Below are 54,943 nucleotides of genomic sequence, written 5' to 3'. Positions count from 1 at the left end.
CGCGCCGGCGTAACTGTCCACCTCGGCATTGCGCGCCGCGAGCAACTGGCTCTGGGCGAGCGTGGCGTCGGTGATCGAGCCCACGCCGCTGCGGTAGGCGGTCAGCGCCGCGTCGTAGCTGGTTTGCGCGGCCTCGACCAGCGCCTGCGCCGCCTCGTGCGAGGCGAGGCTGGTCTGCACGGCGTTCTGCGCCACCACCACCTGGCGCACCGCTTCATCCTGGGTGCGCGTGAGCCGTGCCGAGGCGCTTTGCGCGTCGTTGCGCGCCTGCATCAGCACGGCCGAGCGCAGGCCGCCGTCGTACAGCGGAATCGTCACGCCGAGGAACACGCCGCTGCCGTAGCGGCTGCCGTTCAGGTTGACGGTCGGCGACTGGTCGCCGATCGCCGGCAGCGCCGAGATCGCGGTATGGCCGCTCGCATAGGACGTGGAGGCCGACAGGAACACCTTCGGCATGAAGGCCGCTTCGGCGGCGCGGATCTTCGCGCGATTGGCCTTCTCCATCGCATAGGCGCCCTGCAGGTCGGGACGGCGCGCGATCGCGTCGGCGACGATCGCGTCCACCGAGGCGCCCAGCGTGGACGGCAGCGGCCGCTCGGGCAGCTCGGCGATCAGCGGCTTCGACAGCGGCGAGATGCCGAGCGCCGACACCAGCGCCAGGTAGCTGTCGCTTTCGCTGCCTTGCGCCTGCACCAGCGCGAGATTGGCCTGGGCGCGATTCTGCGTCGCCTGCGCCACCTCGACCACGGTGCCCACGCCGTGCTTGAGCCGCGCGCGGGCCGCCGCCAGGATCGCGTCGGCGTTGGCCAGCCCCTGCCGCGCGCTGCGGGCCCGCGAGCGCGCGGCGTCGTAGCGGTAATAGGCGACGCTCACGTCGTGGATCACCTGCTGGTGCACCGCCGTGAAGGCCACGTTCGAGGCGATCGAGGCCTGCTCGGCCACCTCCACGCGCGCCGCGCGCCCGCCGAAGTCGAACAGCAGCCATTGCAGCGAGAGCGCCGAGATGGTGCCGTGCGCGGTGTTGTCGCTGGAGGCGTCGCCGAGCAGGGTCGAGGTCGAGCCGTGGCTGGTCTGGTAGGCGCCCATCGCCGTGGCCGACAGTTGCGGCAGGTAGGCCGCCTTGGCGATGCCGACCGCCAGCGCCGCGTTGCGCGCGTCGTTCCAGGCGATGCGCGTCAGCGGGTTGCTCGATTCGGCCAGGTCGATCAGCTCGGGCAGCGTGTAGGGATGCGCGGCGTCGAGCGCCGCGGGCGGCGCCACCGAGGCCAGCGCGGGCGTGGCCGGCAGCGTGTAGTCGCGCGCGGCGCCCTGGGCGGCGGCGCGTGCCGGCGACGAGACGATCTCGCCCTGTGCCGAGGTGGGCGCCGTCCAGGGCCGGTCGGGCGCTTCCGGCGCCAGCTCGATCGAGGAGGTCGCGCAGCCGGCCAGCGCCAGGCTGGCGGCCAGGGCGGCGGTGAGGGCGGTGGCGATGGGGGCGACCGTCGATTCAGGTCGACGCATGAGGGGCGGGCTCCTTCGGTCCGGCTTGACGGGCGGCCTCGGCGATCCGGGCCAGCCGCGCGTCGATCAGGTTCAGCAAGGCATCGCGCGGGGTGGCGGCGGTGCCTGGCTCGGGATGTGGGGCGGCGGTGGTGGCGGAAGGCACTGCCGAGGCGCTGGCGGCGGGTGCGTTGCCGTCGTTCAGCTTGTCGTGGTTTAGCTCGCCGTCGTCCAGCGTGCCGTCGTTCAACTCGTCGTTGTTCAGCTTGCCTTTGTTCAGCCCGCTGTCCTTCAGCGTGCTGTCGCCCAGCGTGCTGTCGTTCAGGCCGCCGTCCTTCAGCCCGCCATCGCCCAGCCCGCCGTCGTTCAATTCGGTCACGCGCGCGAGCCGCGCGCCGATCGCCGCATCGCCGGGCTCGCGCTCGGCGAGCAGGAACAGCGGCGCCTCCAGCGCGCCGAGCTCGGCCAGCGCGCGCCGCCGGCTGCTCAGCCAGCCCGCGGCCGGCCGCACCCAGGACGGTTCGTAATGAATCAGGCCGAGCTCCTGGGCGATCGCGCCGTGTCGCGCGAAGGCCTCGGCGGCCAGCACGCGCCGCTCGGCCGGCTGCGCCACCGTCGCCAGGCGCCGCCATTGGCCGAGCAGCGCGGCCAGGGCCACGTCGATCTGCTTGCCGATGCTGACCGGCCAGATTCGCGTGAACACCAGGTAGACCACGAGGTTGCCGATCAGGATGCCGATCGTGCGATCGCGCGCGAGCGTCAGGTCGAAGCCGGGGCCGGCGCCCTGGATCACGCACAGGAAGAAGGCGAAGGCCACCTGGAAGCCGGCGTAGGCGATGCGCGGCGAGCCGAACGCAACCCAGGCCGACAGCCAGGCGCCCACCAGCACCAGCGCCAGCAGTTGTTCGATCGAGGACAGCGCCGGCACCACGAACACCAGCGCGGCGGTGCCGAACAGCGCGCCGACCAGGCAGCCGGCGATCCGCAGCGTGAGCTTCTCGACGGTCTCGGCGGTGGAGCCGAGCGAGACCATGTAGCAGGTGATGAAGCAGGTGTGGATGCCGGACCAGTCGAGCTGCGAGTAGAGCAGGTAGCAGAACATCGCGGCGGCGGTGGTCTTCAGCGCGTAGCGGACGTGGTCGGGGTTGCTGCGCGCGTCGGGCAGGAAGAAGCCGCCGCCCGGCTTCGGCGGCGGCGCGGTTTCGGCGGCGGGCGGCGGCGAGGCTTGCGCGGCCTGTGCGGCAGGCTCGGCGAATTGCGTGATCACCGCGTGCAGCTCCGTCGCCACGGCGCGCGCGAGCGGCGGCAGCGCCTCGGCCGGCGGCGGCGCGAGCCTTACCTCCACCGGGTAGCCGCCTCGTTCGAGGATGGCGGCCATCTCGTCGAGCGTGGCGGCGAGGCTCGCGCGAAGCTCGTCGGGCAAGCGCGCCTCGGGCTCGCGATCGGCCAGCGCGACCGTCACCAGCAGCGCGGTGCTCGACGCGATGGCCTGCCGGAGCGGGCCGACGTCGGCCGCGGAGGTCGAGCCTTCCAGCTTCGACAGCTTGAGCCAGGTGAGCAAGGGCTTGTCGCCCTCGCGCAGGGCGGCGTCGAAGCCGTCGCGGGCGGCCTCGTCGCCCTGCAGCCGCCGCGCGGCCAGCCGCAGCCGCCGGGCGAGCTGGCCGAGCATGAGCCGGCGCGGCGAGGGCGCCACCAGCAGGTTGACCACGATCGACACGCCCACCGGAATCGCGACCATCAGCCAGACATAGAGCAGCGCGCGCGTGGCGGCCTCGCCGAACGGCGCGAGGCCGAGCTCGTCGAGCCCGAAGCCGACGATCATCGCCAGGATCGCGCCGACCGGGCGCAGCTTGCTGGCCGAGGTGAGGTACAGCAGCCCGACCGAGAGCACCACCATGCAGGCCACCCGCAGGATCGCGTAGTCGATGCTGAGGATCGCCACGCCGAGCACCAGCGCGATCACGATGCTCACGATCAGCATCAGCGCGACGGCCAGCAGGCTGCTGGTGACGCGGTCGGCGCGGTTCAGGAAGAACACCACGTAGGCGGACAGCGCCGCCTCGGGCGTGCCGTAGACGCTGGCCACCAGCACCGTGACGGCGCAGATCAGGGCGATCCGCCAGGCCATCGCGGCGCGGCCCGGGAACGGCGCGAGCAGGCGCAGCAGCTCGCGCGGGCCCGGCGCGCGGATCTCAGCGGCAGGCCGAGCCATGCCGGACCTCGACGATCGCGCTGGCGCCCACGCGCACCAGCCGCGCATCGGGTTCGTCGAGCCTGACGCGCACCGGGAAGCGCTGCGCCACATGCACCCAGTTCACCGAGCGCTGCACGATCGGCAGCGAGCGCGGCAGGTTGATGCGATCGCTGTCGGCGATGCCGGCGCCGATGCCGACCACCTTGCCCGTCATCGCGCGGCCGCGGTCGATCATCGAGTAGACGGTGGCGCAGTCGCCCACCGCGATGCGGTTCAGCGAGGTCTCGCGGAAGTTGCCGACCGCGAACCACTCGCTCGCGTCGATCAGCGTGAAGATCGACTGGTTCGGCGCCAGGGTTTCGCCCTCCAGCACCGACAGGCCCGTCACCAGCCCGTCGTGCGGGGCGCGCACCACCGTGTCGTCGAGCGCGTGTTGCGCGCGGGCCAGCGCGGCCTCGCGCGCGTGCAGGGTGGCGATCGCGTCGGCCTCGTCGCCGATGGTCTGCGCCGAGGCGCGCTGCTGCTCGCGCGCCTGCGCCAGCGACACGGCCGCGTCGCGCTGGCGGACCTTGGCCTGGTCGAACTGCTGGGCGCTGACATAGGCCTGCGCGGCCAGCGGCGCGAGCCGGTTCACGTCGCGCGTGGCGAGATCGTGGTTCTGCGTGGCGCGCTTGACCTGCTCGGCGGCGACCGTCGCGTTGGCGCGCTCGCCGATCAGCGAGCGGCGGCGCGTGGCCAGCGAGGCTTGCGCGAGTTCGAGGTCGGCCTGGGCCTGGGCCACCGTCAGGCGATAGGGCACGGGATCGATCTGGTAGAGCAGCGCACCCTTGGCGACGCGCTGGTTCTCGTGCACCGCGAGCCGCACGATGCGCCCGCCCACCGGCGAGGCCACGTGCACCACGTCGGCGTCGATCGAGGCGTCGTCGGTGGAGGGATAGGCGGTGGTGCGATGCCAGGCATAGGCCAGCGCGGCGATGCCGAGCACCACGATCGCCAGCGCGATCAGGCGGCCCTTCGCGGAGGGGCGGGCGACGCCGGCGGCCTTCATGCGAAGGGCCCCGTGCCGGCCAGCCAGACGATCACCGCCACCACCAGCCCGAGCGCGCTGCACACGGCGAGCTGGTAGGGCACGGTGGCGGCCCAGCCGGTGGCGACGAACACGCGGTGCGCGACGATCGCGGCGATCACGCCGAGCACGGCGCTGAGCAGCCAGAGCGGGAAGTAGGCGCCGAACAGTTCGTAGGCGGGGGCGCCGCGCGAGGCGCAGCCGGCCAGGGGCAGGGATAGGGCGGGCGCGAGGACGGCGGCGCTGCGCAGGGGCCCGCGCGGCATGGTTTTTCTCATGATGTGACGGGCTCGACGATGGGAGGGGGCCGGGCGCGGCGCGAGGCGGGCGGTCGCTTCGACAAGGCCGGCCCGCGATATGGGCCCGATGATAAATCATCGCGATGGGCGTAGCCAGTCGGCGCGGCCGGCTGCGGTGCCGGCCGTTGTTTCCCGCTGTTTCCGAATCCGCGCCGCTTAGCAGCTTTGCTGCTTTGTTCAGGAGAATTCATCGTTTCGCCGGCGCGGCGGCCGATGTCAACATGGCGCGCCACCGGGTCGACACGATCGATGCCGGTGCAGGGATCACCACCGCACACGGAACGCCAAGATGAAAAAGACACTGCTCGCCGCGACGCTCGCCGCGCTCACCGGCTTCGCCGCTCTCGCACCCTCGCTCGCCCACGCCGATCGCCTCGACGACATCAAGCAGGCCGGCGTGCTGCGCGTGGCCACCTTCGACAGCAACCCGCCCTTCGGTTATGTCGACCCGGCCAGCAACCATATCGTCGGGCTCGACGTCGACTATGCCCGCGCCTTGGCCGACAAGCTCGGCGTCAAGCTCGAGCTGCAATCGACCAACCCCGCCAACCGCATTCCGTTCCTGACCTCGCGCAAGGTCGACCTGGTGCTGGCGAACTTCACGATCACCGACGAGCGCGCCAAGCAGGTCGATTTCAGCATTCCGTATTTCTCCTCGGGCCAGCAGTTCCTGGCCAAGAAGGGCGTGCTGAAGTCGAAGGACCAGCTCGACGGCCTGCGCATCGGCGCCGACAAGGGCACCACCAACGAGATCGCGGTGCGCGAGCAGTTCCCCAAGGCGACCGTGGTGGCCTATGACGACACGCCCTTCGCGTTCGCCGCGCTGCGCGCCGGCAACGTGCAGGCGATCACGCAGGACGGCCCCAAGCTGGTGGGCCTGCTCGCCAACGTGCCGGACAAGCAGAAGTACGAGATCCCGCCGTTCACCATCACCAACGACTACATGGGCGTGGGCATCCCGAAGGGCGAGCCGCGCCTGGTGGCCTTCGTCAACGACACGCTCAAGGGGCTGGAGGCGAACGGCACCGCCAACACCATCTACAACCGCTGGTTCGGGCCGACTACCAAGACGCCGCTCACGCGCACCTTCAAGATCGGCGACAAGACCTGAGCCTCGCGACGTAACGGCAGCAAGCCAAGATGATCGATAGCTTCCTCGCGCCGAAGTACCTGCTGTGGCTGTGGCAGGGGTTCGGCGTGACGCTCGGGCTGGCGCTCGCCGCCGGCCTGTCGTCCACCTGCCTGGGCGCCGCGCTGGCGCTGGCGGGCCGTTCGCGCTGGCGCGCCGTGCGCGGCTTCGCGCGGCTCCATATCGGTGCCTTTCGCAACACGCCGCTGCTGGTGCAGTTGTTCTTCTGGTACTTCGGCGCGGCCACGCTGCTGCCCGACGAGGCGATCGCCTGGCTCAACGCGCAGCACGTCCTGCCGACGCCGGCGGGCGCGCTGCGCTGGCCTTCGTTCGAATTCCTGGCGGGCTGGCTGGGCCTCAGCTGCTACACGGCGGCCTTCGTGGCCGGCGAGTTCGCCTCGGGCATCGCCGGCGTGCGCGAGGGCCAATGGCAGGCCGCCGCCGCGCTCGGGCTCACGCCCTGGCAGGCGTTCCGCCATATCGTGCTGCCGCAGGCGGTGCGCATCGCCTTGCCGCCGCTGTTCGGCCAATACATGAACCTCGTGAAGAATTCCTCGCTGACCATGGCCATCGGCCTGGCCGAGCTGTCCTATGCCTCGCGCCAGGTGGAAACCGAAAGCTTCCGCACCTTCGAGGCCTTCGGCGTGGCCACGCTGCTCTATATCCTCGCGATCGCGGCGCTGGAGGCCGCGCTGCACACCATCCGGCATCTGCGCGATACCCGCCTGGGAGCGCGCCGATGATGCCCTGGGAGCTGTTCGCCGGCAACCTGCGCTACCTGCTGGTCGGCGCCTTCCCCGACGGCCCGCTCGGCGGCGCGGCGCTCACCCTGGTGCTGGCGGTAGCCTCGGCGATCGCCTCGGGGCTGCTCGGTTTCGCCGCCGGCATCGCGCTGGCGATGGCGGGGCGCGCCGCGCGCGTGCCGCTGCTGGTGGTGATCGGCTTCTTCCGCGCGATTCCGGTGCTGATGCTGATTTTCTGGACCTACTTCCTGCTGCCGATCCTGTTCCATGTCGACGTGCCGGGGCTGGCGGCGGTGGTCTGCGCGCTGTCGCTGATCGGCGGCGCCTATCTGGCGCATTCGGTGCACGCGGGGATCGTCGCGGTCGGCGACGCGCAATGGCAGGCGGGGCTGTCGCTGGGCCTGACGCGCTGGCAGACGCTGCGCGAGGTGGTGCTGCCGCAGGCGGTGCGGATCATGGCGCCGTCCTTCGTCAACCAGTGGGTCTCGCTGGTGAAGGACACCTCGCTGGCCTATATCGTCGGCGTCAACGAGCTGTCCTTCGTCGCCACCCAGGTCAACAACCGGCTGATGGTCTATCCGATCCCGGTGTTCCTGTTCGTGGCCTTCCTCTACCTGGTGCTCTGCACCGCGCTCGATCGCGTGGCGATGTCGTGGTTCGCGCGGCGCCGCAAGAGCGTGAGCGAGGTGGTGGAAGCCACGGCGCCGGCGGTGTGAGCGGTGGGCCTAGCGGCCGCCAGCCGGCTGGTCCAGCGCCTCCAGCACCTCGCGCGCGGCCTGCACCACGGCCTCGGCGGTGATGCCGAACTTGCGATAGACCGCCTCGTACTTGCCGGATTCGCCGAAGTCGTGCATGCCGACGAAGCGGCCCTCGGGGCCCAGGTAACGCTCCCAGCCCAGCTCGACGGCGGCCTCCACGGCCACCCGCGCGGGTGAGTCGCCGAGCACCGCGCGGCGGTAGGCGGCGTCCTGCTCCTCGAACAGCAGCCGGCACGGCATCGATACCACCGCCGTCGGCACGCCTTGCGCCTGCAGCGTCTCGCGTGCCTTCACCGCCAGTTGCAGCTCCGAGCCGGTCGACAGCAAGGTCAGCCGGCGCGGGCCGCCCTCGGCCTCGTGCAGCACGTAGGCGCCGCGCGCCGAACGGTTCTCGCCGGCAGCGTCGCGGCGCAGCAGCGGCAGCGATTGGCGCGACAGCGCGAGCAGGGCCGCGCGGCGCGGTTGCTCCAGGATCAGTTCCCAGCATTCGGCGGTCTCGACCGCGTCGGCGGGGCGATACACGCCGAGCTGTGGAATCGCGCGCAACGCGGCCAGGTGTTCGACCGGCTGGTGGGTCGGGCCGTCCTCGCCGAGCCCGATCGAGTCGTGCGTCATCACGAAGATGGTGCGGATGCGCATCATCGCGGCCAGGCGGATCGCCGGGCGGCAATAGTCGGAGAAGCACAGGAAGGTGCCGCCGTAAGGGATCAGCCCGCCGTGCAGGGCGATGCCGTTCATGGCGGCCGCCATGCCGTGCTCGCGCACGCCGTAGTGGATATAGGCGCCGTCGTAGCGGCCCGGGGCGATCTCGACCTGCTGCTTCGCCTTGGTGTTGTTCGAGGGCGTGAGGTCGGCCGAGCCGCCCAGCAGCTCGGGGATCGCCGCGAACAGGCGGTCGAGCACGGCGCCGCTGGCCTTGCGGGTGGCCATCTCGTCGCCGCTGTCGACGAAGGCCCGGCGCGCCTCGGCGATCGCCTGTTTCCAATCGGCCGGCAGCTTGCCGTCGTTGCGGCGCTCGAACTCGCGGCGCAGCGCATCGGGCGCCTGCTTCACACGCTCGGCCCAGGCCATGCGTGCCTCGCGCCCGCGCGCGCCGATCTCGCGCCATTCGCGCAGCAGCGCGTCGGGGATCTCGAACGGCGGCGAATGCCAGCCGAGCCGCTCGCGCGCGCCGGCGATCTCCTCCTCGCCGGGCGCGTCGCTGTGCGCCTTCTGGGTGCCGGCGCGGGTCGGCAAGCCGAAGCCGATGATGGTGCGGCAGGCGATCAGGGTCGGCTGCTCGTCGCTGGCGCGCGCGGTGGCGATCGCCTCGTGGATCGCGTCGGTGTCGTGGCCGTCGATCTCCAGCACCCGCCAGCCGGAGGCGCGGAAGCGCTCGATCTCCTGGTCGGAGACGGCCAGCCGGGTGGGCCCGTCGATCGAGATCGAATTGTCGTCCCAGAACGCGATCAGCCGCCCCAGCTTGAGATGGCCGGCCAGCGAGATGGCCTCCTGGCTGATGCCCTCCATCAGGCAGCCGTCGCCGAGGAACACGTAGGTGTAGTGGTCGACCAGCTCGCCGCCGAACTTCGCGTTGAGGATGCGCTCGGCCAGCGCCATGCCGACCGATTCGGCGATGCCCTGGCCGAGTGGCCCGGTGGTCAGCTCGATGCCGTTCGCGTGGCGGTATTCCGGGTGGCCGGCGGTCTTGCTGCCGACCTGGCGGAAGTTTTGCAACTGCTCGATCGTCATGTCCTGGTAGCCGGTCAGGTAGAGCAGGCTGTAGAGCAGCATCGAGGCATGGCCGTTCGAGAGGATGAAACGGTCGCGATCGATCCAGTGCGGATCGGCCGCGTCGAAGCGCAGGAAGTCGCGGAACAGCACGGTGGCGATGTCGGCCATGCCGAGCGGCGCGCCGGGATGGCCGCTGTTGGCGTGCTGGACCGCGTCCATCGACAGGAAGCGGATGCAGTTGGCCAGCTCGCGCAGATGCGGGTCGCGCGGCGCGGGCAGCGGTGCCGAGGCGGCGGAGCCGGAAGCGGGGGATGGTGCGGATGTCATCGAAGGGCCCTCGTTCGGTGTCGTTGGATGGCGGAGATGGCGGACAGGCCGCGCGCGGCCGGGCGGGACATGCAGAAATTACCCGGCCCACGCTAGCACGGCGACGGCGCGGCACGCCGCTGCCGGGGCGGTGCGACGGGCATCGCGGGGCGCGGGGCCCGGCGAGGCCGCGCGGCTACCCTCGGCGAGGGGCAATCCCCGTGCCCGGAGCGAGGGCCATGCCTCGACCCGGCAGGGTTAACCGGGGCGCCTGGAACCGGTGCGCCGCCTTGCGATCCGCTGTCGCGCCGCGATCGATGCCGCTAGAATCGAAGCGTTCCCCACTATCGCGGCGCCCGCCGCCCCCGACCGTGACCACCACCGTGGAACAGTTGAAAGCCGGCAAGCTCGCCGGCGCCCGGCAGTTGAAGCTTGCCGCCGGCCTCACCGAATTCCCGCGCGAGATCTTCGAGCTGGCCGACACGCTCGAGGTACTCGACCTGTCGGGCAACGCGCTCACCAGCCTGCCCGACGACCTGCCCCGCCTGGGCCGCCTGCGCGTGCTGTTCGCCTCGAACAATCCCTTCACCGAACTGCCGCCGGTGCTCGGCGAGTGCGCGCAACTGAGCATGGTCGGCTTCAAGGCCAACCGGATCCGCTCGGTGCCGGGCGCGGCCCTGCCGCCGCGCCTGCGCTGGCTGATCCTGACCGACAACGAGATCGAGACGCTGCCGCCCGAAATCGGCCGCTGCGCCGAGTTGCAGAAGCTGATGCTGGCCGGCAACCGGCTGGCCGCGCTGCCCGGGGAGATGGCGGCCTGCACGCGGCTCGAGCTGGTGCGGCTGGCGGCCAACCGCTTCGAGAGCCTGCCCGAGTGGCTGCTGCGCCTGCCGCGCCTGGCCTGGCTCGCGTATGCCGGCAACCTGTTCGCCGCGGCGCTGGAGGCCGAGGCGATGGCCGACAGCTCGGTGGCCACGATCGCCTGGCACACGCTCGCGCTCGGCCAGAAGCTCGGCGAGGGCGCTTCGGGCGTGATCTATCGCGCCACGCGCCTGTCGGCCGATCATCATCCGCAGCAGGCGGTGGCGGTGAAGCTGTTCAAGGGCGCGGTGACCAGCGACGGCCTGCCGGACCGCGAGATGGCCGCCTGCCTGCATGCCGGCACGCATGCCGGCCTGATCGGCGCGCTGGGCCGCCTCGGCGGCCATCCGATGCAGGAGCAGGGGCTGGTGATGCCGCTGGTCGAGCACGACTTCGAGAACCTGGCGGGACCGCCGAGCTTCGACAGTTGCACGCGCGACGTCTATGCCGAGGATCGACGCTTCAGCCTCGGCACCACGCTGCGGATCGCGCACGGCATCGCCTCGGCGGCCGCGCATCTGCATCGACGCGGCATCGTGCATGGCGACCTGTATGCCCACAACATCCTGCACGACGGCGCCGGCCATGCGCTGCTCGGCGATTTCGGCGCGGCCTCGCTGTACGACACGCAGGACGAGGCGCGCCGCTTCGCCCTGCAGCGCATCGAGGTGCGGGCCTTCGGCTGCCTGCTGGAGGAACTGCTGGAACGCACCGAGGCGGGCCGCTCGGCCGCGCTCGACGAACTGGCGGCGCTCGCGGCCGCCTGCCTCGGGGCAGAGGTGGCCAGCCGCCCGAGCTTCGAGGCCATCGTCGAACGCGTGCGCGCGCACCTGAAATGAGCGGCCGGCAGGCCCGGCTTGCCGCTACAGCGTGCCGGGCCGCGGATCGGGCACGAAGCCGTCGCGATTCGGCATCCTGACCCGGGGCAGCGTGGTCGCGTCGAGCGTGGTGCCGTCCGGCACGATGCCGTTGCGGTTGAGCAGGTAGGCGCTGAGCGCATACACCTCGTCGGCGCTCAGCGAGCCGGGCGCGTTGTAGGGCATGGCGCGGCGGATGTAGTCGAACAGCGTGGTCGCGTAGGGCCAGTAGCTGCCGACCGTCTTCTTCGGCTTCTGGCTCGCCAGGCTGCCGATGCCGCCCACCAGCGGATCGCCGATGCCGCCTTCGCCCTTCGCGCCGTGGCACATCGCGCATTTCTGCTGGTAGATCCGGCCGCCGTGCGCGACGCTGCCCGAGCCGGGCGGCAGGCCCTGGCCATCGGGCCCGATATCGATGTTCCAGGCCGACAAGGCGGCTTCGGTCACGGGCTGGCCCAGATTGTATTGATGCGCGGGCGTGGTCGCCGTCATGGCTGCCGGCCCGGTCCCGCCGCCGCCGCCGCCGCCGGTGCAGGCCGAGCCCAGCGCCACGGCCGCCAGCGCGGCCAGCAGGATCCGGATCGACACGCCGGGCCGGCTTGCTCCTTGGTGTTCAGGCATTGCGCACCTCGCCGCTCGCATCGACATGCCAGTTCTGGATGCCGTTGTAGTGGTACTCCGAATTCAGGCCGCGCACGGCCACCAGCGCCTCGCGCGTCGGCTGCACGTAACCGGTCTCGTCGATCGCGCGGCTCTGCAGGTCGGCGGGAGCGCCGTCCCAGTTCCAGTCGGCCTCGAAGCGCGTCAGCGCGCGATCGTGCACGGCGCCCGTGAGCCGCGCCTCGCGCCATTGGCGGCCGCCGTCGGTCGACACCTCCACGCGACGAATCCGGCCGCGCCCCGACCAGGCATAACCGCTGACGGCGTAATAACCGCGCGCGCCCAGGCGATGCCCGGCCGAGGGGCGCGTGATCACCGATTTCGCATCCATCTCGAACACGAACTGGCGCGCGCAGCCGTTGGCCAGCAGGTTGGTGTACTTCGAGGTTTCCTCGCGCGTCATCTCGGGCGCCGCGATCAGCTTCAGGCGCCGCAGCCACTTGATGTTGGTATTGCCCTCGAAGCCGGGCACGATCAGCCGCAAGGGATAGCCGTTCTCCGGCCGCAGCCGTTCGCCGTTCTGCGCATAGACCACCAGCGCGCGATCGAGGATGCGGTCCAGCGGCAGGCTGCGCGTCATGGCCGCGCCGTCGGCGCCTTCGGCCAGCAACCAGTGCGCCGAGGGATCGATGCCGGATTGGTCGAGCAGGGTGGCCAGCGGCACGCCGGTCCATTCGCAGCAGGACAGCAGCCCGTGCGTGAACTGCACCGGCTGGCCGCTCGGGCCGTTCCATTCGCTGCGCGTGTTGCCCGAGCATTCGAGGAAGTGGATGCGCGTCTCGGAGGGAAAGCGCAGCAGGTCGTCCAGCGTGTAGAGCCGCGGCTCGCGCACCAGGCCGTGCACGGCCAGGCGATGCAGGTCGGGATCGATGGCGGGCACGCCCGCGTGATGGCGCTCGTAGACGAGGCCGTTCGGCGTCAGCGTGCCGTGCAGCTTGGCCAGCGGCGTCATCGACGAGCCGGAGCCCGGCATCGCGGCCGGCCGCGCGCTGCGGCGGATCACGTCGGCTTCGTGTTGGCTCGGCAGGCCATAAGGCGGCGTGAGCAGCGGCGCGCCCGGCTCGCGGGTCCAGGGCGCGACCTCCAGCGGCGCGGTGGCGGGCACCGGTGTGACGGCCGTGCCGTCGCCGGCGGCGCGCGCCACGCCGGGCAGCAGGCTGGCCGTCATGGCGCCGGCCGTGCTCATGGCGAGCCGGCGCATGGCGCCGCGGCGCTCGGGCGAATCGAGCGCGCCGTTCGATGAGGCGTTCGGGTCTGGCATGTAGGGCGTCTCCGGGGCGGCGTGGGGCGGGTTCGGTGTTGTGTGCCTTGCGGATCGCAGGGCGGTGGCGGGCATCGGTGCATGCCGCGCTCGATTGTTATCGACGCGCCGATGCGCCGCAAACGAGGAATCGCGCTATGCAAACCGCTTGGGGTTCGATGCCGGCGGGATGGCAGGGCGCGGTATCGCATGCCGGCGCGCGAAGCTCGCGGCGACGGCCCGAAACCGGCGATATGTCTTGCTGGATATGGCGAGCGAGGCGATCCGCATGCGAAGCGGATCAGCAGCGAATGTGCCTGCGAGGTCGTGACGCGCGAGCCGGGCGACAGGGAAATGAAAGCGCGGACGGGGCAGTGCGCACTCGACAGAAATTTCTGTTGATTCTCATATTTCTGTCGTTACAGAAATATGAGAATATTCGGCTCGTGTCCACCGCTTCGCACCTCGGCTGGATACCCCGTATCGAAGTGCCTGTCGAAAAGGAATCCTGGTCATGACGCCCGCCGCGCTGGTGCTGTACTTCGATGGAAGCTGTCCGATCTGCGTCGACCAGATGCAGCGTCTTCGGGGCTGGGACGCGCATCGCCGGCTGGGCTTCGTGGATATCGCCGCGCCCGGCTTCGATCCCGCGCCGCTGGGCATGGAGCTGGGCGCAATGAACCGCGAGATGCACAGCCGCACGGCCGACGGGCGCGTGCTGGTGGGAATCGATTGCATGCTGGCCGCCTATACGCTGGTCGGGCGCGGCTGGCGTGCCTGGCCCTTGCGCGTGCCGGGGCTGCGCGACGTGTTCGCGGGGTTGTATCGCGTGCTGGCGCGTCATCGACACGCCGTCTCCCGCCGCCTCGGCTATCGCCTGCAGCCCGTCTGCGACAACGGCAGTTGCGCGCTCCACGGCAATCCCTTCCTGAAGAACGAGGCGCCTGCCGGCGAGGCTTCCGGTGCGGCGCCGGCTGCCGCGGATCGGGGCCCGCAGCGCTCGAAACGCGATTGGGTCGTGACCTGGATGTACGCCGCCGCGATCGCGCATCTGCTCGTCGGCGCGCTGCTGCCCTGGCTGGCCGGCAGCTCGCTGCTCGACGGCTATCAACAGGGCATCGAAGCGCATTTCTGGCCGGGCGCCGCGCCGGCCGAGGCGCGCCTGCAGCAGCAATGGTGGCTGGCCCTGTTCGGCGCCACCGTGCAATGCGCGGGCGTCTGGATGCTGGCGCTGGTCCATCTCGGCAACCGGCTGCGGCAGCGCGCGGCCTGGGGCTGGCTGCTGGCCGGGCTGCTGCTCTGGGCGCCGCAGGACATGCTGATCTCCTGGCAGGCGCGGGTCGGCTCGCATCTCGTGGCGGACGCGGCGGCGCTGCTGCTGATGGTGCCGCCGCTGCTATGGCTCTGGAAGGAGGACCGCGCATGAACACCGTGCCCGCGCTCGACTGGGCCGTCAGCCTGCTGATCGTGCAGGGCTTGATGGGCGGCTTCGATACGCTCTACCACCATGAATTCACCGAGGATCTCGCGCATCGCCCCAAGGCGCGCCTGGAGCTGGCGATCCATGCCGTGCGCGCGCTGCTGTATGGCCTGGCCTTCGCGTCGATCGCGCACCTGGCCTTCCTCGGCGCCTGGACGCTGGCGATCGCCGCGCTGGTGCTGGTCGAGGTGCTGCTGACCTTGTGGGACTTCGTGGTGGAGGACGGCAGCCGCAAGCTGCCCGCCACCGAGCGCGTGCTGCACACGCTGCTCGCGATCAATGGCGGCGCCGTGTTCGGGCTCTATGCGATGCAGCTGTGGCACTGGGCGTCCTTGCCCACGGCGCTGATGCGGCTCGAGCTGGGATGGCGCGGCTGGCTGCTGAGCCTGTTCGCGCTCGGCGTGGCTGCCTCGGGCCTGCGCGACGGGCTGGCCGCCTGGTGCATGGGGCGGCGCGCGCCGCCCGCCAATCCGTTCGCGGGGCAGGCGCATCGCAGCGTGCTGGTGACCGGCGGCACCGGCTTCATCGGCGAGGCGCTGGTCGGGCAATTGCTCGATGCCGGCCACCGCGTCACGCTGCTGGCGCGCTCGCCCTTGCGTGCCGCCTATCAGTTCGGCGGGCGCGTGCGCTGCGTGACGGCGTTCGATCAGTTGCATGCGCACGAACATTTTGATGTGGTGATCAACCTGGCCGGCGCGCCGGTGCTCGGGCCGCGCTGGAGCGCGAAACGGCAGGCGACGCTGCTGGCCAGCCGGGTGGGCGTGACCGAGGCGCTGCTGCGCTGGGTGGAGGGCGCCGCGCATCGGCCGGCGCTGTGGATCCAGGCTTCGGCGATCGGTTACTACGGCGTGCGCGCGCCCGAGGAACGGCTGGACGAGACCAGCCGGCCCGGCAGCGGCTTCATGTCGGAGCTGTGCCGGCGCTGGGAAGCCGCCGCCGCGCCGCTCGATGCCTGGCCGATCCGCAAGGTGGTGCTGCGGCTGGGGCTGGTGTTCGGGCCGGGCGGCGCCTTGCCGCCGATGCTGCTGCCCTATCGCGTCGGCCTGGGCGGGCGCCTCGGCGATGGCCGGCAGGTGATGAGCTGGATCCATCGCGACGACGTGCTGCGCCTGGTCGCCGAAGCGATGCATCGTGAGGCGATGCGCGGCGTCTACAACGCCGTGGCGCCCGAGGCGCCGAGCCAGGCGGAATTCGCGCGCACGGCGGGGCGGGTGCTGCGGCGGCCGACGTGGTTCCGGCTGCCGGCGGCGCCGCTGCGTCGGGCGGCGGGCGAGATGGCGGAGCTGCTGCTCGACGGCCAGCACGTCGTGCCGGCGCGCCTGCAGCGCGAGGGTTTCGTGTTCCGTTTCGCCGGCCTGGAGGCGGCGCTGCGCGATCTCGTCGAGCGCTGATGCCGGGCCGGCCGGCCGATGCTCAGACCTTCGCGAGCAGGGCGATCAAGGCGATCGCGGCCGGCAGCGCCTGCACGAACAGGATGCGGCGGCTGGCGGTGGCCGCGCCGAACACGCCGGCGACGATCACGCAGGCCAGGAAGAAGAGCTTGAAGGCCTGCCCGTCGAGGGCGGCCAGGCCATAGATCAAACCGGCCGCGAGGAAACCGTTGTAGAGGCCCTGGTTGGCGGCGAGCACGCGCGTCTGCTGCGCGAATTCGGCTGTCAGCCCGAACACGCGCCGGCCCTTCGGCGTGGTCCAGAGGAACATCTCGAGCACCACGATATAGATGTGAATGGCGGCGACCAGGCCGATCAGGATGTTGGCGATCATTGTGTTATCGATTCGATGTTGTTGTGATTGGCGGTGAAGCGACGGCTCGCCGGCGCGAGCGCTGGCAGGGTAACACGGCGCACCCGGGCGCCGATCGACGAAGGCTTCGAGAACCGATGCGATCAGGGCATACCCGTAAGTGGCCCGGATGGCGTTGACGGTTATTTTTGGCGGCCCTACATTCGAGGCCATGGTGGATGGGCAAGGCCCGGCCACCATCGCGGCAACGTTGCCGCGCCGAACATGGAAGGCTACGTAGCCCCCGAACTTGCGTGAGAACGCCGGTTCGGGGGCTTTTTGCTTTTGGAGAACGAATTGGACAAGCCATCACGCCTCGCCGAGGCGTCCAGCCAGGCCTTGCCCCTGGTCGCCTGCGTGCAGATGGAGCCGCGGGTGGGCCATACGCGGGACAACGTCGAGGCATCGATCCGCTACATCGAGCAGGCCGCCGCGCAGGGGGCCTCGCTCATCGTGCTGCCCGAACTGGCCAACAGCGGTTACGTGTTCGCGAGCCGCGCCGAAGCCTTCGCGCTGTCCGAGCCGCTGGCCGACAGCGAGACGGTTCGCGCCTGGTCGGAGGCCGCGCGCCGGCTCGGCGTGCACCTGGTGGCCGGCATCGCCGAGCGCGAGGACCAGCGACTCTACAACTCGGCCGTGTTCATCGGCCCGGCCGGCCTGATCGGCCGCTACCGCAAGCTGCATCTCTGGGGCCAGGAGAACCTGTTCTTCGAACCCGGCAACCTCGGCGTGCCGGTGTTCGACACCGCATTCGGGCGCGTGGCCGTGGCGATCTGCTACGACGGCTGGTTTCCCGAGGTGTTCCGGCTGGCGGCCGGGCAGGGCGCGGACCTGGTCTGCGTGCCGACCAACTGGGTGCCGATGCCGGCCCAGCCCGCCGATCGCCCGGCCATGGCCACCACGCTGGCGATGGCGGCCGCGCACAGCAACGGCCTGATGATCGCCTGCGCGGACCGGATCGGCTCGGAGCGCGGCCAGTTATTCATCGGCCAGAGCCTGATCGTCGGCGGCGACGGCTGGCCGCTGGCGGGCCCGGCGCCGCAAGACCAGGCCGCGATCCTCTACGCGCCGCTCGACGTCGAGCGGATCCGCGCCGGCCGCGCGCTCAATGCCTTCAACCACGTGCAGCGCGATCGCCGCCCGGAGGCCTACGAGGCGCCGAGGCCCGCCGAGCTCGCGTCCAGCCGGCCTTGAAGGCCGGCGCCCCACATTCAGCAATCCCGATCATCACACGATTCATCCTCATCAAGGAGCTCCACATGTCTGCATTCAAACTTCGCGGCATCGCCGCCGTGCTGGCCGCGCTGGCCTGGTTCGGCAGCGCCGCGTCGGCCGCCGAGCCGATTCGCGTCGGCGTGGCCGTCGGCCTGTCGGGCGCCAACAGCGTGGTGGCGCCGGCCGTCGTGCAGGCCTCGCAACTGGCCGTCGACGAGATCAACGCCGCGGGCGGCATCCTGGGGCGCAAGCTCGAACTGGAGATCGCCGACGACGCATCGGGCGCGGTAGGCGCGCAGAAGGCCTACGACACCCTGGTGTTCCAGAAGAACGTCGACGCGCTGATCTCGATGGAGACCAGCGCGGCCCGCAACGCGGCGCTGCCGGCGGTCGCCCGCGGCCGCAAACCGCTGATCTATACCTCGTTCTACGAGGGGCGCTCGTGCAGCCCCTGGATGTACGTGAACGGCTGGGTGCCCGAGCAGCAGGTCGCGCCGGTGGTGGACTACTTCATGAAGAACAAGGGCGCCAGGCAGTTCTACCTGGTCGGCAACGACTACGCCTTCGGCCGCGGCATGCTCGAGTTCGCCAGGAAGACCATCGAGCAGCATGGCGGCAAGGTGGTGGGCGAGGAATACCTGCCGATCGACGGCACCGACTGGACGCCGATCCTCTCGAAGATCCGCGCCGCGCATCCCGACGCGCTGATCAGCGCCACCGCCGGCGGCGCGCCGAACGTCTCGCTCGCCAAGCAGTTGAAGAGCGCGGGGATGACGCTGCCCTACGGCAACCTGGCGATCGACGAGGCCACCGCGAAGAGCATGGGCGACGTCGCCGGCGGCATCTACATGGCGGGTTCCTACTTCACGAGCATCGATACGCCGGCCAACCGCAAGTTCCTCGCGGCCCTGCAGCAACGCTTCGGGCGCGAGCTGAAGACGCCCAACGAACTGTCGGAGCCGCAATACGAGGCGTTCTACCTGTACAAGGCGGCCGTCGAGAAGGCCGGCGGCACCGATCCGGCCAAGGTGGTGCAGGCGCTCGGCACGGTGAGCTTCGACGGTCCGCGCGGCAAGGTGAGCATGGATCGCAGCCACCACACGCCGCTCTCGATGCGGCTCGGCCAGATCCAGCCCGACGGCGGCGTGAAGATCCTGCAGACCTTCCCGAACGTCGATCCGGGCGCGCAATGCCCGAATCTCAAGCAATGACCTCCCGGAGGAAACGCTCATGGTCCTCGCTCTGGATGTCCTGACCACCGCCGCCTTGCTGTTCATCGTGACGGCGGGCCTGATGGTGATCTTCGGCGTGATGAAGATCGTCAATTTCGCGCATGGCGCGCTGCTCACGATGGGCGCCTATGCCAGCTTCATCGTCACGCAACTGAAGCTCGATCCCTGGTTCGGGGTGCCGCTGTCGCTGGCGGTCGGCGTCGCGGTGGGCATGCTGGTCGAAGCGGCGATCGTGAGGCCGCTCTACAAGCGGCCGCTCGACGCGATCCTGGCCACCTGGGGGCTCGGCATCGTGATCGGCCAGTTGATCGTGATGGGCTTCGGGCGCGAGGTGCAGTTCGTCGAGGCGCCCGTCAACGGCGCGCTGTCGGTGGCCGGCACGGCCTATTCGGCGTACCGGCTGCTGCTGGTGCCGATCGCGATCGTGCTGTGCGCCGCCTTGAGCGCGCTGCTGAACGGCACGCGCTTCGGCGTGAAGACGCGCGCCGTGATCATGAACGAGGACCTCGCGCGCGGCCTGGGGATTCACTCGGGGCGCATCCGCTTCATCACCTTCAGCCTTGGCGCCGCGCTCGGCTCGCTGGCCGGCATGCTGATCACGCCGCTGTCCAGCGTCGATCCGAACATGGGGCTGCCGTACCTGGTCAACGCCTTCATGCTGGTGATGGTGTCCGGCTATTCGATGCTCGGCCTGCTGCTGACCTGCCTGGTGTTCGGCGCCTGCCAGGTGCTGGTGAGCACCTTCGTCAGCCCGGTGCTCGGCGGCCTGACCATCGCGGTGCTGGCGGCGCTGACGCTGCGCGTCTTTCCCAAGGGGTTGTCCCATGCCTGACGTCAAGACCTGGTTTGCCGGGCGCGGCCTGGGCGAACATCGCGAACCGCCGGCGCCCGGGCGCAAGGGCGCGCTGCCGGGCGGCCCGCTGGCGCTGGCCGCGCTGGCGCTCGCGCTGCTCGCCGGCGGTCCCTTCCTGTTCGGCACCTACCTGCTCAACGTGCTGATCCAGGCCTTCTTCTTCTCGATGGTCGCGGTCACGGTCGACCTGCTGTGGGGCTACACGGGTTACCTGAGCTTCGGGCAGTCGGCCTTCTTCGGCATCGGCGCCTACGCGGCGGCCCTGGTGTTCACCCACGGCGGCTTCTCGCCCGGCTACGTGCTGCTCGCGCTGGGCATCGCGATCGCGGCGGCGGCGCTGGTCGCGCTGCTGCTGGGCTGGCTGTCCTTCTACCGGGGCGCCTCGCCGTTCTTCGCCACGGTCATGTCGCTGGTGCTGCCGATCGTGCTGAGCCAGCTGCTGTTGTCGGGCGGCGAGTGGACAGGCTCGAGCTCGGGCCTGACCGGCTACCCGATGTTCGACCTGTCGCTGTCGGCCTGGTACTGGATCGCGGGCCTGGGCCTGGCCGCGATCGTGCTGCTGGCCTGGGCCGTGGTGCGCAGCGACGGCGCTCGCGTGCTGCTGGCGATCCGCGATAACGAATCGCGCTGCGCCTACCTGGGCATCCGCACCTCGCGGGTCAAGATCGTGCTGCTGGTGGCGGCGGCGATCGTCGCCAGCGTGGCCGGCTTCGGCTACGCCAGCTTCAGCGGCGTGGTCGCGCCCGAGCTGACCGGCTTCGTGCTCGGCACGCAGCTGATCATCTGGGTGGCGCTGGGCGGGCGCGGCACGCTCTGGGGGCCGGTGCTCGGCGCCTTGCTGATCAACGTGGCGACCTCCTACCTGAGCGGCAGCATGCCGTTCGCCTGGCAGTTGATCCTCGGCGCGGCCTTCGTGCTGGTGATCGTGCTGCTGCCGCAGGGGCTGGTGCCGCTGCTGGCCTGGCCGTTCCGGCTCGATCGCGCCGCGCGCACGCCGCGGCTGGTCGAGCGCGCCGCCGGCGCGGCACGGGTGGCGGCGCCTGACGGCCCGGCCCTGCGCATGGCCGGCGTCGAGAAACGCTTCGGCAGCCTGAAGGTGTTGCAGGGGATCGATTTCGAGGCGCGCGCGGGCGAGCTGGTCGGCCTGATCGGCCCGAACGGCGCCGGCAAGACCACGCTGATGCGCTGCATGAGCGACGGCGCCGAGCGTTCCGCCGGCACCGTCGAGCTGTGCGGGCACGACATCCGGCGCCTGGCGCCCGAGCACGGCGTGCGCTTCGGGCTCGGGCGCAAGTTCCAGAACGCCAACATCTTCGAGACGCTGAGCGTGGCCGAATGCCTGCGGATCGCCGGCGCGCTGGTGGAGCGGCCGTCGCTGCTGCGCCGCGCGCCGACGCTGGCGCTGCCGGCCTATGCGCTGGAAGTGATGCGCGCCACGCAGCTGGACCGCAAGCTCGCGGTGACGGCCAGGGATCTCTCGCACGGCGAGCAGCAGGCGCTCGAACTGGCGATGGTGCTGGCGCTGGAGCCGCGCATCGTGCTGCTCGACGAGCCCACCGCGGGCCTGACCAAGACCGAGCGCACCCGGATCGGCGCGGTGCTGGCCTCGCTCGCGCATCGCCATGGGCTGTGCTGCCTGCTGGTCGAGCACGATCTCGAGTTCGTCGAGGAGATCGCGACCCGCATCGTGGTGCTGCACCAGGGACGCATCGTGATGGCGGGCAGCTTCGACGAGGTGGTCCATTCGGAGCTGGTGCGCACCATCTACGCCGGGACCGGCCAGCCGACCGGCGACGCCGGCACGGCAACACAAGGAGATGACCGATGAGCGCCATGGCATTGCAGGTCGAGCGCGTGACCAGCGGATATCGCGCCTCGATCGTGCTGCGCGAGCTCTCGCTGTCGATCGCCGAGGGCGAGACGCTGGCGCTGCTCGGCAAGAACGGCATGGGCAAGACCACCTTGCTGAAGACGATCATGGGCTACCTGCCCAGCCAGGGCGGCGCGATCCGCCTGAACGGCAGCGAGATCACGCGGCTGCCGCCGCATCGCATCGCGCGGGCCGGGGTGGCTTACGCGCCGCAGGAGCATGCGCTGTTCCAGGACCTGTCGATTCGCGACAACCTGCGCCTGGGGCTGGCCGATCCCTCGGTGTTCGACGCGCGCTTCGAGGAGGTGGTCGAGGTGTTCCCGGTGTTTCGCACCCGGCTCGGGCAGCACGCGGGCACGTTGTCCGGTGGCGAGCAGAAGATGCTGCTGGTGGCGCGCGCCCTGATGATGCGCGCCTCGCTGATCCTGCTCGACGAGATCACCGAGGGCCTGCAGCCGTCGGTGATCGAGCGCCTGGCCGAGGCCTTGCGCTGGGAGCGGCAGCGCCACGGCACCACGCTGCTGCTGATCGAGCAGAACGTGCCGTTCGCGCTGGGGCTGGCCGATCGTTACGCGGTGCTCAAGCAGGGCGAGATCGTCGAGCAGGGCGCGGCGAGGGACCCGGGCGCGGCGGCGGCGATCTTCGAGCATCTGAGGGTGTGAGGCGATGGCGGACATGAACCCTTTCAGCGGCACCGCCGACGCGCGGCAACCGCCGGACGCGCTGCCGCTGTGCGCCTGTTTCGCCACCGGCGGCACCATCGCGATGAAGCTCGATCCGGTGACGCGCGCGGCGGTGCCGGCGCTCTCCGGCGAGGACCTGCTGGCGAGCGTGCCGGCCATCGCCCGGGTCGCGCGCCTGGAACTGGCCGAGTTGTTCAAGCTGCCGTCCGACTACATGGAGCCGTCGCGCTGGCTCGCGCTGCACCAGGCGGTATCGGCGGCGCTGGCGCGCGAGGAGATCGCCGGCGCGATCGTCTCGCACGGCACCGACACGCTGGAGGAGACCGCCTGGTTCCTGGACCTGACGATCGCCTCGGCCAAGCCGGTGGTATTGACGGGCGCCCAGCGCAATGCCTCGTTCCCCGATTCCGACGGCCCGCGCAACCTGCTGAACGCGGCGCGCGTGTGCGTGGCGCCCGAGGCGCGCGGGATGGGCACGCTGGTGGTGCTCAACGGCCAGGTCAACGCCGCGCGCGAGGCCACCAAGACCCACACGGCCGACGTAGAATCCTTCAAGTCGGGCGACCACGGCTGGCTCGGCAGCGTCGACGACGATCGCCTCGTGATGTCGCGCGCGCCGCTGCGCCGGCAGCATGTGCCGCTGGTGGCGGCCGAGCTGCCGCGCGTGGAGATCGTGCCGATGTACGCCGGCGCCGACGGCACGCTGCTGCGCGCGGCGGTGGCCGCGGGCGCGGCCGGCATCGTGGTGGCGGCGCTCGGCTTCGGCAACGTCAACCGGGAACTGTTCGTCGCGATCCGCGAGGCGCTGGCCGCCGGCGTGGTGGTGGTGATCGCCACCCAGGTGCCGAACGGGCGGGTTCGCCCCGCCTACGGTTTCGAGGGCGGCGGCGGCACGCTCGCGGCCGCCGGTGCCGTGCTCGCCGACAACCTGGGCGCCCGCAAGGCGAGAATCCTGCTGATGCTGGCCTTGCAGACCCAAAGCTGCCCGGCGGCAATCCAGGCCCTGTACGATCGATAGGACATTCGTATGACTACCAGCCCCGCCTTGTCCGCCGAACCCGGCTGGCGAATCGGCGTCCTGTTCTCGCGCGCGGGCGCCACCTCGGCGACCGAAACCGAGCATTTCTACGGAACCGTGCTCGCGATCGAGGAAATCAATGCGGCCGGCGGCGTGGCGGGCGCGCCGCTCGATCCGGTGGTGCACGACCCGCGCTGCAGCCTCGACGAATACCGGCGCCTGGCCGCCCACATGCTGCAGGAGGACGACGTCACGGTGATCTTCGGCTGCTCGACCTCGTCGAGCCGCAAGGCGGTGCTGCCGGTGATCGAGCGCAACAACGCGCTGCTCTGGTACTGCTCGATCTACGAAGGTTTCGAGTATTCGCCGAACGTCATCTACACCGGCGCGGTGCCGAACCAGAACAACATGCAGCTGGGGGCCTGGCTGCTGCGTCATCACGGGCGGCGTTTTTTTCTGGTTGGCGCCGACTATATCTATCCGCGAGAATCGAACCGGATCATGCGCGACGTGGTCGAGCAGAATGGCGGGGAGATCGTCGAGGAACTGTACCTGCCCAGCGATGCCGACGACGGCGCGCTGGCCGCGGTGGTCGACGAGATCCGCGCGCAGGCGCCCGACGTGGTGGTGTCGACGCTGATCGGCCGCGCGGCCCGCAGCTTCTACACGCTGTACCGGCAGCGCGGGCTCGATCCGCGGCAGGTTCCGATCGCCAGCCTGACCATGACAGAGGGCGAGATCGGCATGATCGGTCCCGAGCTGTGCGCCGGACATATCGTCTCCGCCAGCTACGTGAACACCCTGGAGAATCCGCGCAACCGGCGCTTTCTCGAATCCTGGCGGTCGCGCTTCGGCGACCAGCCGGCCAGCATGTGGTCCGAAATGGCATACAACCAGGTCCAGTTGTTCGCGCGTGCGCTCGAACGCACCCGCAGCCTCGACACGGCGCGTCTGGTCGAGGCGGTGCGCGAGGTCGAATTCGACTCGCCGGAAGGCCTGCTGCGGATCGACCGCGAGAACAATCACGCGATCGTCACGCCGCGCATCGCGGTCTGCCAGCCGGACGGGCGTTTCAAGGTGGTCTGGGAGAGCCGCCGGCCGGTGCGGCCCGATCCCTACCTGACCGCCTATGGCTTCGCGGATTTCTGGCTCGATGGAGAAACGTCATGAGCGCGGGGGCGCGCCGGCTGTTCGACGATCTGCGCACGCTGCGCGTGGTGGTGATCCATCCGCCCGGCGAGGATCGCGGCATCCTCGAGGAGCAACTGCATCGCATCGGCTGCCCGGTGCGGCCGGTCTGGCCGTTTCCGGCGCGGCTGCCGGCCGACGCGGACGTGATCCTGTTCCTGGTCGGGCCGGAATTGCGCAGCGCCGGCAACTGGTGCGCGGCCGATACCGACGCGACGCTGATCGCCTTGTCCGACTACGAGAACCCGACCGCGCTGAAGATGCTGGTCGATACCCAGGCGCATGGCGTCATCACCAAGCCGTATCGATCTTCCGGCATCCTCAGCACGCTGGTGCTGGCGCGCGCATCCTGCGGCTACCAGCAGCGCCTGCACGGCAAGATCGCCAAGCTGGAGGAGGCGATCAAGGCGCGCCGCCAGATCGAGAAGGCGATGCGCATCCTGATGGAGGCCCATCGCCTGAGCGAGAACGACGCCTACGAGCACATGCGCTCGAAGGCGACCAGCCTGCGCGTGACGGTGGGCGACATCGCGACCATGGTGATCGATGCGCACGAGGCGATGGACAAGCTCGGGCTCGGCAAGCTGACGAAATCGTAAGGCGGGTGGGCCGCTTCGAAGCAGGAAGCACGCGGATCGGGGATCATGCCGGACTGGCCGGCGCGACACCTGGGCTCGCCGTCGGCGCCCACCCACGAAACCGATCAGCGAGGTAGCAATGGAATACGTCAAGTTCGGGGCCACCGGCCTCGAGGTCTCGAAACTGGTGCTCGGCTGCATGACCTACGGCGATCCGGCGCGCGGCAACCACGCCTGGACGCTGCCCGAGGACCAGAGCCGCCCGTTGATCCGCCAGGCGATCGAGGCCGGCATCAACTTCTTCGACACCGCGAATACCTATTCGGACGGCAGCTCGGAAGAGATCGTCGGCCGCGCGCTGCGCGAGTACGCGCAACGCGACGAGGTGGTGATCGCCACCAAGGTGTTCAATCGCATGCGGCCCGGCGCGAACGGCGCGGGCCTGTCGCGCAAGGCGATCTTCTCGGAGATCGACCACAGCCTGAAGCGGCTCGGCACCGACTATGTCGATCTCTACCAGATCCATCGCTGGGACCCGGGCACGCCGATCGAGGAAACGCTGGAAGCGCTGCACGACGTGGTGAAGGCGGGCAAGGCGCGTTACATCGGCGCTTCGTCGATGGCGGCCTGGCAGTTCTCCAAGGCGCTCTACACCTCGCGCGAGCACGGCTGGACCGAATTCGTCAGCATGCAGAACCACCTGAACCTGCTGTACCGCGAGGAGGAGCGCGAAATGCTGCCGCTCTGCGCGGACCAGGGCATCGCCGTGATTCCGTGGAGCCCGCTCGCGCGCGGCCGTCTCACGCGCAACTGGGACGAGAGCTCGGAACGCCAGGAAAGCGACAACGTCGGCACGCGGCTCTACCAGGCCACCGCCGACGCGGACAAGGCCGTGGTGGAGGCGGTCGCCAAGGTGGCCGAGGCACGCAAGCTGCCGCGTGCCCAGGTCGCGCTGGCCTGGGTGGCGCAGAAGAGCACGGTGACGGCGCCGATCGTGGGCATCTCGAAGCCGCATCATCTGAGCGACGCGGTGGCCGCGCTCGAGCTGAAGCTGAGCGAGGAGGAGATTGCCACGCTGGAGGCGCCTTATGTGCCGCACCGGGTGGCGGGCTTCACGGCCTGAGGAGGAGGGCGGCTCCCGGGCGAGCGCTTCGCTGGCCGCTCGGGAGCCGGAGGCGACGTCAGCGCGAGATCAGGCCGACAGTTCTCTGCGGACGATTTCCGCGCCTGCGCTGAGCGCGTTCAGCTTGCCTCTCGCCACCTGGCGAGACAAGGGTGCCATGCCGCAGTTGGTGCAGGGATAGAGCTTGTCGGCATCCACGAAGCGCAGCGCCTTGCGCAGGGTGTCGGCGACTTCCTCCGGCGTCTCGATGGTGTCGCTTGCCACGTCGATGGCGCCCACCATCACTTTCTTGCCGCGAACCAGCTCGATCAGGTCGATCGGGACATGGGAGTTGTGGCATTCCAGCGAGATCATGTCGATGCTGGATTGCTGCAGCTTCGGGAACGACTCCTCGTATTGGCGCCATTCCGATCCCAGCGTCTTCTTCCAGTCGGTATTGGCCTTGATGCCGTAGCCGTAGCAGATATGCACGGCGGTTTCGCACTTGAGCCCTTCGATCGCCCGCTCCAGGGTGGCCACGCCCCAATCGTTCACCTCGTCGAAGAACACGTTGAAGGCAGGCTCGTCGAACTGGATGATGTCGACGCCGGCAGCCTCCAGTTCCTTCGCTTCCTGGTTGAGGATCTTGGCGAATTCCCAGGCCAGCTTTTCCCGGCTCTTGTAGTGGGCGTCATACAGCGTATCGATCATCGTCATCGGGCCGGGCAGGGCCCACTTGATGGGCTGCTTGGTTTGATGACGCAGGAACCTGGCGTCTTCCACGAATACCGGCTTCTGGCGACTCACCTCGCCGACCACGGTCGGCACGCTCGCGTCGTAGCGATCGCGAATCCTGACCGTCTCGCGCTTTTCGAAATCGACGCCGCTGAGGTGCTCGATGAAGGTGGTGACGAAATGCTGGCGCGTCTGCTCCCCGTCGCTGACGATATCGATGCCCGCGTGCTGTTGCTCCTGCAACGACAAACGCAGGGCATCATGCTTGCCCTCGGTCAATTCCTCGTCTTGCAGTTTCCAGGGCGACCAGAGCTTTTCAGGTTGCGCGAGCCAGGACGGCTTGGGCAGGCTGCCGGCAGTGGAAGTCGGGAGTAGTTTTTTCATATCGAATGATTCCGCGAAGCTTGGTTGATCAGAGAGCGCAGCTGGAAGCCCATTGCTCGAGAATGTGCTTGTACGGCTTGATGAAGTGTTCTTCCGTGAATTTCCCCTGCTTGACGGCCAATTGGCTACGTTCTTCCCGGTCGTAGACAATCCGGGTCAGTGAATAATCGCGATGCTTCAGGCTGGGCTGATAACACTTCCCCGCCGCGGAATTGGCGTTGTAGATTTCCGGGCGATAGATTTTCTGGAATGTTTCCATCGCGCTGATGGTGCCGATCAGCTCGAGATTGGTGTAATCCTCCAGCAGGTCGCCGAGAAAATAAAAGGCCAGCGGCGCAACGCTGTTCGGCGGCATGAAGTAGCGAACCTGCAGGCCCATCTTCCCGAAATACTGGTCGGTCGACGAGAGTTCGCTTTGGCGATACTCGACGCCCAGGATCGGGTGCTGATTCTCGGTTCGGTGATAGGTCTTGCTGGTCGAGGCGCTGATGCAGATCACCGGCGGCTTGCCGGAGATTTCCCGGTAAGCGCTCGAGTTCAGGAAGTGCTTGAACAGCTTGCCATGCAGATCGCCGAAATCGTCCGGGATGCCGAATTCGGATTTGTCGTGGTTGTGCTCGGGCAGCAGCACGCTGAAGTCGTAATCGCGCACATAGGACGAGAAATTGTTCCCGGCGATCCCCTCGATGCGCTTGCCGTTCTTCTTGTCGATGATCTTCGTCTTCAGGATCTCGATCAGCGGAAACGCATCGATGCTGCGCCCGGCATCGATCTTCATCTCGACGGAAATGATTTCTAGATCGACGGAGTAGCGATCTCCCTTCGGGTTGTCCCAATGCGCGAGGTCATTGAATCGACTGTCGATCATCTTCAGGGTATTGCGCAGGTTCTCCTGGCGGCTCGTTCCGCGGGCCAGATTGGCGAAATTGGTGGTGATGCGCGTATTGTCCGATGGGTGATAGTTTTCATCGAAACAAATACTCTTGATTTCAAATGTGAAATTGTTTTCCATGATGATCCGGCGAATGGATTGTCGAAAGGAAGGCTGAATCTATTGGGCTGCTTCAGGCCGCGACGACTTCCTCGGCGGTGGCGGCTCTCGCGTAGCGGCTCAATTCGACCAGGGGCAAGGCCCGTTGCACCGCCAATCCGGCGCGCTCGATCAGGGCGCCGTCTTGCAGGCGGTAGTCGACGAAATCCTTGTCGGTCGCATAGACGCCCAACGGCAAGGTGCGCGCCTGGAAGAAGCTGAACAGTGGCCGCAACTGGTGGTCGATCATCAGGGCGTGGCGCTCGCTGCCGCCGGTGGCTGCCAGCAGGACGGGCTTGTCGATCAGGGCATCCTGGTGAATGAAGTCGAAGAAGTGCTTGAACAGCCCCGTGTAGGCGCCGCGATAGACGGGGGTCGCCACCACCAGCACGTCGGCTTGCTCGACCGCCGCGAGTTCCCGCTCCACCGCGTCGGGCAGTTGGGAGCGCCAGGTCGCGCCGGCGAGCTGCGGCGCGAGCTGTCCCAGCTCGACCAGGCGCGGCTCGCACGAGACTTCATCGGCGATCAGGTCCAGCAGGTGGGTGGCCAGCGCTGCTGTCTTGGACGGGCGTTGCAGTCCGCCGGAAACCGCTACTACACGGAGTGGACGTGTCATGTTGGTTTTCAGATGGATGGAGGTGCGCGGCGCGGTGAAGCCAGGCCGCTTCGAAAAATACATACGAACAATGGAAGCCGATGCTAACGACGGGGACCAATGAAGTAAAATGGTTTTATTTCACGAATCCATGAAAGTGGTTCATACATATGCTTGAGCGCATCCATCTGAGCATCGTCCAGCAGGTCGAGAAGCAAGGGTCCTTGACGGCCGCCGCGGGCGTGCTGAACCTGACCCAATCGGCCCTGAGCCACAGCATGAAGAAGCTGGAGCAGCAACTGGGCACGGACATCTGGCTGCGCGAAGGGCGCAGCCTGCGCCTGACGCAGGCCGGCCAGTACCTGCTGGCGGTGGCGAACCGGGTGCTGCCGCAACTGGACCTTGCCGAGGAACGGCTGGGCCAGTTCGCGCTGGGCGAGCGCGGCGCGCTGCGCATCGGCATGGAATGCCATCCTTGCTACCAGTGGCTGCTCAAGGTGGTGTCGCCGTATCTGGCGGCATGGCCCGACGTGGACGTGGACGTGAAGCAGAAATTCCAGTTCGGCGGGATCGGCGCGCTGTTCGGTTACGAGATCGACCTGCTGGTCACGCCCGATCCGCTGTTCAAGCCGGGGCTGAAGTTCGAGCCGGTGTTCGACTACGAGCAGGTGCTCGTGGTGGCCAAGGGCCATGCGCTGGCCTCCGCGACCTACGTGAAGCCGCAGCAGTTGACCCCGGAAGTGCTGATCAGCTACCCCGTGGACATCGAGCGCCTGGACATCTACAACCAGTTCCTGCTGCCGGCCGGCGTGACGCCCCGGCGCCACAAGGCCATCGAGACCACCGACATCATGCTGCAGATGGTGGCCAGCGGCCGCGGCGTGGCCGCATTGCCGCGCTGGCTGGTCGAGGAATACGCGGCCAGGATGGAGGTGGTGCCGGTGCGGCTGGGCGCGCGCGGCATCGCCAAGCAGATCTTCCTGGGCGCGCGCGAGACGGACACCGCCATCGACTACGTGCGGGCCTTCATCGAACTGGCTCGCGAGCCCCGGGCGGTCTCGACGCTGGCGAGGGATTGAGGCCGGCGCGCCCGCCTCGCCGGATATCGCGCGCCGCCATATCCTTTCCATCCCCGCCTCATAACCTTCCGCGTATCCGTTATTGGATCGGCGCCGGGCCGGTTTTTATACTGGCCTCTGTCAGCACTCGCCCGATGCGAGTGCCAGATACCACGCCAACCATTACCAGAGGAACGCCCCGATGAGCCTTCGTCCGCTGCACGATCGCGTGATCGTCAAACGACTCGACCAGGAAACCAAGACGGCCTCCGGCATCGTGCTGCCCGACAGCGCGGCCGAGAAGCCCGACCAGGGCGAAGTGATCGCCGTCGGCCCCGGCCGGCGCGACAACGACGGCAAGCGGATCGAGCCCGACCTGCAGGTCGGCGACCGCGTGCTGTTCGGCAAGTACGCCGGCCAGACCGTCAAGGTCGACAACGCCGAACTACTGGTACTGCGCGAGGAAGATGTCGTCGCGGTCGTCAACGTCTGAACCTGAGAGAGTCCAACATGGCTGCAAAAGATATCGTTTTCGGCGACGTCAACCGCGCGAAGCTGATCGAAGGCGTCAACATCCTGGCCGACGCGGTGAAGGTCACGCTGGGCCCGAAGGGCCGCAACGTGGTGCTGGAGCGCAGCTTCGGCTCGCCGATCGTGACCAAGGACGGCGTATCGGTCGCCAAGGAGATCGAGCTGGCCGACAAGCTGCAGAACATCGGCGCGCAACTGGTCAAGGAAGTGGCCTCGAAGACCAGCGACACGGCCGGCGACGGCACCACCACGGCCACCGTGCTGGCCCAGGCGATCGTGCGCGAAGGGCAGAAATACGTGGCGGCGGGCCTCAATCCGCTGGACCTGAAGCGCGGCATCGACAAGGCGGTGGTGGCGGCGATCGAGGAACTGAAGAAGATCAGCAAGCCGACCACCACCAGCAAGGAGATCGCCCAGGTCGCGACGATCTCGGCCAACGGCGAGGAGTCGATCGGCCAGCGCATCGCCGAGGCGATCGACCGCGTCGGCAAGGAAGGCGTGATCACCGTCGAGGACGGCAAGTCGCTGGCCGACGAGCTCGACGTGGTGGAGGGCCTGCAATTCGACCGCGGTTATCTCTCGCCGTACTTCGTCAACAACCCCGATCGCCAGGTCGCGGTGCTCGACAGCCCCTACGTGCTGCTGCACGACAAGAAGGTGTCGAACATCCGCGACCTGCTGCCGGTGCTCGAGCAGGTGGCCAAGGCCGGCCGCCCGCTGCTGATCATCGCCGAGGACGTCGAGGGCGAGGCACTGGCCACCCTGGTGGTCAACAACATCCGCGGCATCCTCAAGACGGTCGCGGTCAAGGCGCCCGGCTTCGGCGATCGCCGCAAGGCGCTGCTGGAGGACATCGCGATCCTGACGGGCGGCCAGGTGATCGCCGAGGAAACCGGCCTCACGCTGGAGAAGGCGACGCTGGCCGAGCTGGGCCAGGCCAAGCGCATCGAGGTGGGCAAGGAAAACACCACGGTGATCGACGGCGCCGGCGACAAGGCCTCGATCGAGGCGCGCGTCAAGCAGATCCGCGTGCAGATCGAGGATGCGAGCTCCGACTACGACCGCGAGAAGCTGCAGGAGCGAGTCGCCAAGCTGGCGGGCGGCGTGGCGGTGATCAAGGTGGGCGGCGCGACCGAGATCGAGGTCAAGGAGAAGAAGGATCGCGTCGACGATGCGCTGCACGCCACGCGCGCGGCCGTCGAGGAAGGCATCGTGCCGGGCGGCGGCGTGGCCCTGATCCGCGTGAAGCAGGCGATTCGCGAAGTGCGCGGCGCGAACCCGGACCAGGATGCCGGCGTGAAGATCGTGCTGCGCGCGCTCGAGGAGCCGCTGCGGCAGATCGTGAGCAATGCCGGCGAGGAAGCCAGCGTGGTGGTGGCCAAGGTGGCCGAGGGCAGCGGCAATTTCGGCTACAACGCGGCGAGCGGCGAATATGGCGACCTGGTGGAATCGGGCGTGCTCGATCCGACCAAGGTGACGCGCACCGCGCTGCAGAACGCGGCATCGGTGGCGGGCCTGCTGCTGACCACCGACGCCACCGTGCACGAGCAGCCGAAGCCGGCCGCGGCCGGGGCACCGGCGGGCGCGCCGGGCAGCCCGGACCTGGGCTTCTGATGGAGGTTGGCGCGCAAGGGCGCCGACCAGGACGCTAGTCGGCCCGGTGGACTGCTTGCAAGGCACCAGGCCCGGCGATTGCCGGGCCTGGTGTTTTTCAAGCATCTGGCGCCGCCGGCTTGTCAGGGCCGGCAGGCCTGGTCGAGATTGACGGGCGCGTCGAGCAGATGGGGCAGGCTGCGTTCGACGATTTCCAGCACCACGGCCCTGGGCTGCGCCCGGCGGACCAGCGCGCCGTCGACGCGGGTTCCGCGTTGCGTATAGAGCCGATGGACGTCCTCGCCGAGGAAGGGAATCAGTTCGCCTGCGAACGAATCGCGATACAGCAGCAGGCTGCCCGCGGCGCCCGGGTTCTCGATGACGTTGTGGGCATCGACCGGGTCCGTCGGCCAGCCGGGCACCGTCACGCCATGCGCCTGGCGCGGCACGCGCGGCGTGAGCGACACGATGTAGTCGAGGAAGTAGCCCGGCAGGTCGAGCAGGTTCACCGCGATGTCGCCGCCCTCGAAGCGCTTCCGGCTGATCGCGTAGGCCTGGCGCTCGGCGCGCGGCGCGGCGGACAGCACGCCGTCGTGCACCAGGCGCGAGGCGATGGCCTGGTAGCCGATGAAGGCGCCCAGGGTGTTCCAGTGGCTGTCGGTGCGCTTGTACAGGTCGTATTGCTCGGACGAGCGGGCGGCTTCGAGCGGCGCGCGCAGGTCGATGAAGGCCAGCTTCGGCGCCGCCCGGCCAAGCTCGGTGGCGAACTGGTCGGCCTGGGTGATCGTGCCGGCCGGCGGCGGCGATTGCAGCTTGTCGGCATAGACGGTCTGCTTGTCGGGCGCCAGCACCACGTAGAAGCCGATGCCGCAGGCGGCGAGATGCGTGCGCACGGCATCCAGGTTGCCGCTGATGGTTCGCAGGTCGGAGGCGGAGAAGGGCGCCTTTCCGTACAGCGAGGCGAAGTGCGGCTGGCCCGGCGTGTAGTACTCGTCGTAGAACAGCCAGCCGTCGCGGCCGATCACGACGTTCGGGTTGCTGGGCGTGCCGGTGCGCGCCATCTGCAGGCGCGATCCGTAATGCAGCAGCGCGTCGCGCATGCCGTAGCGGTCGCTGAACCAGCGCTCGAAGTTCTGGAACCAGAACAGCGAATAGGACGGGAAGGGCTCCAGCCGACGATTTTCCTGCGCGGCCGGCACGAAGCCGGGGCGGCCGAACCACAGGATCGGCAGCGCCAGGATGGCGAAGAAGACGATGGCCACGGCCGCGCGGTTCAAGCCGCGGGCCAGCGAGCTGCCGGGGCGGTTGGAGGCGGCCTGGGGATCGGAGTGCTGCGTGCTCATGCCGTCAGAAGCGGAAATAGATGAAGGGGTTGTACTGGCCGAGCGCGATCGACATGGCGCTCAGGATCAGCGCGGGCGCGACCAGCGCGGCGCGCAGCCAGCCGTCGAGCGACAGCGCGGCGAGGCGCGCCCACATCGGCTGGAGGCGGCGCTGCAGGAGCGGATACGCGCCGAGCGCGAGCAGCACCGCCACCACCAGCAGCACCAGCGTCTGCGTCGACCACAGCGATGCCAGCGTCACGCCCTGCTGCGCGGCGGGCCAATGGCCGACCAGGGCCAGCAGGTAATGCGTCGCCTGGGGCAGGGATTCGGTGCGGAAGAATACCCAGGCGAGCATCACCACCAGCATCGCATAGAGCTGGGCGAGCGGCCTCGGCACCGGCAGCCCGGCGTTGCGCCCGAAGCGCTCCAGCATCAGGAAGAAACCGTGCAGCGCGCCCCACACCACGAAATTCCAGCTCGCGCCGTGCCAGATCCCCGTCAGCAGGAACACGATCCACAGGTTCAGCAGCGTGCGGCCCTCGCCGCGGCGGTTGCCGCCGAGCGGGATGTAGACGTAGTCGCGGAACCAGGTCGACAGCGAGATGTGCCAGCGCCGCCAGAAATCCTGGATCGAGCGCGCGCTGTAGGGATAGTTGAAGTTCTCCGGGAAGCGGAAGCCGAACAGGCGGCCCAGGCCGATCGCCATGTCGCTGTAGCCGGAGAAGTCGAAGTAGATCTGCAGCGTGTAGCACAGCAGGCAGAACCAGGCCGCCGCCGCGCCGAGCTGGTCGGCCGGCGCGTTGAAGCCGGTATCGGCGATCAGGCCGAGCTGGTTGGCGATCAGCACCTTCTTGGCCAGCCCCATGGTGAAGCGCAGGATGCCGGCGGTGATGTCGTCGAGCGTGCTGTCGCGGCGCGCCAGCTGCGTGTGGATGTCCTTGTAGCGGATGATCGGGCCGGCCACCAGTTGCGGGAACAACATGATGTAGAGGCTGTAGTCGACGATGTTGCGATTCGGCGTGGCATTGCGCCGGTAGATGTCGACTAGGTAGGAGATCGCGTGGAAGGTGTAGAACGAGATGCCGATCGGCAGCGCGACGGCCTTGATCGAGATCGCCGACAGGCCCGCCGGCACCAGCAGCGCGTTGAGGTTGTCGACCGCGAAATTGGCGTACTTGAAGATGCCGAGCAGCAGCAGGTTGAGGGCCACCAGGCCGCCCAGCACGCGCCGGCGTGCCCGGGTCCGGTCCAGCAGCCGGGCGCCCCAGAAGTTCATGGCGACCGAGCCCAGCATCAGGATCACGAAACGCGGTTCGCCCCAGGCGTAGAACACGATGCTGGCCAGCGCCAGCAGGGCATTGCGAAATCGGGCGGGGGCCAGGTAGTAGGCGACGAAGGTCACCGGCAGGAACAGGCCCAGGAACACGATGCTGCTGAATACCACGAGATCCCCTCGTCGATGTTGTGATGATGCGTGGCCATGGCGGCGTGCCGGCCGTGAAGGGGCGGCGCGCCGGGCAGGCGAATGCGTGCGGGAAGCTTGGGGCCGGAAGGCACGTCGGCGGCGTGGCGCGACGTACCGCGGCGTGGCGGCCGGCGGGCGCGTGAGGCGCTGCCAGGCGGCGTGGCCCGCGCGCGGCTTGGTCAGTTCCGCGCGGAGGCCCGCCCGGGGCGCGTCGCCCCGGCCGTTCCCGCGGGCGACATTGTAGGCGGCAACGGGATTTGTCGATACCCGCGGGCGGCGGGCATCTTTGCGCGACCCGGGCGACCGGGCAGAGAATCGGGCTGCGCGCCCCCGGCGGCACAGCCGGGAAGCCGTGCCGGCCGGGGCTCAGCCCGGCTGGGCGAGCAGCCGGGCGATCTCGGCGTCGGTCTGCTCGTAGTCGCCCTCGCCGAAGTGCCGGTAGACGATCCTGCCGGTCTTGTCGATCAGGTAGACGGCAGGCCAATACTGGTTGTCGTAGGCGCGCCAGGTGGCGTAGTCGTTGTCCTGCGCGACCGGGTAGGTCAGGCCGAAGCGCTTGATCGCGTCGCGCACGTTCGAGGTGCTGTGCTCGAACGGGTATTCGGGCGTGTGCACGCCCACAACGGTCAGGCCTTGCGACTTGTATTTGTCGTACCAGCCCTGGACGTGGGGCAGCGTGTGGATGCAGTTGATGCAGGTATAGGTCCAGAAATCGACCAGCACCACCTTGCCGCGCAGCTTGTCGAGCGATTGCGGCGGGCCGTTCAGCCACTGGTTGATGCCGGTGAATTCGGGCGCGGTGGTCGGGGCGCTCGCCTGGGCGGCGCCGGCGATGCCGGGCGGCTGGGTGGCGGCGATCACGGCGGCGCAGGCGGCAATGGTGCCGGCGGCGGCAAACAGACGATAGAGCGGGCGCATGGTGGAGTTTCCATCGGTTTCGGTTGAGGGCCGCCGGCAGCGCGGTGGGCGCCGCCGGCGTGCCGTCGGTCGGCGGGGCGGGATCGGCGTTGCGGGGCGCGCGAGGTGCGCCGGCAGGGCCGATCCGCCGGGCCGACCGGCGATGGAGGTATTGGAGCCCGCGCCCGTATCGCGGATGTTTCGGGCCGCCCGTGGGTGTGCAATGTTGTGTATCGACGGCGAATTCAGATACATTGCGACACAAATCAGGGACTGCAATCGGCTATAAAACCGTCATTCCATGATGACCACGGAGGGGCGCACGATGAACGCCGAGTCTTTTCAAGGTTCCTGCCATTGCGGGGCCGTCCGTTTCGAGGTACGCACGCCGCTCATGCCCGCCGCGCGCTGCAACTGCAGCCTGTGCCGCCGCAAGGGCGCGCTGATGACGCCGGCCTTCGCCCGCGAGGACCTGACGATCCTGGCCGGCGAGGACGCGCTGACCGAATACCAGTTCAATACCCGCGTCGCGAAGCATTTCTTCTGCCGCCATTGCGGGATCTATCCGTTTCACCAGACTCGCCTCGACCCGCTGCGCTGGCGCGTGAACATCGGCTGCCTCGACGGCGTCGATCCCTACGCGCTGGAGGCGGCGGTGGCCAACGGCGCGAGCCTGTCCGTCGTGGAGGACGCATGAAGCCCGAATCGAAGCCGCGCCGCGGCCCGCTGCAGCGCCTGCTGGCGATCGTCGCCTTCCTGGCGGGCGGCGTGGCCAGCGAGCTGAGCCATCCCTTCGCCTGTACCACGGTGCCCTCGCGCGGCCCGTCGGCGGTGCGCCGCCGCGAGGAGCGTGCCTGATGAACAGCGAGCGTCCGGACCACGTGCTGATCGTCGACGACGATCGCGGCATCCGCGAACTGGTGGGCCAGTACCTGGAGAAGAACGGCATTCGCGTCTCGTTGGCCGCCAATGGCCGCGAGATGCGCGCCACGCTGGAATACGGCGCGCCGGACCTGATCGTGCTCGACGTGATGATGCCCGGCGACGACGGCCTGGTGCTGTGCCGCGAGCTGCGTGCCGGCAAGTTCCGCTCGGTGCCGGTGGTGATGCTGACCGCGCGCGACGAGGAAACCGATCGCATCGTCGGCCTCGAGATGGGCGCCGACGACTACCTGACCAAGCCCTTCGCGGTGCGCGAGCTGTATGCGCGGATCCGCGCCGTGCTGCGCCGCGCGCGCATGCTGCCGCCCGGCATGCAGGTGACCGAGGCCGCGCAATGGCTGGCCTTCGGCGATTGGCGGCTCGATACCACCGGGCGCCACCTGCTCGACGAGGACGGCACCATGGTGGCGCTAAGCGGCGCCGAATACCGGTTGCTGCGCGTGTTCGTCGATCATCCGCAGCGCGTGCTGACGCGCGACCAGTTGCTGAACCTGACGCAAGGGCGCCAGGCCGATCCGTTCGACCGCTCGATCGACCTGCTGGTCAGCCGGCTGCGCCAGCGGTTGCGCGACACCGCGCGCGAGCCGCGCTACATCAAGACGCTGCGCAGCGAGGGCTATGTGTTCTCGGCGGCGGTTACCGTGATCGACGAGCCCACATGAGCGACAAGTCTCTCGCGCACTGGCCGCGCTCGCTGTTCGCGCGCCTGGCCTTGATCCTGTGCGTGGGCCTGGCGGCCGCGCAGATGCTGTCGTTCTGGCTGACGCTGACCGAGCGCGACCAGGCCACCACCACGCTGATGATGGGCTACATCGAGCGCGAGGTGGTGGCCTCCGTCGCGCTGCTCGACCACCTGCCGCCGAACGAGCGCGAGGCCTGGCTGCCCAAGCTGGCGCGTCGCAGCTACCGCTTCGAGCTGGGGCCGGGGCAGCCGGGCGGGCCGGTCGACGCGGAGCTGTCGGCTCGCGTCGAACGCTCGATCACCGACGGCATCGGCCGCGCCTACCCGGTCACGGCCAACGCGATTCCCGGCGACGCCGAGCATCTGCAGGTGCACCTGAAGCTGTCCGACGGCTCGCCGCTGACGATCGACCTGCATCCGATGTCGAGCGTGCCGCTGTCGGGCTGGCTGCCGGCGGTGCTGGTGGTGCAACTGGCCCTGCTGGCGTTCTGCTGCTGGCTGGCGGTGCGCCTCGCCACGCGGCCGCTGCACGACCTGGCGCGCGCGGCCGATGCGCTCGGGCCGGACCTGAAGGGCGAGCGGCTGCCCGAGACGGGGCCTTCCGAGGTGGCGCGCGCGGCGCGGGCCTTCAATGCCATGCAGGACCGGATCGCCACCTACACGGCCGAGCGCATGCAGATCCTGGCCGCGATCTCGCACGACCTGCAGACGCCGATCACGCGCATGCGCCTGCGCGTCGACGTGATGGACGACGACGCGCAGGCCGCCAAGCTGCGCCAGGACCTGACCGAGATGGGGCAATTGGTGAAGGAGGGCGTGGCCTACGCGCGAACCGTGCACAGCACCTCCGAGGCACCGTGCCGGATCGATCTCGACGCGATGCTCGACAGCATCGTCTGCGACTACATCGACGCCGAGCAGAACGTGACCTTCGCCAGGCGCGTCGACATCGCCGTGACGGCGCGGCCGCAGGCGCTGCGGCGCGTGGTCGGCAACCTGGTCGACAACGCGCTGAAGTTCAGCGGCGCGGCCGAGCTGGAGGTGACGCTCACCCCCGAAGGAGATGCCGAGGTGGCCGTGCTCGATCGCGGGCCGGGAATTCCCGAGGAATCGCTGGAGGCGGTGTTCGAGCCCTTCGTGCGGATCGAGACCTCGCGCAATCGGGGCACCGGCGGCACGGGGCTGGGGCTGGCGATCGCGCGGCAACTGACGCAGGCGATGGACTCCACGCTCGTGCTGCGCAATCGTGCCGGCGGCGGGCTGGAGGCGAGGTTGACGCTGAAGGTGCCGGGGGGGAGGAAGTAGGGGCGACGACAGGCTTGCCAGCCTGCACGATTTTTCCACTTGCGCTAGGTTAACAGCCCGATGACGACGCGGCGCGTCGTCATCGCTTCGCGCGAACCCGGCGGGGCCGACAAGCACCCAGCCGCAACCTCCGGCTGCATCCGCCCCTCGCGTTCGCGTCCCTCCACCTTCTTTCGGGAATTGGCATGGAATATCGACATCTCGGCGCATCAGGTTTCAAGGTCCCGGTACTGAGCTTCGGCACCGGCACGTTCGGCGGCAAGGGCGAGCTGTTCCAGGCATGGGGCGAGACCGACGTCGCCGAGGCACGCAAGCTGGTCGACATCTGCCTGGATTCCGGGCTGACCATGTTCGACAGCGCCGACATCTATTCGGGCGGCGCCTCGGAATCGATCCTCGGCGAGGCCCTCAAGGGCCGCCGCGACAAGGCGCTGATCTCGACCAAGGCGACCTTCCGCTTCGACGACGGCCCCAACAACGTGGGCTCGTCGCGCTTCCACCTGATCCAGGCCGTCGACAGCGCGCTCAAGCGCCTGCAGACCGACTACATCGACCTGTTCCAGCTGCACGGCTTCGACGCCAGGACGCCGGTACAGGAAGTGCTCTCGACGCTCGACGACCTGGTGCGCGCCGGCAAGATCCGCTACACCGGCGTGTCGAACTTCTCGGGCTGGCACCTGATGAAGTCGCTCGACGTGGCCGATCGTTACGGCTATCCGCGCTACGTGGCGAACCAGACCTACTACTCGCTGATCGGCCGCGACTACGAATGGGAGCTGATGCCGCTGGGCATCGACCAGGGCGTGGGCGCGGTGGTCTGGAGCCCGCTGGGCTGGGGGCGCCTGACCGGCAAGATCCGTCGCGGCCAGCCGCTTCCGGAACTGAGCCGCCTGCACAAGACGGCCGATTACGGCCCGCCGGTGCCGGACGACTACCTGTATCGCGTGATCGACGCGCTGGACGAAGTCGCCGCCGAAACCGGCAAGACCATCCCGCAGATCGCGCTGAACTGGCTGCTGCAGCGCCCGACCGTGGCGACCGTGCTGATCGGCGCGCGCAACGAGGAGCAGTTGCGGCAGAACCTCGGCGCGGTGGGCTGGAACCTCACGCCCGAGCAGGTCGCCAGGCTGGACGAGGCGAGCCGCGTGCGGCCGGTCTATCCCTATTGGCACCAGGAAGGTTTCTCGGAGCGCAATCCGTCGCCGGTCTGAGCCTGCGTGTCACGCCGATGCAAGGCGGCAAAGCCGCCGCGCATCGGCACGCAAGGGATCAAGCTGCCGCCGAGGCGCGGCGCGATTGGCAGAAGTGCTCGGTGATGGTGGCCAGTTCGCGCACGAACAGCCTGAAAGGCCGGGAGATCGCCGAGAGATTGATCGGCTGGCCGACGCGGATAATGTAGCTGCAGAAGTGGAAATTGGTGCGGGCGAAGCTCGTGTCGGGTTCGCCGCTGTCCGCGAAGTGGTCGTGGCAGAGAAAGCCGCCTTCCTCGTAGCTCTTGTAGAAGCGGGCGGTGGTGATGCCGAGCCGGTGGACGTGCTGGTTCCTGAGGATGTGGCAGAAGGCGATGAACTTCAGCGCATCCTCCTCGAACAGCGCGAAACAGCGCAGGATGCGCGGATCGATCTGGTCCAGCGCGAAGCCGAGCACCTCCGGCAAGCCCTTGTCGCGGATCATCCTGAAGGCTGCCAGCTTGCTCAGCCCGACGACTTCCGTCAGCAGGCTCTCGACATAGGCCTCGAGATAGGAGAACACCGAGATGAATTCGAGCTTGTAGAGCTGGCCCGCCAGGAAGGACATGTCCTTCGAGAAATTCAGCCGCGCTTTCGTTTCGTTCACGGCCTGCCTGATCTCGTCGGTTTCCTCCTTGCCCATCGGCATGGAATCGTCCAGGCCCGGGTGCCGGAAATAACGCTCCGGGATGGTGATCTGGAACGCGTCGTAGCCGGTCGACTCCAGGCGGCGATCCTCGCCGTGCATCAGGTTCTCGAAGAAGTGCGCGGCCAGCAGGGTCGAATTGAACTGCTCGGCGAACAAGGCATAGGACTCGGTGTCGATATCGGGCCGGGTCGGCAGCTTGCCGGTGTTCATCGACTCCAGCAGGTTCAGCTTCATGCCGCCCAGGCGGTCGCCGGAGATCGATTCATAACGATCCCGCAGCGCACGCGGTACTTCATCCCAATTCATTGATCAGCCCCGTCGATTCGATTGTTTTCATGCTGTCCGCGCGTTGTGCGGCGCAAAACATTATATCGACGCGAGGCCTGGCCGGAACACGGAAACGGCGCGCGGCAGGCACGCTGGAATAATCCGCGCCCCCGGTTTGTTTACACGAAGACGAAAAATGTGAGGCGGCGCCGAAAGCCGGTGAAACCGCGTCGTCGCCAATCTGTCAAATACGCGCAAGCCGAGATGCAGGTCCGTCGCCCCGGCCCGAAGCGATCCGCCACGATCCGAACCCGCCATGAAAACCATCCGCCAAACCCTGATTCGCACCCTGCTGGTGTCGACGCTGGCCGCTTCGGCCAGCCCCGCGTTCGCGTTCAACGAGGAAGCCAACTACAACGCCTGCATCCTGCGCTCGCTCTCGAACACCTGGAACCGCAACGTGGTGGAGATCCTGCGCGGGTCCTGCGATCGGCTCTATCGGCAATGGAGCATGCTGTCACCGTCGGACAAGGCCTTCAACGAATGCCTGCTGCAGAACCTGCCCGGCGTGCAGAGCTCGGCCGCGATCGGGCCGGTGATGTCGGCCTGTCGGCGCCAGAGCGCCGACTCCATGCATTTCGATTGAGCCGGCCCGCCGCTCGGCTGGTCAGGCCTCGAAATCGCTGCCGGCCTCGCGCAGCCGACGCAGCGCGCTGGCCAGATGCGCCCGCGCGCTGTCCTCGTCGCCGAGCCGCATCTGCTGGTAGGCGCGCTGCGCGATCTCGTGCGGCACCGGCTTGAGCGGCCGGCCGCTCTGCATCGCCTTCAACTGCACCTCGGCCGCGCGTTCGAGGTAGTAGAGATCGTCCCAGGCTTCGGCGATGCTGGCGCCCGCCACCATCACGCCGTGATTCTTCAGGAACAGCACGTCGGCGTCGCCCATCGCGCGCGCGATCCGGTCGCCTTCTGCGCCGTCCAGCGCGAGCCCGTTGTAATGCTCGTCGACGGCCGTGCGCCCGTAGAACTTCAATGCCGTCTGCCCCAGCCACAGCAGGGGCGGCCCTTCGAGCAGGCACAGCGCGGTGGCGTTCGGCATATGCGTGTGGAAGGCCGCCTTCACGCGCGGCATCGCCAGGTGCAGGCGCGCGTGGATGTGGAAGGCGGTCGCCTCGGGCTGGCCGTCGCCGTCGATCACGCGGCCTTCGTAATCGCAGATCAGCAGGCGCGATGCGGTGATCTCCGAGAACGCATAACCATAGGGATTGACCAGGAACAGGTCCTCATGGCCCGGCACCACCGCCGAGAAGTGATTGCAGATGCCTTCCTCCAGACCGTGCAGCGTGGCCAGCCGGAAGCAGGCGGCCAGTTCGACGCGGGCGGCCTGCACTGCATCGGCGTCGAGCCCCGCGCGTCGCGCGCGCCCGGTCGATGCGAAATCGAGCTGATGTGCCATGTGGGTCGTCTCCGTGGATGCGTTCGCGTTTCGCCACCTTACCAGCCCAGCGAGGCGAACAGCGTGGGCACCTGATCTAGCGTGGCGAGCGTAGCGTCGGGCCGGTAGTCGGGCAGCAGCGCGCGGCCGGTGCCGCGATCGATCCACACGCAGCGGAAGCCGAGCTCGCGCGCGGCGGCATGGTCCAGGTGCGGGCTCGCGCAGATGTGCACCACCTGCTCGCGCGTCACGCCGAGCTCGCGATGCGCATGCTCGAAGATCCGCCGGCTCGGCTTGTAGGCGCCGGCCTGCTGGGCGGTGATCACGCGATCGATGGTGCCGCCGAGCTGGGCGACGTTGCCGGCGATCACGTCGTCGTCGGTGTTCGAGACGATGCAGAGCCGGTAGCCGGCCGCCTTCAGCGTGCGCAGCGCCTCGACCACTTCCGGGAACGGCGGCATCGCCGAGATGCTGTCGGTCAGGCGCCGCGCGTCGGCGTCGTCGGCGTCCAGCCGCCATTCCCGCAGCGCGAGCTTCAGCGCCTCGCCCGACAACTCGCGGAACGAGCGATGCGGCGGGGTCTGCTCGAGCGCGTGTTCGTGGCGGTCGTAGACGGCGATCAGCTCGGCGCTCGACACGGCATGCGCGCCCTTGCCGGCGAGGATGTCGCCGACCGCGGCCTGCAGGCCTTCGTCCCACTGGATCAGCGTGCCGTAGCAATCGAAGGTGAGCCATTCGGGGCGGGGCGTAGCGGAAAGCGACATGGTGGGTCCTGGCGGGATCGTGGTTCGAATCGCTAGCCTAGGGCCCGCTTGCTCATTGGGGAAATTAAATTAAAATCGCCTCCTCAGTTGAAAATCGAATAACGGGAGCCGATCATGCTCGACCTCGAACTGCTCAATTCGCTGATCTGCGTGGTCGACGAAGGCAGCTTCACGCGCGCGGCCGAGCGCGTGCATCGCACGCAATCCACCGTCAGCCAGCAGGTCAGGCGCCTGGAGGAGATGGTCGGCCATACCCTGCTGCTGCGCGATCGCACCGGTAACCAGGTGACGCCGACCGAGCATGGCGAGCTGCTCGCGCAATACGCGCGGCGCCTGCTGGCGCTGTCGCAGGAGGCGCAGGACGCGCTCGCCAGCGGGGTGCGCCGCACGCCGATCCGGCTCGGCGTGCCCGAGGACTTCGATGCGCGGCGCATGGCGGCGATCCTGTCGGGCTTCGTGGCGGCGCGCCCCGATGCGCGGCTGGAGACGGTGGCGGGGATGAGCACGGAGCTGCGCCGCAAGCTGGCCGCCGACGAGATCGAGATCGCGCTGATCAAGCGCGAGCCGGACAGCGGCGATTGCCTGGCCGCCTGGCCGGAGCGGCTGGTCTGGGTGCAAGGCCGGCACGCGGTGCCGCCGGAGGCGGGGAGCGGGGAGCCGATTCCGCTCGCGCTGTTTCCGCAGGGCTGCCTGTACCGGCAGCGGGCGATCCGCGCGCTCGACCAGGCGCAGCGGCGCTGGCGCGTGGCCTTCGGCAGCCACAGCCTGACGGGCATCCAGGCGGCCGTGGCCTCGGGCTTGGGCCTGACGGTGCTGCCGAGCACGGCCTTGCTGCCGGAGCACGAGGTCTGCGATGCGCTGCCGGCCTTGCCGCCGACCGAGCTCGCGCTGGTCAGCAACGGCCAGGCCCTGAACGACACGCAAACGGCCCTGGTGGATTTCCTGCGCGAGGTGCTGGCCGAGTGACGGCAGCCTGGGGCGATCAGCCGTGCCCCGCGCCCTCGATCGGCCCGGCGAGCGAGAGCAGGTCGGCCGGCACGCGAAACACCGCTTGCGGCTGCGTGCCGAGCAGCGCCTCCAACTGCGTGTAACCCCAGGCGACGGCGCCATAGGCCAGGCCGACGCCGCGCGCCGCTTCCGCGTCGCGGATCTCGTCGCCGACATAGATCGCCTGCTCGGCGGGTATGCCGGTCTTGCGAAGAATGCCGCGCAGGCGATGCGACTTGCCGAACAGCGACGAGCTGCATTCGATGGCCGCGAAACGCGCGATCAGGTTGTCGCCGAGCACGGCGCGCACGTTCTCGGGCGAATTCGAGGTGGCGACGGCCACCGCCACGCCGCGATCGATCAGCGCGTGCAGCGTCTCGACGATGCCCGCGAACGGCGCCACCTCGTCGATCCGCTCGCGCATCAGCTTGCGCGCGTCGCCGAGCACGGCCGGCACCTTCCACAGCGGCAAGGCCAGCTCGCGCAGCACCTCGGTGGCGCTCAGGCCACGCAAGCGCTGCTGCGCATCGGCATCGGTGTGCCGGAAGCCGTGGCGCGCGGCCAGCTCGTTCAGCGCATCGGCGAACAGCGGATAGGAATCGGCAAGCGTGCCGTCGAAATCGAACAGGGCGAGTCGGGGTGTCATCGGGAGCGGGCGAGGGCGGCGCGCCTTGCGCGGGAAGGCGGGGGCAGGAGCGAAAGGCAGCATCTTCGATGGCCCGCCGGCCAGCGTCAAGCCCGCGGCCGCGCGCGAACGCTGGCCGGGCGCGGGCAAATCCGCGACAATCGGCGCTCCGGCGCGGGCGGACCCGCGCGGCACCGCGTGCCGCCGGCGGCCCGGGCCCCGTCTTTCCCGGAGGTTCCTTGGATTCATCGCGCCGCAGCGCAGGCGTCGACCTGCTGCGCGGCATTGCCATCCTGGCGGTGCTGTTGCTGCATTTCCACCTGACTTACCGGCTCGACGTGCTGCCCGTCGAGCTGCCCTGGCTGTCGACCGCGATCCGCGCCGTGTCCCGCAACGGCAACTACGGCGTGACGATGTTCTTCGTCGTGTCGGGCTACCTGATCACCGCCACCTCGCTGCGCCGTTTCGGTTCGCTCGGCGCGATCCGTCCCGCCGCCTTCTACCGGATCCGCGCGGCGCGCATCCTGCCCTGCCTGCTGTTGCTGCTGGCGATCATCGTGGTGCTCGGCGCGCTCGGGCTGCGCTCCTTCGTCAACAAGCCCGATACCGCGAGCATGCCGCTCGCCGTGCTGTCGGTGCTGACGTTCTGGCACAACCTGCTGATGGCGCGCGTCGGTTACTTCAACTACAGCATGAACATCCTCTGGTCGCTGTCGGTGGAGGAAGTGTTCTACCTGGCGTTTCCGCTGCTGTGCCTGCTGCTGAAACGGCGTCGCCTGATCCTGCCGCTGCTCGCGGTGCCGGTGCTGCTCGCGCCGGCCTGGCGCTACCTGCATGCGAACGACGAGATCGTCGCGCTCTATGGCTATCTCTCGTGCTTCGATGCGATCGCGATCGGCTGCGGCGTGGCGCTGCTGCCGGCGCGGCCGATCTCGCGCGAGGCGTTCCGTGCGCTCGCCTGGGGCGCCGGGTTCGCGATCGCGGCCACCTGGCTGGCCGGGCCGATCATGCGCAACGTGGTGTGGAGCGTGTCGGTGGTCGCGCTGGGCACCGGCGCGCTGTTGCACGGCATCGCGAATCGCGAGCCGGTTTCGCCGCCCGCCGTGTCACGTACCGGCCTGCGCCCGTTCATCGCTTTCTTCGGCGAACGCAGCTACGAGCTCTACCTGTTCCATATCGTCGTGCTGGGCCTGCTGCGCGAGTACCTGACGCGCGAGAACATCATCGCGGCCTGGAAGCCGGTCTGGCTGGTGCTCTATCTCGCCGTCGCGGCGGTGGTGGCGCATGTCGTCTACCGGCACATCTCGACGCCGCTGAATACCATCCTGCGCCAGGGCCGCAAGCGCGTCGCGACGCGCTGAACGGGCCGCCCGCCGCTTCGTCGCGCGCGTTCGCGCCGGGCCTCACACCGCGCCGGATACGCGCGTCGAATACACGGGCGTCAGGCCCTGGATCGGATCGCGCATCGCCGCGTCGAACGGGTTCATCTGCGGCCCGATCAGCTCGGCCTGCCGCTTGAGCAGCTGCACCACGGTCGGCAGGCGCTCCTCGGTGAGCCGCGTCGACAGCGTGCCCACGCTCAGCGCCGCCACCGCCACCTGGTTGCGATCGAGGATCGGCACCGCCACCCCGGCCATGTCCTCCAGCACGCCGCTGTTGCGGCCGGCATAACCGAGCGCGCGCACGCGGTCGATCTCGGTGCGCAGGTAGACCTCGTCGAGCACGCCCTGGCCGCGCATGCGCGGCACGTTGAAACGGATGATCTCCTCGCGCTCGTCCTCGGGCTGGAAGGCCAGGATCGCCAGGCTGCCCTGGCCGACACCCAGCGCCACGCGCCCGCCGATATTGCCGGTGAAGGAGCGGATCGGGAACGGCCCCTCGCAGATGTCGAGGCAGACCGCGTCGAAGCTGCTTTTCACCATCAGGAAGATGGTGTCGCCCAGGCTCGCGCACAGCCGCAGCAGCGCCGGGCGGCACAGCGTGCGCATGCCGTTGGGATTGCCCGCCTGGGCCGCCATCGCGAAGAAGGCCACGCTGAGCCGGTAGCGCTTGGTGCGCTCGTCTTGCTCGACCACCTGCTCGGCGATCAGCCCCTGCAGCAGCCGATGCACGGTCGCCTGGGTCAGCCCGACCGCCTTGGCCAGCATCGTCACGCGGCTGCCCTCGGCCTGGTTCTCGCCCAGCGCGCGGATCAGCGCGAAGGAGCGCTGCAGCACGCCGGGGCCGCAAGGGTTGTCGCCGGGCTGCTCGCCGGACATTCCGTTTTCCTGTTTTTTACCCGCCACTTTTCCTCTCGGTATTCCATTCAACGGAATCTTGGCCCGGCCGCGCCGGGACGCCCTCGACTCTACCGCGCCGCGCTCCGGCGCGCATCCCTCTGCACTATCAGGGAAGTCCCTGAATCCGGTGGGCGAAACGAGATCGACTCAATTGATGCCTGAGATTCTATTCAACGGAATAACTGAAAAATTAATGTCGCTCTCCGGAATTCCGCGTTGACGTCGAAAAATTTGGCCAGATAGAGTCGGCGCATCGGAAACAGGAAGGCCACAGCATGACGTTCCTCACGTTGACGGATGTTTCGAAATCCTTCGGTGACCTGCACGCCGTCACCGGCATCGACCTGTCGGTCGAGAAGGGCGAGTTCGTCTCGCTGCTCGGTCCCTCGGGCTGCGGCAAGACCACCACGCTGCAGATGATCGCGGGCTTCGTGGAGGCCACGCGCGGCAGCATCACGCTGGACGGCCGCGATATCACGCGCATGGCGCCCAACAAGCGCGGCCTGGGCATCGTGTTCCAGAGCTACGCGCTGTTCCCGCACATGAGCGTGGAGCAGAACGTCGGCTTCGGGCTGGAGATGCGCGGCGTGGGCAAGGCCGAGCGCGCCCGGCGCGTCGGCGAGGCGCTCTCGCTGGTGCGGCTCGACGCCTATGCGCAGCGCTTTCCTCGCGAGCTGTCGGGCGGCCAGCGTCAGCGCGTTGCGATCGCACGCGCGGTGGTGATCGCGCCGCCGGTGCTGCTGCTCGACGAGCCGATGTCGAACCTCGACGCCAAGCTGCGCGAGGAGATGCAGTTCGAGCTGCGCGAGATCCAGCGCAAGCTCGGCACCACCACCGTGATGGTCACGCACGACCAGGCCGAGGCGCTGTCGATCAGCGATCGCGTGGTGGTGATGGAGGCCGGCCGCATCACCCAGGTGGACACGCCGTATCGCGCCTACGAACATCCGGGCAGCAGCTTCGTCTCGCAGTTCATCGGCAAGACCAACCTGCTCGACGGCAAGGTGGTGACGCTCGAAGGCGGGCGCATCCAGGTCGATCTCGGCGCCCGGCTGCACGAGGCGGGCGCGGCCGGCCAGCTCGACATGCAGACGCTGCGCGCGGGCGACGCGGTCACGCTCTGCATCCGCCCCGAGAAGCTCACGCTCGGCGCGCCCGGCACCGGGCGCCTGGCCGGCCGCGTGACCAGCCGTTTCTTCCTCGGCAGCCAGTGGCTGTACCGGCTCGACAGCGAGGCCGGCGAGATGCTGGCCTGCTGCCAGAACGAGGGCAGCGAGCCGCTGGTGGAGGGCGCGCCGGTCGGGATCGACTGGCGCAGCGAGGCGATGCGCGTGATGCCGCGGGAGGCCGCCCGTGGATGAGGTCCTGAAAGCGGCGGGCGGCAAAGCCGGCGAAGAAGCGCGCGACACCGGCGGCGCGCCGCGGCCGGCTTCGCGCCCACGCTGGCGCGCCTGGCTGCCCTTGTGGCTGATGAGCGCGCCGGCCGCGCTGCTGTTCAGTGCGCTGGTGCTGGTGCCGCTGGCCATGACGCTGGCGCTGTCGTTCTATCGCTTCGATCCCTCGGTCGGCCCGATCGCCGCCTTCGACTCGCATTACTACCTCGAGGTGCTGAGCGAGTCGTACTTCCACACCATCTTCCTGCGCACCTTCGGCATCGCCGCGCTGACCACCCTGCTGTGCATCGTGATCGGCACGCCCGAGGCCTACATCCTCTCGCGCATGCGCGATCCGTGGCGCTCGTCCTTCCTGCTGGTGATCCTCGCGCCGCTGCTGGTCTCGGTGGTGGTGCGCGCCTTCGGCTGGAGCATGCTGCTCAACACCAACGGCCTGGTGAACCAGTTGTTCGGCCTGTTCGGGCTGGGCCCGTTCAAGCTCGAATACACCACCTTCGCCATCGTGATCGCGCTGGTCCACGTGATGCTGCCGTTCATGGTGATCCCCGTCTGGACCACCCTGCAGCGGCTCGATCCGCAGACCGAGAACGCCGCGCTGTCGCTGATGGCCTCGCCGGCCACGGTGCTGCGCCGCATCGTCCTGCCGCAACTGATGCCGGGCATCCTGTCGGGCAGCCTGATGGTGTTCGGCCTGTCGGCCAGCGCCTTCGCGATTCCGGGCCTGCTGGGCGGGCGCCGGCTCAAGGTGGCCGCCACCGCCGTCTATGACCAGTTCCTGAGTTCGATGAACTGGCCGCTCGGCGCCGCCATCGCGATCCTGCTGCTGGTCGCCAACCTGGTCGTGATGCTCACCTACTACCGCGTGCTCGAACGGCGCTACACGCGCAGCCTCGGCTGAGGCCGGCCTCAGCCGCCACTCGCTGCCATTCGCTGCCATTCGCCACGATCCCAGCCGCCCACGAACCTCCAGCCCGCCACCTCGTCATGCGCAAAAACGGCCCGCTCGCCCTCGCTTTCCACACGCTCGTGATCCTGTTCATGCTCGCGCCGCTGGCGATCGTGGTGCTGGTCGCGTTCACGCCCGACGAAACCCTCACGCTGCCCACGCACGGCGTGTCGCTGCGCTGGTTCCGCGCGATCCTCGACTATCCCGACTTCATCTCGGCCTTCGCCAACAGCCTGAAGCTGGCGGTGCTGTCGGCCAGCTTCTCGCTGGTGATCGCGCTGCCGGCGGGCCTGGCGATCGGCCGCGCGCGCTTTCCCGGCCGGGAGTTCCTCAACGCGCTGCTGCTCTCGCCGCTGGTGATCCCGGGCCTGGTGCTGGGCATCGCGCTGCTGCGCTTCTTCGCGCTGATCGGCGCGACCGGCTCGTTCGCCTGGCTGGTGGTGGCGCACATGATCATCGTCACGCCCTTCGTGATGCGCCTGGTGCTGGCCTCGGTGGCGGGGCTCGACCGCAGCGTCGAGCACGCCGCCGCCTCGCTCGGCGCGAGCGTGTGGACCACCTTCCGCCGCATCACGCTGCCGATGATCGTGCCCGGCATCACCGGCGGCTGGCTGCTGGCCTTCATCAACAGCTTCGACGAGCTGACCATGTCGATCTTCGTCACCTCGCCGCAGACCGTCACGCTGCCGGTGCGCATGTACATGTACGCCACCGAATCGATCGATCCGATGATGGCCTCGGTCTCGACCCTGGTGATCGCGATCACGGCCGGCGCGATGCTGATCCTCGATCGCGTCTACGGCCTGAACCGGATCCTGATCGGTCAGCACTGACGCGAGCCTTCGCCGCCCGTTCGTCGTCTTGTCCAACTTCATGCCCACCGCGCCTCGCGCCCGATTTCGATGACCCATCGTTTTCCGCTTTCCCCGCCGCAACTGATCCGCGTCGCCGAGACCCGGCGCGCCAGCCTGTCCTTCGTGCTCGACGGCGTCGCGGTCGAGGCGCTGGCCGGCGACACGCTGCTGACCGCGATCCTCACGCAGCAACGGCACCTGCGCGTCAGCGAGTTCGGCGACGGCCCGCGCGCGGGTTTCTGCCTGATCGGCGCCTGCCAGGATTGCTGGGTGCGCGACGAGGGCGGCGCGCGGCTGCGCGCCTGCTCGACGCTCGTGCGCGAGGGGATGCGGGTGGTGACGGGCAAGCCTTGCCAGGCCAGCGCGACGGCTTGCGGCACGAACGCGGGAGGCGGGCAATGAGCGAGACGAGCACGGCCGCCGTCGATGTCCAAGGGGACGAGGACGGCGCGCGCGTGGTGATCGTCGGCGCCGGGCCGGCGGGGATCCGCGCCGCGCAGACCTTGGTCGCAGCCGGGCTGCGGCCGATGGTGATCGACGAGAACGCGCGCTGGGGCGGCCAGATCTACCGGCAGCCGCCCGAAGGCGCCGGTTTCGTGCGCGAGAAATCGACCTTGTACGGCTTCGAGGCGGGCAAGGCCGATGCGCTGCACCGCTGCATGGCCGAGCTGCTGCCAGGGCTCGACTACCGGCCCGACACGCTGGTCTGGTCCTGCGAGCCGGGCGCGCTCGACGTGCTGCGCGCGGGGCGCGAGGCGCGCCTGCGCTGGAGCCACCTGATCATCGCCAGCGGCGCGACCGATCGCGTGATGCCGGTGCCGGGCTGGACCCGGCCCGGCGTCTACACGCTCGGCGGCGCCCAGGTCGCGCTGAAGGCGCAGGGCTGCGCGATCGGCCGGCGCACCGTGTTCGCGGGCACCGGGCCCTTGCTCTACCTGGTCGCCTATCAATACGCGCGGGCCGGCGCCGAGGTGGCCGCGGTGCTCGATACCAGCCCCTACGCGCGGCAGGTGGCGGCCACGCCCAAGCTGCTGCGGCAGCCGGGCACCTTCGCCAAGGGCCTCTATTACCTCGGCTGGCTGCGCTCGCACGGCGTGCGCGTCGAGCGCGGCGTGACGCTGGACGGCGTCGACGGCGGGCCGGCGGTGCAGGCGGTGCGCTGGCGCTCGGCCGACGGCGCCCAGCATCGGATCGATTGCGATGCGCTCGGCCTCGGTTTCGGCCTGCGCCCCGAAACGCAGCTGGCCGACCTGGCCGGCTGCCGCTTCCGCTTCGACACGCTGAACCGCTGCTGGCTGCCGGAGCGCGACGCGGCCGGGCGCAGTTCGGTGCCGGGCGTCTACCTGGCCGGCGACGGTGCCGGCATCGCCGGTGCCGATGCGGCCGAGCTGGCCGGCCGGCGCGCCGCGCTGGCGCTGCTGGAGGATCTCGGCCTGAAGGCCGGGCGCGACGACGCGGGCCCCGGCGCGGCCGCGATCGAGCAGCGCCTGGCGCGCATCGGCGTGTTCCGCGCCGGCATCGAACAGGCCTTCGCGCCGCCGCCGACCGAGGCGGCCCGGCACTGGCCCGACGACATGATCGTGTGTCGCTGCGAGGCGGTGACGGCGGGCCAGTTGCGCGGCTGCATCCGCTCCGGTATGGCGAGCGAGGTCAACCGCCTCAAGGCGCTGACGCGGATCGGCATGGGCCGCTGCCAGGGCCGCATGTGCGGCGAGGCCGCGATGGCGCTGCTGGCCGCGGAAACCGGGCGCGCCCTCGACCAGGTGGGCCGCCCGCGCGGGCAGGCGCCGATCAAGCCGATCCCGATCTCGCCGATGCTGTTCGAGGACGGCGTCAGCGTGCTCGAGGAGGAGGCCCATGATGAGTGAGATCCGGCATGTGACGGTGGCGATCGTCGGCGGCGGGCTGGTGGGGGCTTCGGCGGCGCTGGCGCTGGCGCGGCAGGGCGTGGACGTCGCCCTGTTCGAGCGGCGCTGGTGCGGCGCCCAGGCCAGCGGCGTGAACTACGGCGGCGTGCGCACCCACGGCCGGCCCGAGGTGCAACTGCCGCTGGCGATGCGCGCGCGGCGGATCTGGAACCGGCTGCCCCAGCTGATCGGCTGCGACGGCGAGTTCGTCGTGTCGGGGCACCTGCGGCTCGCGCGGCGCGACAGCGACATGGAGGTGCTCGAAGCCTGGGCGGCGATGGCGCGCGGCCACGGCGCCAGCTCGACGCTGATCTCCGGCGAGGCGTTCCGCCGCCGTTATCCCTGGCTCGGCGCGGCGGCGATCGGCGGCGCGCTGTGCGAGAGCGACGGCCATGCCAATCCGCGGCTGGTCTCGCCGGCCTTCGCGGCGGCCGCCCGGCGCGAGGGCGCGCAGGTGTTCGAGCAGACCGAGCTTAGCGAGATCGAGTACGACGGCCGGCGTTACCAGCTGCGCGCCGGCGAGCTTCGCTTCAGCGCCGACTGGCTGATCAACTCGGCCGGCGCCTGGGGCAATACGCTGGCCGGCCGCTTCGGCGAGGCGGTGCCGCTGCGCTCGATCTACCCGAACATGTGGGTCACCGAACCCTTGCCGCCCTTCATCGAGCACAACCTCGGGGTGGTCGGCGGCGGCATCTATGCGCGGCAGGTGGCGCGCGGCAACTGCGTGATCGGCGGCGGGCGCGGCCATGGCGACGGCGAATACGCCCAGCCCTCGACCGAAACCACGCGCGCGGTGATGCGCGATGCCTGCGCGCTGCTGCCGGCGCTGCGCGAGGCGCTGCTGATCCGCACCTGGAGCGGTGTGGAGGGCGAGACGCCCGACAACCATCCCGTGATCGGGCCGAGCGGGACCACGCCGCAACTGCTGCACGCCTTCGGCTTCTCGGGCGGCGGTTTCCTGCTCGCGCCGGGCGTGGGCGAGGTGCTGGCCGACCTGGTGCTGCGCGGCGAGACCGAGACGCCGATCGAGGCGTTCTCGATCGCGCGCTTCGCCGCCGCGCAGGCCGGATCCACGCAAGCGGTCGCGTCGCCGAGTTCCGGCGGCTCGCTTGCTTCGTCGGGTTCGCCTGATTCCCCCGCCGCCGCATCGGCGCGGGCTTCCGCCTGAGCACGGCCTCGCATCGATATCGATTCCCATCCCCAGTCCAATACCCCGGAAAGCCACAAGGAAGATCCACGATGAAACTGTCACGCACACTCGTTTCGCTCGCGGCGCTGTTCGCCGTCGGCCTTGCCTCGCCCGCCTGGTCGCAGACCAAGACCATTTATATCGGCATGAACGGCGGGCCGATGGAGAAGGCCTACACCAGCCAGGTGCTGCCCGATTTCGAGAAGGCCAACAACGTGCACGTGGTGGTGGTGCCGGGCACCTCGTCGGACGTGCTGGCCAAGCTGCTGGCCAATCGCAGCAACCCGCAGATGCACGTGGTGTTCCTCGACGACGGCGTGATGGCGCGCGCGGTGAGCCTGGGCGTGTGCGAGAAGCTCGACGACGCGCCGGTGCTCAAGGAGCTCTATCCGTTCGCGCGCATGAAGGGCGATATCGGCGCGGGCGTGCAGCTCGGCATGACGGGGATCGGCTACAACACCAAGCTGTTCGCCGCCAAGGGCTGGGCGCCGCCGACTTCCTGGATGGATTTCGCCGATCCGAAATACAAGGGCAAGGTGGTGTTCCAGTCGGCCTCGAGCAGCACCTTCGGCCTGCACGGCTTCCTGGCCATCAACCGCATCCTCGGCGGCAGCGAGACCAATGTCGAGCCCGGCTTCACGAAGTGGGCCAGCACGGTGGGACCGAACGTGGTCGAGTACATCCCGAACTCGGCCAAGCTCTCGGAGATGGTGCAGACCGGCGAGGCGGCGATCTTCCCGCTCACGCCCACCGCCGTGGGCGACCTGAAGGACAAGGGGCTGCCGGTGGCCTATGCCTCGCCCAAGGAGGGCGCGGTGCTGCTGCTGGTGGACGTCTGCGTGGTGAAGAACAATCCCGATCCGCAACTGGCGCAGAAGCTCGCGCAGTTCCTGCTGTCGGCGCCGGCGCAGACCAAGGCCGCGGTGGCCGGCAAGCAGATCCCGACCAACCGCCAGGCGACCATGCCCGCCGACATGCAGAAGAACCTCGGCGACCTGGACCAGCTCGTGAAGAAGGTCACGGTGGTGGATTGGGATGCGATCAACGCGCGTCGCGCGCAATGGGATTCGCGCTGGAACCGACAGATCGAGCAGTGAAGCACGGCGAGCCGGCGCGTGTCGCCGCCGGCTCGTTCGTCCAGGCTCAGGCGCCGAGGTTCGGCGCCACCAGGAATTTCTCGCCGGTCGCGCGCCGGGTGTAGCGCCGGATCGTCTCGGGCTCGACCAGTTGCGCCAGCGCGATCCGCTCGCCGTAGCGGCTGGCGAAGGTGGTCTCCAGCTCGGCGACGATCCGTTCGCGCATGCGCGCCGCCGTGGCCTCGCCGAACTGGCGCAGGCGCCAGGTCAGCAGCCAGCCGCCCACGCCCCAGGCCAGGCCCGAGCGCCGGGTCAGAATCGTCGGGCTCGGATCGAGCGTGCCGTAGAGATAGACCTGCCGATGCGTCGACGAGCCGTAGCGGTCGTAGCGCGTCATGCGGCGCGTGGTGACCACGCCCATCGCCGTGAGCAGGCGCTCGGCCATGTCGCCGCCGCCGATCGCGTCGAACGCCAGCGTCGCGCCGGTGGCCTCGATC

At 69.2% G+C, this 54,943-nt stretch carries 53 protein-coding genes (2 of these 53 only partly in view); 33 read left to right on the top strand and 20 right to left on the bottom strand.

Annotated features, from left to right (window positions below; genetic code table 11):
* The 4 genes in view from F3J10_RS02110 to F3J10_RS02095 are tightly spaced (each overlapping or abutting the next) and all read right to left on the bottom strand, a layout consistent with a single transcriptional unit that may run on beyond the window.
* Positions 1–1,500 carry the 5' portion of a TolC family protein gene (locus F3J10_RS02110; RefSeq protein ID WP_167240810.1) on the bottom strand. It extends 60 nt beyond the left edge of the window, so 1,500 of the gene's 1,560 nt are visible here — the first part of the coding sequence; the start codon lies at positions 1,498–1,500; the stop codon falls past the left edge of the window.
* Positions 1,487–3,691, bottom strand: a complete 2,205-nt coding sequence (locus F3J10_RS02105; protein ID WP_167240808.1) for an FUSC family protein — start codon at positions 3,689–3,691, stop codon at positions 1,487–1,489. The genes F3J10_RS02110 and F3J10_RS02105 overlap by 14 nt, the downstream gene beginning before the upstream one ends.
* On the bottom strand, positions 3,672–4,721 hold the full coding sequence (gene mdtN / locus F3J10_RS02100) for a multidrug transporter subunit MdtN (RefSeq protein ID WP_167240806.1): 1,050 nt from the start codon (positions 4,719–4,721) through the stop codon (positions 3,672–3,674). The genes F3J10_RS02105 and mdtN overlap by 20 nt, the downstream gene beginning before the upstream one ends.
* Positions 4,718–5,017 (bottom strand): hypothetical protein, encoded by a 300-nt coding sequence (locus tag F3J10_RS02095; protein WP_013690405.1) that lies wholly within the window; start codon positions 5,015–5,017, stop codon positions 4,718–4,720. Before F3J10_RS02095 ends, mdtN begins: the two co-directional genes overlap by 4 nt.
* 310 nt (positions 5,018–5,327) lie before the next feature.
* Here F3J10_RS02095 and F3J10_RS02090 point away from each other — a divergent pair, with 310 nt between their 5' ends.
* The 3 genes from F3J10_RS02090 to F3J10_RS02080 are packed head-to-tail and all read left to right on the top strand — an operon-like array spanning position 5,328 to position 7,626.
* Entirely contained in the window at positions 5,328–6,149 is an 822-nt protein-coding gene (locus F3J10_RS02090) for an ABC transporter substrate-binding protein (protein ID WP_167240803.1), read from the top strand.
* Positions 6,150–6,178: 29 nt separating this feature from the next.
* Positions 6,179–6,910: an amino acid ABC transporter permease gene (locus tag F3J10_RS02085; protein ID WP_167240801.1), complete on the top strand. Its 732-nt coding sequence runs from the start codon at positions 6,179–6,181 to the stop codon at positions 6,908–6,910.
* Positions 6,910–7,626 carry an amino acid ABC transporter permease gene (locus tag F3J10_RS02080; RefSeq protein WP_025101734.1) on the top strand — a complete coding sequence of 239 codons (717 nt, stop codon included), beginning with the start codon at positions 6,910–6,912 and terminating at the stop codon, positions 7,624–7,626. The genes F3J10_RS02085 and F3J10_RS02080 overlap by 1 nt, the downstream gene beginning before the upstream one ends.
* A gap of 9 nt (positions 7,627–7,635) precedes the next feature.
* On the opposite strand, the gene tkt is transcribed toward F3J10_RS02080, so the two are convergent.
* Positions 7,636–9,708 (bottom strand): transketolase, encoded by a 2,073-nt coding sequence (tkt, locus tag F3J10_RS02075; protein WP_167240799.1) that lies wholly within the window; start codon positions 9,706–9,708, stop codon positions 7,636–7,638.
* A 350-nt stretch (positions 9,709–10,058) separates the two neighbouring features.
* On the opposite strand from tkt, the gene F3J10_RS02070 reads away from it, so the two are divergent.
* The gene (locus F3J10_RS02070) at positions 10,059–11,387 is read left to right on the top strand and encodes a leucine-rich repeat-containing protein kinase family protein (protein WP_167240796.1); all 1,329 of its coding nucleotides are present in this window, start codon (positions 10,059–10,061) and stop codon (positions 11,385–11,387) included.
* 24 nt (positions 11,388–11,411) lie between these two features.
* On the opposite strand, the gene F3J10_RS02065 is transcribed toward F3J10_RS02070, so the two are convergent.
* Together F3J10_RS02065 and soxC are read right to left on the bottom strand one after the other, a co-directional pair.
* The gene (locus tag F3J10_RS02065) at positions 11,412–11,897 is read right to left on the bottom strand and encodes a cytochrome c (RefSeq protein WP_240155320.1); all 486 of its coding nucleotides are present in this window, start codon (positions 11,895–11,897) and stop codon (positions 11,412–11,414) included.
* A gap of 121 nt (positions 11,898–12,018) precedes the next feature.
* Positions 12,019–13,326 (bottom strand): sulfite dehydrogenase, encoded by a 1,308-nt coding sequence (gene soxC / locus F3J10_RS02060; protein WP_167240792.1) that lies wholly within the window; start codon positions 13,324–13,326, stop codon positions 12,019–12,021.
* 493 nt (positions 13,327–13,819) lie between these two features.
* Here soxC and F3J10_RS02055 point away from each other — a divergent pair, with 493 nt between their 5' ends.
* Entirely contained in the window at positions 13,820–14,731 is a 912-nt protein-coding gene (locus F3J10_RS02055; RefSeq protein ID WP_167240790.1) for a DUF393 domain-containing protein, read from the top strand.
* Positions 14,728–16,176 (top strand): TIGR01777 family oxidoreductase, encoded by a 1,449-nt coding sequence (locus F3J10_RS02050; protein WP_167240787.1) that lies wholly within the window; start codon positions 14,728–14,730, stop codon positions 16,174–16,176. The genes F3J10_RS02055 and F3J10_RS02050 overlap by 4 nt, the downstream gene beginning before the upstream one ends.
* A 22-nt stretch (positions 16,177–16,198) precedes the next feature.
* On the opposite strand, the gene F3J10_RS02045 is transcribed toward F3J10_RS02050, so the two are convergent.
* Entirely contained in the window at positions 16,199–16,549 is a 351-nt protein-coding gene (locus F3J10_RS02045) for a DUF1304 domain-containing protein (RefSeq protein ID WP_017918246.1), read from the bottom strand.
* 381 nt (positions 16,550–16,930) lie between these two features.
* Here F3J10_RS02045 and F3J10_RS02040 point away from each other — a divergent pair, with 381 nt between their 5' ends.
* The 9 genes from F3J10_RS02040 (at position 16,931) to F3J10_RS02000 (ending at position 26,327) form a co-directional block, all read left to right on the top strand.
* Positions 16,931–17,761, top strand: coding sequence for a nitrilase family protein (locus F3J10_RS02040; RefSeq protein WP_167240818.1), 831 nt, complete (start codon positions 16,931–16,933; stop codon positions 17,759–17,761).
* Positions 17,762–17,826: 65 nt separating this feature from the next.
* Positions 17,827–18,993: a substrate-binding protein gene (locus F3J10_RS02035; protein WP_025101306.1), complete on the top strand. Its 1,167-nt coding sequence runs from the start codon at positions 17,827–17,829 to the stop codon at positions 18,991–18,993.
* Between the two features lie 19 nt (positions 18,994–19,012).
* Complete coding sequence (locus tag F3J10_RS02030; protein WP_017918249.1) at positions 19,013–19,846, top strand: branched-chain amino acid ABC transporter permease; 834 nt, start codon at positions 19,013–19,015, stop codon at positions 19,844–19,846.
* Positions 19,839–21,695 (top strand): branched-chain amino acid ABC transporter ATP-binding protein/permease, encoded by a 1,857-nt coding sequence (locus F3J10_RS02025; RefSeq protein WP_166911250.1) that lies wholly within the window; start codon positions 19,839–19,841, stop codon positions 21,693–21,695. The genes F3J10_RS02030 and F3J10_RS02025 overlap by 8 nt, the downstream gene beginning before the upstream one ends.
* Positions 21,692–22,399 (top strand): ABC transporter ATP-binding protein, encoded by a 708-nt coding sequence (locus tag F3J10_RS02020; protein ID WP_166911252.1) that lies wholly within the window; start codon positions 21,692–21,694, stop codon positions 22,397–22,399. The genes F3J10_RS02025 and F3J10_RS02020 overlap by 4 nt, the downstream gene beginning before the upstream one ends.
* Positions 22,400–22,412: 13 nt before the next feature.
* Positions 22,413–23,438 (top strand): asparaginase, encoded by a 1,026-nt coding sequence (locus F3J10_RS02015; RefSeq protein ID WP_240155312.1) that lies wholly within the window; start codon positions 22,413–22,415, stop codon positions 23,436–23,438.
* Positions 23,439–23,447: 9 nt separating this feature from the next.
* The gene (locus F3J10_RS02010) at positions 23,448–24,608 is read left to right on the top strand and encodes a transporter substrate-binding domain-containing protein (RefSeq protein WP_046581029.1); all 1,161 of its coding nucleotides are present in this window, start codon (positions 23,448–23,450) and stop codon (positions 24,606–24,608) included.
* A complete protein-coding gene (locus F3J10_RS02005; RefSeq protein ID WP_017918254.1) occupies positions 24,605–25,225 on the top strand; it encodes an ANTAR domain-containing protein in 621 nt (206 codons plus the stop codon). Before F3J10_RS02010 ends, F3J10_RS02005 begins: the two co-directional genes overlap by 4 nt.
* 118 nt (positions 25,226–25,343) lie before the next feature.
* Positions 25,344–26,327 (top strand): aldo/keto reductase, encoded by a 984-nt coding sequence (locus tag F3J10_RS02000; protein WP_025101301.1) that lies wholly within the window; start codon positions 25,344–25,346, stop codon positions 26,325–26,327.
* Positions 26,328–26,396: 69 nt separating this feature from the next.
* On the opposite strand, the gene F3J10_RS01995 is transcribed toward F3J10_RS02000, so the two are convergent.
* Genes F3J10_RS01995 through msuE form a run of 3 tightly spaced genes read right to left on the bottom strand, consistent with a single transcriptional unit; the run spans position 26,397 to position 29,071 of the window.
* Positions 26,397–27,425: a methionine synthase gene (locus F3J10_RS01995; protein WP_166911256.1), complete on the bottom strand. Its 1,029-nt coding sequence runs from the start codon at positions 27,423–27,425 to the stop codon at positions 26,397–26,399.
* A gap of 28 nt (positions 27,426–27,453) precedes the next feature.
* Positions 27,454–28,437 carry a DUF1852 domain-containing protein gene (locus F3J10_RS01990; protein ID WP_166911258.1) on the bottom strand — a complete coding sequence of 328 codons (984 nt, stop codon included), beginning with the start codon at positions 28,435–28,437 and terminating at the stop codon, positions 27,454–27,456.
* A 52-nt stretch (positions 28,438–28,489) separates the two neighbouring features.
* Complete coding sequence (gene msuE, locus F3J10_RS01985; RefSeq protein ID WP_167240785.1) at positions 28,490–29,071, bottom strand: FMN reductase; 582 nt, start codon at positions 29,069–29,071, stop codon at positions 28,490–28,492.
* A 149-nt stretch (positions 29,072–29,220) separates the two neighbouring features.
* On the opposite strand from msuE, the gene F3J10_RS01980 reads away from it, so the two are divergent.
* From F3J10_RS01980 to groL, 3 genes are all read left to right on the top strand, one after another.
* Complete coding sequence (locus F3J10_RS01980; RefSeq protein ID WP_036056141.1) at positions 29,221–30,129, top strand: LysR family transcriptional regulator; 909 nt, start codon at positions 29,221–29,223, stop codon at positions 30,127–30,129.
* Between the two features lie 181 nt (positions 30,130–30,310).
* Complete coding sequence (locus F3J10_RS01975; protein ID WP_025101296.1) at positions 30,311–30,601, top strand: co-chaperone GroES; 291 nt, start codon at positions 30,311–30,313, stop codon at positions 30,599–30,601.
* Between the two features lie 17 nt (positions 30,602–30,618).
* Positions 30,619–32,253, top strand: coding sequence for a chaperonin GroEL (gene groL / locus F3J10_RS01970; protein ID WP_167240783.1), 1,635 nt, complete (start codon positions 30,619–30,621; stop codon positions 32,251–32,253).
* A gap of 122 nt (positions 32,254–32,375) precedes the next feature.
* Here the strand turns inward: groL and F3J10_RS01965 are convergent, their stop codons facing one another.
* From F3J10_RS01965 to F3J10_RS01955, 3 genes are all read right to left on the bottom strand, one after another.
* Positions 32,376–33,575, bottom strand: coding sequence for an alginate O-acetyltransferase (locus F3J10_RS01965; protein WP_166911262.1), 1,200 nt, complete (start codon positions 33,573–33,575; stop codon positions 32,376–32,378).
* A 4-nt stretch (positions 33,576–33,579) separates the two neighbouring features.
* A complete protein-coding gene (locus F3J10_RS01960) occupies positions 33,580–35,001 on the bottom strand; it encodes an MBOAT family protein (protein ID WP_166911264.1) in 1,422 nt (473 codons plus the stop codon).
* 387 nt (positions 35,002–35,388) lie between these two features.
* Entirely contained in the window at positions 35,389–35,940 is a 552-nt protein-coding gene (locus F3J10_RS01955; RefSeq protein WP_029951289.1) for a thioredoxin family protein, read from the bottom strand.
* 304 nt (positions 35,941–36,244) lie between these two features.
* Between F3J10_RS01955 and F3J10_RS01950 the strand changes: the two genes are divergently transcribed.
* From F3J10_RS01950 to F3J10_RS01930, 5 genes are all read left to right on the top strand, one after another.
* Positions 36,245–36,616 (top strand): GFA family protein, encoded by a 372-nt coding sequence (locus tag F3J10_RS01950; protein ID WP_025098572.1) that lies wholly within the window; start codon positions 36,245–36,247, stop codon positions 36,614–36,616.
* Entirely contained in the window at positions 36,613–36,777 is a 165-nt protein-coding gene (locus F3J10_RS01945; RefSeq protein WP_166911234.1) for a hypothetical protein, read from the top strand. The genes F3J10_RS01950 and F3J10_RS01945 overlap by 4 nt, the downstream gene beginning before the upstream one ends.
* Positions 36,777–37,523, top strand: coding sequence for a response regulator transcription factor (locus F3J10_RS01940; RefSeq protein ID WP_017918264.1), 747 nt, complete (start codon positions 36,777–36,779; stop codon positions 37,521–37,523). Before F3J10_RS01945 ends, F3J10_RS01940 begins: the two co-directional genes overlap by 1 nt.
* The gene (locus F3J10_RS01935) at positions 37,520–38,848 is read left to right on the top strand and encodes an ATP-binding protein (protein WP_025098571.1); all 1,329 of its coding nucleotides are present in this window, start codon (positions 37,520–37,522) and stop codon (positions 38,846–38,848) included. The genes F3J10_RS01940 and F3J10_RS01935 overlap by 4 nt, the downstream gene beginning before the upstream one ends.
* Before the next feature lie 185 nt (positions 38,849–39,033).
* Positions 39,034–40,059 (top strand): aldo/keto reductase, encoded by a 1,026-nt coding sequence (locus F3J10_RS01930; protein ID WP_025098570.1) that lies wholly within the window; start codon positions 39,034–39,036, stop codon positions 40,057–40,059.
* 58 nt (positions 40,060–40,117) lie between these two features.
* On the opposite strand, the gene F3J10_RS01925 is transcribed toward F3J10_RS01930, so the two are convergent.
* Positions 40,118–41,032 (bottom strand): hypothetical protein, encoded by a 915-nt coding sequence (locus tag F3J10_RS01925; protein ID WP_166911268.1) that lies wholly within the window; start codon positions 41,030–41,032, stop codon positions 40,118–40,120.
* Between the two features lie 277 nt (positions 41,033–41,309).
* Between F3J10_RS01925 and F3J10_RS01920 the strand changes: the two genes are divergently transcribed.
* A complete protein-coding gene (locus F3J10_RS01920; RefSeq protein WP_013690371.1) occupies positions 41,310–41,639 on the top strand; it encodes a VF_A0006 family four-cysteine protein in 330 nt (109 codons plus the stop codon).
* Between the two features lie 21 nt (positions 41,640–41,660).
* Here the strand turns inward: F3J10_RS01920 and F3J10_RS01915 are convergent, their stop codons facing one another.
* The gene (locus F3J10_RS01915; protein ID WP_167240781.1) at positions 41,661–42,446 is read right to left on the bottom strand and encodes an aldolase; all 786 of its coding nucleotides are present in this window, start codon (positions 42,444–42,446) and stop codon (positions 41,661–41,663) included.
* A gap of 38 nt (positions 42,447–42,484) precedes the next feature.
* The gene (locus F3J10_RS01910; protein ID WP_167240779.1) at positions 42,485–43,189 is read right to left on the bottom strand and encodes a haloacid dehalogenase type II; all 705 of its coding nucleotides are present in this window, start codon (positions 43,187–43,189) and stop codon (positions 42,485–42,487) included.
* A gap of 114 nt (positions 43,190–43,303) precedes the next feature.
* On the opposite strand from F3J10_RS01910, the gene F3J10_RS01905 reads away from it, so the two are divergent.
* Positions 43,304–44,155 (top strand): LysR substrate-binding domain-containing protein, encoded by an 852-nt coding sequence (locus F3J10_RS01905; RefSeq protein ID WP_046581017.1) that lies wholly within the window; start codon positions 43,304–43,306, stop codon positions 44,153–44,155.
* Between the two features lie 16 nt (positions 44,156–44,171).
* Here F3J10_RS01905 and F3J10_RS01900 read toward each other — a convergent pair whose 3' ends face one another.
* On the bottom strand, positions 44,172–44,822 hold the full coding sequence (locus F3J10_RS01900; protein ID WP_167240776.1) for an HAD hydrolase-like protein: 651 nt from the start codon (positions 44,820–44,822) through the stop codon (positions 44,172–44,174).
* Between the two features lie 218 nt (positions 44,823–45,040).
* On the opposite strand from F3J10_RS01900, the gene F3J10_RS01895 reads away from it, so the two are divergent.
* Entirely contained in the window at positions 45,041–46,162 is a 1,122-nt protein-coding gene (locus F3J10_RS01895) for an acyltransferase (RefSeq protein ID WP_167240774.1), read from the top strand.
* Positions 46,163–46,204: 42 nt separating this feature from the next.
* Here the strand turns inward: F3J10_RS01895 and F3J10_RS01890 are convergent, their stop codons facing one another.
* Positions 46,205–47,059, bottom strand: coding sequence for an IclR family transcriptional regulator (locus F3J10_RS01890; RefSeq protein WP_025098563.1), 855 nt, complete (start codon positions 47,057–47,059; stop codon positions 46,205–46,207).
* Positions 47,060–47,355: 296 nt separating this feature from the next.
* Between F3J10_RS01890 and F3J10_RS01885 the strand changes: the two genes are divergently transcribed.
* The 7 genes from F3J10_RS01885 (at position 47,356) to F3J10_RS01855 (ending at position 54,467) form a co-directional block, all read left to right on the top strand.
* Positions 47,356–48,441 carry an ABC transporter ATP-binding protein gene (locus F3J10_RS01885; protein WP_025098562.1) on the top strand — a complete coding sequence of 362 codons (1,086 nt, stop codon included), beginning with the start codon at positions 47,356–47,358 and terminating at the stop codon, positions 48,439–48,441.
* A 109-nt stretch (positions 48,442–48,550) separates the two neighbouring features.
* Positions 48,551–49,372: an ABC transporter permease gene (locus F3J10_RS01880; protein WP_240154643.1), complete on the top strand. Its 822-nt coding sequence runs from the start codon at positions 48,551–48,553 to the stop codon at positions 49,370–49,372.
* An 86-nt stretch (positions 49,373–49,458) separates the two neighbouring features.
* Positions 49,459–50,253, top strand: a complete 795-nt coding sequence (locus F3J10_RS01875) for an ABC transporter permease (RefSeq protein ID WP_025098560.1) — start codon at positions 49,459–49,461, stop codon at positions 50,251–50,253.
* A 69-nt stretch (positions 50,254–50,322) separates the two neighbouring features.
* Positions 50,323–50,676 carry a (2Fe-2S)-binding protein gene (locus F3J10_RS01870; RefSeq protein ID WP_166911282.1) on the top strand — a complete coding sequence of 118 codons (354 nt, stop codon included), beginning with the start codon at positions 50,323–50,325 and terminating at the stop codon, positions 50,674–50,676.
* Positions 50,673–52,142 carry an NAD(P)/FAD-dependent oxidoreductase gene (locus F3J10_RS01865; RefSeq protein ID WP_166911284.1) on the top strand — a complete coding sequence of 490 codons (1,470 nt, stop codon included), beginning with the start codon at positions 50,673–50,675 and terminating at the stop codon, positions 52,140–52,142. Before F3J10_RS01870 ends, F3J10_RS01865 begins: the two co-directional genes overlap by 4 nt.
* Positions 52,135–53,349: an FAD-binding oxidoreductase gene (locus tag F3J10_RS01860; protein ID WP_240155318.1), complete on the top strand. Its 1,215-nt coding sequence runs from the start codon at positions 52,135–52,137 to the stop codon at positions 53,347–53,349. Before F3J10_RS01865 ends, F3J10_RS01860 begins: the two co-directional genes overlap by 8 nt.
* 71 nt (positions 53,350–53,420) lie before the next feature.
* Positions 53,421–54,467, top strand: coding sequence for an ABC transporter substrate-binding protein (locus F3J10_RS01855; protein ID WP_167240770.1), 1,047 nt, complete (start codon positions 53,421–53,423; stop codon positions 54,465–54,467).
* Positions 54,468–54,513: 46 nt separating this feature from the next.
* Here F3J10_RS01855 and F3J10_RS01850 read toward each other — a convergent pair whose 3' ends face one another.
* A protein-coding gene (locus F3J10_RS01850) for a zinc-binding dehydrogenase (protein WP_167240767.1) crosses the window boundary here: on the bottom strand, positions 54,514–54,943 show its final stretch. 710 nt of this gene lie beyond the right edge of the window; only the last 430 of its 1,140 coding nucleotides appear in the window; its start codon lies beyond the right edge, outside the window; it ends in the stop codon at positions 54,514–54,516.

The sequence above is a fragment of the Burkholderia sp. Cy-637 genome (assembly GCF_011753175.1).
GTDB lineage: Bacteria > Pseudomonadota > Gammaproteobacteria > Burkholderiales > Burkholderiaceae > Burkholderia > Burkholderia gladioli.
The sequence above is the reverse complement of the archived record's forward strand: the minus strand, read 5'-3'. Positions and strand labels throughout refer to the sequence as shown.

Excerpts from the sequence above, each read along its gene's own strand:
- F3J10_RS02105 (WP_167240808.1), bottom strand. The coding sequence starts at position 3,691 with ATGGCTCGGCCTGCCGCTGAGATCCGCGCGCCGGGCCCGCGCGAGCTG.
- mdtN (WP_167240806.1), bottom strand. The coding sequence starts at position 4,721 with ATGAAGGCCGCCGGCGTCGCCCGCCCCTCCGCGAAGGGCCGCCTGATC.
- F3J10_RS02095 (WP_013690405.1), bottom strand. The coding sequence starts at position 5,017 with ATGAGAAAAACCATGCCGCGCGGGCCCCTGCGCAGCGCCGCCGTCCTC.
- F3J10_RS02090 (WP_167240803.1), top strand. The coding sequence starts at position 5,328 with ATGAAAAAGACACTGCTCGCCGCGACGCTCGCCGCGCTCACCGGCTTC.
- F3J10_RS02085 (WP_167240801.1), top strand. The coding sequence starts at position 6,179 with ATGATCGATAGCTTCCTCGCGCCGAAGTACCTGCTGTGGCTGTGGCAG.
- F3J10_RS02080 (WP_025101734.1), top strand. The coding sequence starts at position 6,910 with ATGCCCTGGGAGCTGTTCGCCGGCAACCTGCGCTACCTGCTGGTCGGC.
- tkt (WP_167240799.1), bottom strand. The coding sequence starts at position 9,708 with ATGACATCCGCACCATCCCCCGCTTCCGGCTCCGCCGCCTCGGCACCG.
- F3J10_RS02065 (WP_240155320.1), bottom strand. The coding sequence starts at position 11,897 with ATGACGGCGACCACGCCCGCGCATCAATACAATCTGGGCCAGCCCGTG.
- soxC (WP_167240792.1), bottom strand. The coding sequence starts at position 13,326 with ATGCCAGACCCGAACGCCTCATCGAACGGCGCGCTCGATTCGCCCGAG.
- F3J10_RS02055 (WP_167240790.1), top strand. The coding sequence starts at position 13,820 with ATGACGCCCGCCGCGCTGGTGCTGTACTTCGATGGAAGCTGTCCGATC.
- F3J10_RS02050 (WP_167240787.1), top strand. The coding sequence starts at position 14,728 with ATGAACACCGTGCCCGCGCTCGACTGGGCCGTCAGCCTGCTGATCGTG.
- F3J10_RS02045 (WP_017918246.1), bottom strand. The coding sequence starts at position 16,549 with ATGATCGCCAACATCCTGATCGGCCTGGTCGCCGCCATTCACATCTAT.
- F3J10_RS02040 (WP_167240818.1), top strand. The coding sequence starts at position 16,931 with ATGGAGCCGCGGGTGGGCCATACGCGGGACAACGTCGAGGCATCGATC.
- F3J10_RS02035 (WP_025101306.1), top strand. The coding sequence starts at position 17,827 with ATGTCTGCATTCAAACTTCGCGGCATCGCCGCCGTGCTGGCCGCGCTG.
- F3J10_RS02030 (WP_017918249.1), top strand. The coding sequence starts at position 19,013 with ATGGTCCTCGCTCTGGATGTCCTGACCACCGCCGCCTTGCTGTTCATC.
- F3J10_RS02025 (WP_166911250.1), top strand. The coding sequence starts at position 19,839 with ATGCCTGACGTCAAGACCTGGTTTGCCGGGCGCGGCCTGGGCGAACAT.
- F3J10_RS02020 (WP_166911252.1), top strand. The coding sequence starts at position 21,692 with ATGAGCGCCATGGCATTGCAGGTCGAGCGCGTGACCAGCGGATATCGC.
- F3J10_RS02015 (WP_240155312.1), top strand. The coding sequence starts at position 22,413 with ATGAACCCTTTCAGCGGCACCGCCGACGCGCGGCAACCGCCGGACGCG.
- F3J10_RS02010 (WP_046581029.1), top strand. The coding sequence starts at position 23,448 with ATGACTACCAGCCCCGCCTTGTCCGCCGAACCCGGCTGGCGAATCGGC.
- F3J10_RS02005 (WP_017918254.1), top strand. The coding sequence starts at position 24,605 with ATGAGCGCGGGGGCGCGCCGGCTGTTCGACGATCTGCGCACGCTGCGC.
- F3J10_RS02000 (WP_025101301.1), top strand. The coding sequence starts at position 25,344 with ATGGAATACGTCAAGTTCGGGGCCACCGGCCTCGAGGTCTCGAAACTG.
- F3J10_RS01995 (WP_166911256.1), bottom strand. The coding sequence starts at position 27,425 with ATGAAAAAACTACTCCCGACTTCCACTGCCGGCAGCCTGCCCAAGCCG.
- F3J10_RS01990 (WP_166911258.1), bottom strand. The coding sequence starts at position 28,437 with ATGGAAAACAATTTCACATTTGAAATCAAGAGTATTTGTTTCGATGAA.
- msuE (WP_167240785.1), bottom strand. The coding sequence starts at position 29,071 with ATGACACGTCCACTCCGTGTAGTAGCGGTTTCCGGCGGACTGCAACGC.
- F3J10_RS01980 (WP_036056141.1), top strand. The coding sequence starts at position 29,221 with ATGCTTGAGCGCATCCATCTGAGCATCGTCCAGCAGGTCGAGAAGCAA.
- F3J10_RS01975 (WP_025101296.1), top strand. The coding sequence starts at position 30,311 with ATGAGCCTTCGTCCGCTGCACGATCGCGTGATCGTCAAACGACTCGAC.
- groL (WP_167240783.1), top strand. The coding sequence starts at position 30,619 with ATGGCTGCAAAAGATATCGTTTTCGGCGACGTCAACCGCGCGAAGCTG.
- F3J10_RS01965 (WP_166911262.1), bottom strand. The coding sequence starts at position 33,575 with ATGAGCACGCAGCACTCCGATCCCCAGGCCGCCTCCAACCGCCCCGGC.
- F3J10_RS01955 (WP_029951289.1), bottom strand. The coding sequence starts at position 35,940 with ATGCGCCCGCTCTATCGTCTGTTTGCCGCCGCCGGCACCATTGCCGCC.
- F3J10_RS01950 (WP_025098572.1), top strand. The coding sequence starts at position 36,245 with ATGAACGCCGAGTCTTTTCAAGGTTCCTGCCATTGCGGGGCCGTCCGT.
- F3J10_RS01945 (WP_166911234.1), top strand. The coding sequence starts at position 36,613 with ATGAAGCCCGAATCGAAGCCGCGCCGCGGCCCGCTGCAGCGCCTGCTG.
- F3J10_RS01940 (WP_017918264.1), top strand. The coding sequence starts at position 36,777 with ATGAACAGCGAGCGTCCGGACCACGTGCTGATCGTCGACGACGATCGC.
- F3J10_RS01935 (WP_025098571.1), top strand. The coding sequence starts at position 37,520 with ATGAGCGACAAGTCTCTCGCGCACTGGCCGCGCTCGCTGTTCGCGCGC.
- F3J10_RS01930 (WP_025098570.1), top strand. The coding sequence starts at position 39,034 with ATGGAATATCGACATCTCGGCGCATCAGGTTTCAAGGTCCCGGTACTG.
- F3J10_RS01925 (WP_166911268.1), bottom strand. The coding sequence starts at position 41,032 with ATGAATTGGGATGAAGTACCGCGTGCGCTGCGGGATCGTTATGAATCG.
- F3J10_RS01920 (WP_013690371.1), top strand. The coding sequence starts at position 41,310 with ATGAAAACCATCCGCCAAACCCTGATTCGCACCCTGCTGGTGTCGACG.
- F3J10_RS01915 (WP_167240781.1), bottom strand. The coding sequence starts at position 42,446 with ATGGCACATCAGCTCGATTTCGCATCGACCGGGCGCGCGCGACGCGCG.
- F3J10_RS01910 (WP_167240779.1), bottom strand. The coding sequence starts at position 43,189 with ATGTCGCTTTCCGCTACGCCCCGCCCCGAATGGCTCACCTTCGATTGC.
- F3J10_RS01905 (WP_046581017.1), top strand. The coding sequence starts at position 43,304 with ATGCTCGACCTCGAACTGCTCAATTCGCTGATCTGCGTGGTCGACGAA.
- F3J10_RS01900 (WP_167240776.1), bottom strand. The coding sequence starts at position 44,822 with ATGACACCCCGACTCGCCCTGTTCGATTTCGACGGCACGCTTGCCGAT.
- F3J10_RS01890 (WP_025098563.1), bottom strand. The coding sequence starts at position 47,059 with ATGTCCGGCGAGCAGCCCGGCGACAACCCTTGCGGCCCCGGCGTGCTG.
- F3J10_RS01885 (WP_025098562.1), top strand. The coding sequence starts at position 47,356 with ATGACGTTCCTCACGTTGACGGATGTTTCGAAATCCTTCGGTGACCTG.
- F3J10_RS01880 (WP_240154643.1), top strand. The coding sequence starts at position 48,551 with ATGAGCGCGCCGGCCGCGCTGCTGTTCAGTGCGCTGGTGCTGGTGCCG.
- F3J10_RS01875 (WP_025098560.1), top strand. The coding sequence starts at position 49,459 with ATGCGCAAAAACGGCCCGCTCGCCCTCGCTTTCCACACGCTCGTGATC.
- F3J10_RS01870 (WP_166911282.1), top strand. The coding sequence starts at position 50,323 with ATGACCCATCGTTTTCCGCTTTCCCCGCCGCAACTGATCCGCGTCGCC.
- F3J10_RS01865 (WP_166911284.1), top strand. The coding sequence starts at position 50,673 with ATGAGCGAGACGAGCACGGCCGCCGTCGATGTCCAAGGGGACGAGGAC.
- F3J10_RS01860 (WP_240155318.1), top strand. The coding sequence starts at position 52,135 with ATGAGTGAGATCCGGCATGTGACGGTGGCGATCGTCGGCGGCGGGCTG.
- F3J10_RS01855 (WP_167240770.1), top strand. The coding sequence starts at position 53,421 with ATGAAACTGTCACGCACACTCGTTTCGCTCGCGGCGCTGTTCGCCGTC.